Source organism: Variovorax sp. 278MFTsu5.1 (genome assembly GCF_048305045.1).
Taxonomy (GTDB): domain Bacteria; phylum Pseudomonadota; class Gammaproteobacteria; order Burkholderiales; family Burkholderiaceae_C; genus Variovorax; species Variovorax guangxiensis.
The window spans coordinates 3,138,722-3,194,259 of the sequence record NZ_CP157622.1 but is presented as its reverse complement, the minus strand read 5'-3'; the positions used below and the strand labels follow the sequence as shown (position 1 = coordinate 3,194,259).

General features: G+C 67.6%; 54 protein-coding genes, 2 tRNA genes and 1 riboswitch (2 of these 57 running past the window's edge). Of the genes, 33 read left to right on the top strand and 23 right to left on the bottom strand.

Annotated features, from left to right (window positions below):
• From ABL844_RS14870 to ABL844_RS14830, 9 genes are all read left to right on the top strand, one after another.
• Positions 1-31, top strand: the end of a protein-coding gene (locus ABL844_RS14870) for an arylsulfatase (protein ID WP_418131761.1). It extends 1,307 nt beyond the left edge of the window; the window shows 31 of its 1,338 coding nt (coding positions 1,308-1,338); its start codon lies beyond the left edge, outside the window; its stop codon occupies positions 29-31.
• Between the two features lie 21 nt (positions 32-52).
• Positions 53-1,021, top strand: a complete 969-nt coding sequence (locus tag ABL844_RS14865; RefSeq protein ID WP_418131760.1) for a tripartite tricarboxylate transporter substrate-binding protein — start codon at positions 53-55, stop codon at positions 1,019-1,021.
• 284 nt (positions 1,022-1,305) lie between these two features.
• Positions 1,306-3,084: a nitrite/sulfite reductase gene (locus tag ABL844_RS14860; RefSeq protein WP_126019253.1), complete on the top strand. Its 1,779-nt coding sequence runs from the start codon at positions 1,306-1,308 to the stop codon at positions 3,082-3,084.
• A complete protein-coding gene (locus ABL844_RS14855; protein WP_126019251.1) occupies positions 3,081-3,476 on the top strand; it encodes a DUF934 domain-containing protein in 396 nt (131 codons plus the stop codon). Before ABL844_RS14860 ends, ABL844_RS14855 begins: the two co-directional genes overlap by 4 nt.
• Before the next feature lie 21 nt (positions 3,477-3,497).
• Positions 3,498-4,118, top strand: coding sequence for a phosphoadenosine phosphosulfate reductase family protein (locus ABL844_RS14850; protein WP_126019249.1), 621 nt, complete (start codon positions 3,498-3,500; stop codon positions 4,116-4,118).
• Between the two features lie 43 nt (positions 4,119-4,161).
• On the top strand, positions 4,162-5,103 hold the full coding sequence (gene cysD / locus ABL844_RS14845) for a sulfate adenylyltransferase subunit CysD (protein ID WP_418125661.1): 942 nt from the start codon (positions 4,162-4,164) through the stop codon (positions 5,101-5,103).
• A 115-nt stretch (positions 5,104-5,218) separates the two neighbouring features.
• Entirely contained in the window at positions 5,219-6,559 is a 1,341-nt protein-coding gene (locus tag ABL844_RS14840; protein WP_418131759.1) for a sulfate adenylyltransferase subunit 1, read from the top strand.
• A 44-nt stretch (positions 6,560-6,603) separates the two neighbouring features.
• Positions 6,604-6,933, top strand: a complete 330-nt coding sequence (fdxA, locus tag ABL844_RS14835) for a ferredoxin FdxA (protein ID WP_126019243.1) — start codon at positions 6,604-6,606, stop codon at positions 6,931-6,933.
• Positions 6,891-7,973: an NAD(P)/FAD-dependent oxidoreductase gene (locus tag ABL844_RS14830; RefSeq protein WP_311737016.1), complete on the top strand. Its 1,083-nt coding sequence runs from the start codon at positions 6,891-6,893 to the stop codon at positions 7,971-7,973. The genes fdxA and ABL844_RS14830 overlap by 43 nt, the downstream gene beginning before the upstream one ends.
• Here ABL844_RS14830 and ABL844_RS14825 read toward each other — a convergent pair.
• The gene (locus ABL844_RS14825) at positions 7,970-9,280 is read right to left on the bottom strand and encodes an aspartate aminotransferase family protein (protein WP_418131758.1); all 1,311 of its coding nucleotides are present in this window, start codon (positions 9,278-9,280) and stop codon (positions 7,970-7,972) included. The genes ABL844_RS14830 and ABL844_RS14825 overlap by 4 nt on opposite strands.
• Positions 9,281-9,392: 112 nt before the next feature.
• Between ABL844_RS14825 and ABL844_RS14820 the strand changes: the two genes are divergently transcribed.
• Positions 9,393-10,136 (top strand): TetR/AcrR family transcriptional regulator, encoded by a 744-nt coding sequence (locus tag ABL844_RS14820; protein ID WP_369658301.1) that lies wholly within the window; start codon positions 9,393-9,395, stop codon positions 10,134-10,136.
• Here the strand turns inward: ABL844_RS14820 and ABL844_RS14815 are convergent.
• Positions 10,123-11,064: a LysR family transcriptional regulator gene (locus ABL844_RS14815; RefSeq protein ID WP_418131757.1), complete on the bottom strand. Its 942-nt coding sequence runs from the start codon at positions 11,062-11,064 to the stop codon at positions 10,123-10,125. The two genes, ABL844_RS14820 and ABL844_RS14815, sit on opposite strands and share 14 nt — an antisense overlap.
• 84 nt (positions 11,065-11,148) lie before the next feature.
• Between ABL844_RS14815 and ABL844_RS14810 the strand changes: the two genes are divergently transcribed.
• The 3 genes from ABL844_RS14810 to ABL844_RS14800 are packed head-to-tail and all read left to right on the top strand — an operon-like array spanning position 11,149 to position 14,356.
• Positions 11,149-12,156: a Bug family tripartite tricarboxylate transporter substrate binding protein gene (locus tag ABL844_RS14810; protein WP_369658303.1), complete on the top strand. Its 1,008-nt coding sequence runs from the start codon at positions 11,149-11,151 to the stop codon at positions 12,154-12,156.
• Complete coding sequence (locus ABL844_RS14805) at positions 12,153-13,376, top strand: aromatic ring-hydroxylating dioxygenase subunit alpha (RefSeq protein ID WP_184638321.1); 1,224 nt, start codon at positions 12,153-12,155, stop codon at positions 13,374-13,376. The genes ABL844_RS14810 and ABL844_RS14805 overlap by 4 nt, the downstream gene beginning before the upstream one ends.
• 14 nt (positions 13,377-13,390) lie before the next feature.
• Positions 13,391-14,356 (top strand): PDR/VanB family oxidoreductase, encoded by a 966-nt coding sequence (locus tag ABL844_RS14800; protein ID WP_418131905.1) that lies wholly within the window; start codon positions 13,391-13,393, stop codon positions 14,354-14,356.
• Here the strand turns inward: ABL844_RS14800 and ABL844_RS14795 are convergent.
• Positions 14,330-16,228 carry an adenylate/guanylate cyclase domain-containing protein gene (locus ABL844_RS14795; protein WP_418131756.1) on the bottom strand — a complete coding sequence of 633 codons (1,899 nt, stop codon included), beginning with the start codon at positions 16,226-16,228 and terminating at the stop codon, positions 14,330-14,332. The genes ABL844_RS14800 and ABL844_RS14795 overlap by 27 nt on opposite strands.
• Positions 16,229-16,426: 198 nt before the next feature.
• A riboswitch (TPP riboswitch) is annotated at positions 16,427-16,527 on the top strand.
• 76 nt (positions 16,528-16,603) lie between these two features.
• On the opposite strand from ABL844_RS14795, the gene ABL844_RS14790 reads away from it, so the two are divergent.
• Positions 16,604-17,947, top strand: a complete 1,344-nt coding sequence (locus ABL844_RS14790) for a purine-cytosine permease family protein (protein ID WP_418131755.1) — start codon at positions 16,604-16,606, stop codon at positions 17,945-17,947.
• Here the strand turns inward: ABL844_RS14790 and thiD are convergent.
• Complete coding sequence (gene thiD, locus ABL844_RS14785; RefSeq protein WP_418131754.1) at positions 17,892-18,740, bottom strand: bifunctional hydroxymethylpyrimidine kinase/phosphomethylpyrimidine kinase; 849 nt, start codon at positions 18,738-18,740, stop codon at positions 17,892-17,894. The genes ABL844_RS14790 and thiD overlap by 56 nt on opposite strands.
• 35 nt (positions 18,741-18,775) lie before the next feature.
• Here thiD and ABL844_RS14780 point away from each other — a divergent pair, with 35 nt between their 5' ends.
• The 9 genes from ABL844_RS14780 to ABL844_RS14740 all read left to right on the top strand — a co-directional run bounded on the left by ABL844_RS14780 (position 18,776) and on the right by ABL844_RS14740 (position 26,094).
• On the top strand, positions 18,776-19,867 hold the full coding sequence (locus ABL844_RS14780; protein ID WP_418131753.1) for an FAD-dependent oxidoreductase: 1,092 nt from the start codon (positions 18,776-18,778) through the stop codon (positions 19,865-19,867).
• Positions 19,864-20,067 (top strand): sulfur carrier protein ThiS, encoded by a 204-nt coding sequence (gene thiS / locus ABL844_RS14775; RefSeq protein WP_126019219.1) that lies wholly within the window; start codon positions 19,864-19,866, stop codon positions 20,065-20,067. Before ABL844_RS14780 ends, thiS begins: the two co-directional genes overlap by 4 nt.
• An 18-nt stretch (positions 20,068-20,085) precedes the next feature.
• On the top strand, positions 20,086-20,898 hold the full coding sequence (locus tag ABL844_RS14770; protein WP_418131752.1) for a thiazole synthase: 813 nt from the start codon (positions 20,086-20,088) through the stop codon (positions 20,896-20,898).
• Positions 20,895-21,830 carry a thiamine phosphate synthase gene (locus ABL844_RS14765; protein ID WP_418131751.1) on the top strand — a complete coding sequence of 312 codons (936 nt, stop codon included), beginning with the start codon at positions 20,895-20,897 and terminating at the stop codon, positions 21,828-21,830. Before ABL844_RS14770 ends, ABL844_RS14765 begins: the two co-directional genes overlap by 4 nt.
• Positions 21,831-21,835: 5 nt before the next feature.
• The gene (locus ABL844_RS14760) at positions 21,836-23,995 is read left to right on the top strand and encodes a TonB-dependent siderophore receptor (protein ID WP_418131750.1); all 2,160 of its coding nucleotides are present in this window, start codon (positions 21,836-21,838) and stop codon (positions 23,993-23,995) included.
• Positions 23,996-24,043: 48 nt separating this feature from the next.
• Positions 24,044-24,119 (top strand) — tRNA-Asn (locus ABL844_RS14755).
• A 165-nt stretch (positions 24,120-24,284) separates the two neighbouring features.
• Positions 24,285-24,360, top strand: a tRNA-Asn gene (locus tag ABL844_RS14750).
• A 132-nt stretch (positions 24,361-24,492) separates the two neighbouring features.
• Positions 24,493-25,353, top strand: coding sequence for an AraC family transcriptional regulator (locus ABL844_RS14745; RefSeq protein WP_418131749.1), 861 nt, complete (start codon positions 24,493-24,495; stop codon positions 25,351-25,353).
• A gap of 339 nt (positions 25,354-25,692) precedes the next feature.
• Complete coding sequence (locus ABL844_RS14740) at positions 25,693-26,094, top strand: GreA/GreB family elongation factor (protein ID WP_418131748.1); 402 nt, start codon at positions 25,693-25,695, stop codon at positions 26,092-26,094.
• A gap of 15 nt (positions 26,095-26,109) precedes the next feature.
• On the opposite strand, the gene ABL844_RS14735 is transcribed toward ABL844_RS14740, so the two are convergent.
• Positions 26,110-26,328 (bottom strand): hypothetical protein, encoded by a 219-nt coding sequence (locus ABL844_RS14735; protein WP_418131746.1) that lies wholly within the window; start codon positions 26,326-26,328, stop codon positions 26,110-26,112.
• A gap of 470 nt (positions 26,329-26,798) precedes the next feature.
• Between ABL844_RS14735 and ABL844_RS14730 the strand changes: the two genes are divergently transcribed.
• A complete protein-coding gene (locus ABL844_RS14730) occupies positions 26,799-27,692 on the top strand; it encodes a CsgG/HfaB family protein (protein ID WP_126019203.1) in 894 nt (297 codons plus the stop codon).
• Positions 27,693-27,726: 34 nt separating this feature from the next.
• Here the strand turns inward: ABL844_RS14730 and ABL844_RS14725 are convergent, their stop codons facing one another.
• Entirely contained in the window at positions 27,727-28,131 is a 405-nt protein-coding gene (locus tag ABL844_RS14725) for a GFA family protein (RefSeq protein ID WP_418131745.1), read from the bottom strand.
• Positions 28,132-28,236: 105 nt separating this feature from the next.
• On the opposite strand from ABL844_RS14725, the gene ABL844_RS14720 reads away from it, so the two are divergent.
• The 3 genes from ABL844_RS14720 (at position 28,237) to ABL844_RS14710 (ending at position 31,924) form a co-directional block, all read left to right on the top strand.
• Positions 28,237-29,238 (top strand): helix-turn-helix transcriptional regulator, encoded by a 1,002-nt coding sequence (locus ABL844_RS14720; RefSeq protein ID WP_418131744.1) that lies wholly within the window; start codon positions 28,237-28,239, stop codon positions 29,236-29,238.
• 126 nt (positions 29,239-29,364) lie between these two features.
• Complete coding sequence (locus ABL844_RS14715) at positions 29,365-30,051, top strand: response regulator (RefSeq protein WP_418131743.1); 687 nt, start codon at positions 29,365-29,367, stop codon at positions 30,049-30,051.
• Between the two features lies 1 nt (position 30,052).
• A complete protein-coding gene (locus ABL844_RS14710) occupies positions 30,053-31,924 on the top strand; it encodes a sensor histidine kinase (RefSeq protein ID WP_418131742.1) in 1,872 nt (623 codons plus the stop codon).
• A 16-nt stretch (positions 31,925-31,940) separates the two neighbouring features.
• Here the strand turns inward: ABL844_RS14710 and ABL844_RS14705 are convergent, their stop codons facing one another.
• The 5 genes from ABL844_RS14705 to ABL844_RS14685 form a co-directional block, all read right to left on the bottom strand.
• A complete protein-coding gene (locus ABL844_RS14705; RefSeq protein WP_126019191.1) occupies positions 31,941-32,243 on the bottom strand; it encodes a hypothetical protein in 303 nt (100 codons plus the stop codon).
• A 15-nt stretch (positions 32,244-32,258) separates the two neighbouring features.
• Positions 32,259-33,743, bottom strand: coding sequence for a DegQ family serine endoprotease (locus ABL844_RS14700; protein ID WP_418131741.1), 1,485 nt, complete (start codon positions 33,741-33,743; stop codon positions 32,259-32,261).
• A 92-nt stretch (positions 33,744-33,835) separates the two neighbouring features.
• Complete coding sequence (locus tag ABL844_RS14695) at positions 33,836-35,173, bottom strand: ATP-binding protein (protein ID WP_418131740.1); 1,338 nt, start codon at positions 35,171-35,173, stop codon at positions 33,836-33,838.
• Positions 35,174-35,282: 109 nt separating this feature from the next.
• Entirely contained in the window at positions 35,283-35,942 is a 660-nt protein-coding gene (locus ABL844_RS14690; protein WP_184638356.1) for a response regulator, read from the bottom strand.
• Between the two features lie 56 nt (positions 35,943-35,998).
• Positions 35,999-36,769 carry an IclR family transcriptional regulator domain-containing protein gene (locus ABL844_RS14685; RefSeq protein ID WP_126019184.1) on the bottom strand — a complete coding sequence of 257 codons (771 nt, stop codon included), beginning with the start codon at positions 36,767-36,769 and terminating at the stop codon, positions 35,999-36,001.
• Positions 36,770-36,922: 153 nt separating this feature from the next.
• On the opposite strand from ABL844_RS14685, the gene pobA reads away from it, so the two are divergent.
• Positions 36,923-38,104, top strand: coding sequence for a 4-hydroxybenzoate 3-monooxygenase (gene pobA, locus ABL844_RS14680; protein ID WP_418131739.1), 1,182 nt, complete (start codon positions 36,923-36,925; stop codon positions 38,102-38,104).
• Here pobA and ABL844_RS14675 read toward each other — a convergent pair.
• Genes ABL844_RS14675 through ABL844_RS14660 form a run of 4 tightly spaced genes read right to left on the bottom strand, consistent with a single transcriptional unit; the run spans position 38,101 to position 42,151 of the window.
• A complete protein-coding gene (locus ABL844_RS14675) occupies positions 38,101-38,517 on the bottom strand; it encodes an SRPBCC family protein (RefSeq protein ID WP_418131738.1) in 417 nt (138 codons plus the stop codon). The genes pobA and ABL844_RS14675 overlap by 4 nt on opposite strands.
• Before the next feature lie 16 nt (positions 38,518-38,533).
• The gene (locus tag ABL844_RS14670) at positions 38,534-38,893 is read right to left on the bottom strand and encodes a VOC family protein (RefSeq protein WP_093054451.1); all 360 of its coding nucleotides are present in this window, start codon (positions 38,891-38,893) and stop codon (positions 38,534-38,536) included.
• Entirely contained in the window at positions 38,872-39,786 is a 915-nt protein-coding gene (locus ABL844_RS14665; protein ID WP_418120232.1) for a helix-turn-helix domain-containing protein, read from the bottom strand. Before ABL844_RS14665 ends, ABL844_RS14670 begins: the two co-directional genes overlap by 22 nt.
• 34 nt (positions 39,787-39,820) lie before the next feature.
• Entirely contained in the window at positions 39,821-42,151 is a 2,331-nt protein-coding gene (locus ABL844_RS14660) for a xanthine dehydrogenase family protein molybdopterin-binding subunit (RefSeq protein ID WP_418125642.1), read from the bottom strand.
• Between the two features lie 205 nt (positions 42,152-42,356).
• Here ABL844_RS14660 and aat point away from each other — a divergent pair, with 205 nt between their 5' ends.
• The 3 genes from aat to ABL844_RS14645 are packed head-to-tail and all read left to right on the top strand — an operon-like array spanning position 42,357 to position 44,719.
• Complete coding sequence (gene aat, locus ABL844_RS14655) at positions 42,357-43,112, top strand: leucyl/phenylalanyl-tRNA--protein transferase (RefSeq protein ID WP_418131737.1); 756 nt, start codon at positions 42,357-42,359, stop codon at positions 43,110-43,112.
• Positions 43,109-43,858 carry an arginyltransferase gene (locus ABL844_RS14650; RefSeq protein ID WP_418131736.1) on the top strand — a complete coding sequence of 250 codons (750 nt, stop codon included), beginning with the start codon at positions 43,109-43,111 and terminating at the stop codon, positions 43,856-43,858. The genes aat and ABL844_RS14650 overlap by 4 nt, the downstream gene beginning before the upstream one ends.
• Positions 43,859-43,888: 30 nt before the next feature.
• On the top strand, positions 43,889-44,719 hold the full coding sequence (locus tag ABL844_RS14645) for an IclR family transcriptional regulator (protein WP_418131735.1): 831 nt from the start codon (positions 43,889-43,891) through the stop codon (positions 44,717-44,719).
• A gap of 85 nt (positions 44,720-44,804) precedes the next feature.
• Here the strand turns inward: ABL844_RS14645 and ABL844_RS14640 are convergent, their stop codons facing one another.
• The 8 genes from ABL844_RS14640 to ABL844_RS14605 form a co-directional block, all read right to left on the bottom strand.
• On the bottom strand, positions 44,805-46,019 hold the full coding sequence (locus ABL844_RS14640; RefSeq protein ID WP_418131734.1) for a serine hydrolase: 1,215 nt from the start codon (positions 46,017-46,019) through the stop codon (positions 44,805-44,807).
• 116 nt (positions 46,020-46,135) lie between these two features.
• Entirely contained in the window at positions 46,136-47,674 is a 1,539-nt protein-coding gene (locus ABL844_RS14635) for a 2-isopropylmalate synthase (protein ID WP_184638370.1), read from the bottom strand.
• Between the two features lie 59 nt (positions 47,675-47,733).
• On the bottom strand, positions 47,734-49,437 hold the full coding sequence (gene leuA / locus ABL844_RS14630) for a 2-isopropylmalate synthase (protein ID WP_126019162.1): 1,704 nt from the start codon (positions 49,435-49,437) through the stop codon (positions 47,734-47,736).
• Between the two features lie 186 nt (positions 49,438-49,623).
• Positions 49,624-50,448, bottom strand: coding sequence for a CDP-diacylglycerol--serine O-phosphatidyltransferase (gene pssA / locus ABL844_RS14625; RefSeq protein ID WP_184638372.1), 825 nt, complete (start codon positions 50,446-50,448; stop codon positions 49,624-49,626).
• Between the two features lie 184 nt (positions 50,449-50,632).
• Positions 50,633-51,649, bottom strand: a complete 1,017-nt coding sequence (gene ilvC / locus ABL844_RS14620) for a ketol-acid reductoisomerase (protein ID WP_081266312.1) — start codon at positions 51,647-51,649, stop codon at positions 50,633-50,635.
• Between the two features lie 48 nt (positions 51,650-51,697).
• On the bottom strand, positions 51,698-51,958 hold the full coding sequence (locus tag ABL844_RS14615; RefSeq protein ID WP_126019159.1) for a DUF4282 domain-containing protein: 261 nt from the start codon (positions 51,956-51,958) through the stop codon (positions 51,698-51,700).
• Positions 51,959-52,011: 53 nt separating this feature from the next.
• Positions 52,012-52,503, bottom strand: a complete 492-nt coding sequence (gene ilvN, locus ABL844_RS14610; protein ID WP_081266310.1) for an acetolactate synthase small subunit — start codon at positions 52,501-52,503, stop codon at positions 52,012-52,014.
• A 115-nt stretch (positions 52,504-52,618) separates the two neighbouring features.
• The gene (locus tag ABL844_RS14605) at positions 52,619-54,403 is read right to left on the bottom strand and encodes an acetolactate synthase 3 catalytic subunit (protein WP_126019157.1); all 1,785 of its coding nucleotides are present in this window, start codon (positions 54,401-54,403) and stop codon (positions 52,619-52,621) included.
• 280 nt (positions 54,404-54,683) lie between these two features.
• On the opposite strand from ABL844_RS14605, the gene ABL844_RS14600 reads away from it, so the two are divergent.
• Positions 54,684-55,250, top strand: coding sequence for an RNA polymerase sigma factor (locus ABL844_RS14600; RefSeq protein ID WP_126019155.1), 567 nt, complete (start codon positions 54,684-54,686; stop codon positions 55,248-55,250).
• Positions 55,247-55,538 carry the 5' portion of a DUF3619 family protein gene (locus ABL844_RS14595; protein ID WP_369658326.1) on the top strand. 134 nt of this gene lie beyond the right edge of the window, so the window shows 292 of its 426 coding nt (coding positions 1-292); the start codon lies at positions 55,247-55,249; its stop codon lies off the right edge, out of view. The genes ABL844_RS14600 and ABL844_RS14595 overlap by 4 nt, the downstream gene beginning before the upstream one ends.

Genomic DNA, 55,538 nt, shown 5'->3' with positions numbered 1-55,538 from the left:
GAACACGCCGCCCGGCCAGCTTGACGACTAACCTGATGAACAGCGAGCTCCCATGAACAAGATGCCTTCCGTCTCCCGTCGTCATGCAATGGCCGCCCTGGGTGGCGCCGTCGCGCTCGCGGCCTCTCCCCGCCTCTTTGCCCAAGGTGCCCGCCCGCTGACCTGGCTGGTCGGCCAGCCGGCCGGCGGCAGCGTGGACATCCTGACCCGCCTCGTGGCGCGCCACGTCGAGCAGGCGCTCGGCCAGCCGGTGGTAGTCGACAACCGGCCCGGCGCCGCGGGCGCCATCGCTCTGCAGGCGGCCGCACGGGCACCGCATGACGGGCTGACGGTCATCACCATTCCCGGGCCGATCCTGACCAGCATGCCCGTGCCCCGGATCGGTAAGGAACTGACCGGCGTGGCCACGCTGGCCAAGGGGCCGATGGTGCTGGTGGGCACCACGGCCAGCCCGATGCCGCCCACGCTGGCCGCGCTGCTCGCCGCCGGCAAGGACCCGAAGGCCTTCAGCTTCGCATCCTCCGGCAACGGAACCAGCCAGCACCTGGCCGGCGAGCTGATGAACCAGATCGCCGGCACGCGGATCGTCCACGTGCCCTACAAGGGCGGCAGCCAGGCCGTCACCGATGTGGTCGGCGGGCAGGTGCAGCTGGGCATGCTCGGCATCACGCCGGTGCTGCCGCACATCAAGTCGGGCAAGCTGCATGCGTACGGCGTGACCACTGCCACGCGCTCGCCTGCGCTGCCCGATGTGCCCACGCTGCGCGAAGCCGGCCTGCCCGGTTTCGACGCGGACCAGTGGTTCGTGGCGGCCGCGCCCGCGGGCGTGCCGGCCGAGCGGGTGCGCGCACTCAACGCGGCGATTGCGCAGGCGCTGCAGAAGCCCGAGGTGCAGTCGGGCTACGCGGCCGCGGGCGTGACGCCGGCTCCCGCCACGGCGGAGCAGACCACGGCCTTCGTGGTGCAGGAACTCCAGCGCTGGCAGACGCTGGCGAAAAAGGCCGATCTGCCGCTGGATTGAGCGGATGACGGCCGGCGCTGCCCGGCCCTCCGTCTTTCCGCCGCCGGGCAGGCGCGTGCCCGGAAACGCCTTGCCGGACTCTTCGCTCCGGCTGCCTCGCCTTATCCGGAATAAGCATCAAACCGTCCGGAAACCCGCATGGATACTGGCGAATAAGCTTATCCGCATAAAGCGTGAACCAAAAAATAGTTTGGTTCCATAAGGAGCGCTCGGACAATCGCGCCTTCTTGCTGGGGTACCCCGCTACGCGCGCGGCACCGCACTTCCCTCAAGACAAACGCACGATGTACCAATACACAGAATTCGACCGCCAGTTCGTCCACCAGCGGGCTGCCCAATTCCGCGACCAGCTCGAGCGCTGGCAGAAGGGCAAGCTCGCCGAAGACGAGTTCCGCCCCCTGCGCCTGCAAAACGGCTGGTACGTGCAGCGCTACGCGCCGATGCTGCGCGTGGCCGTGCCCTACGGCGAACTGTCGAGCCGCCAGCTGCGCGTGCTGGCCCGCATCGCCCGCGAATACGACGAGCCCGAGGCGGAGGTCTACAAGAAGGCCATCGAGACGCAGGGCCTGCTCGGCAGCCACAAGCTGCCCACCCACTACGCCCATTTCACGACCCGCCAGAACGTCCAGTACAACTGGATCCCGCTGGCCAAGTCGGCCGACGTGATGGACTTGCTGGCTTCGGTCGACATGCACGGCATCCAGACCAGCGGCAACTGCATCCGCAACATCACGAGCGACGAGCGCGCCGGCATCGCCGTCGACGAGGTGGCCGATCCGCGCCCCTTCGCGGAAATCATGCGCCAGTGGAGCACGCTGCACCCCGAGTTCGCGTTCCTGCCGCGCAAGTTCAAGATCGCCATCACCGGCGCCACCGAGGACCGCGCCGCCACCGGCTGGCACGACGTGGGGCTGCACGTGGTGAAGAACGAAGCCGGCGAGATCGGTTTCCGCGTGCAGGTGGGCGGCGGCATGGGCCGCACGCCCATCGTGGGCACGGTGCTGCGCGAGTTCCTGCCGTGGCAGCAGATCATGAACTACCTCGAGGCCGTGATCCGCGTCTACAACCGGTACGGCCGGCGCGACAACATCTACAAGGCTCGCATCAAGATCCTGGTGAAGGCCGAGGGGCAGCGCTACATCGACGATGTCGAGGCCGAGTACAAGCAGATCCTCGAGCACGACGGCGCGCCGCACACCATCACGCAGGAAGAGTACGACCGCGTGGCCGCGTCCTTCGTGCCGCCCGCGCTCGCCACCCGCGTGCTGCAGAGCGCCGAGAAGACCGACGCCGAGTTGCGCCACCACGCCGCCGACGACGTGCAGTTCGCCCGCTGGCTGGCGCGCAACGTGGCGCCGCACAAGAACCCGGCCCTGCGCGCCGTGACGCTGTCGTTCAAGCGCCTGAAGCAGGCGCCCGGCGACGCCTCGGCCGACCAGCTCGACACCATCGCCGAACTCGCCGACCGCTTCTCGGCCGGCGAAGCCCGCGTGACGCACGACCAGAACGTGCTGCTGCCCTGGGTGCATGCCGAAGACCTGCACGCGCTGTGGATCGCAGCCCGCGCCGCCGGCTTCGCCAGCGCCAACGTGCACCTGCTGACGGACATGATCGCCTGCCCCGGCGGCGACTTCTGCGCGCTGGCCAACGCACGCTCCATTCCGGTGGCCGAAGCCATCACCGAGCGCTACCAGGACCTCGACGAGCTCGACGACCTGGGCGAGATCGACCTGCACATCAGCGGCTGCATCAACTCGTGCGGCCACCACCACAGCGGCCACATCGGCATCCTCGGCGTCGACAAGGACGGCAAGGAGTGGTACCAGGTCACCCTCGGCGGCTCCGACGGCTCCGCGCTCAGCGGCACGCCGCAGGCCGGCAAGGTGGTCGGCCCCTCGTTCTCGGCGGCAGAAGTGCCCGGGGTGATCGAGGCCGTGCTCAACACCTACCGCGACACCCGCGAAAGCGGCGAGAACTTCATCGACACGCTGCGCCGCGTCGGCCACGACGCGTTCAAGGCCGCCGCCAACGGTGCACGTTTCAAGGTGGAGGAAGCAGCATGAAGAAGACCCTGAACATTCTCTCGGCGGAAGAGCACGTCGACGACGGCGACCCGAAGGTGCTGCAGCTGGCCAACGACGCCGACCCGCTCGCCATCGAGGAGTGCCTGGCCGACATCGAGCGCATCGACCTGCACTTTCCGAAGTTCACCGACGGCCGCGCCTACAGCCAGGCCTTCCTGCTGCGCCGCCGCCTGGGCTTCACCGGCGACATCCGCGCCACCGGCGACGTGCTGATCGACCAGCTCGTGCAGATGGAGCGCACCGGCTTCTCCAGCGCCGTGCTCAAGGAAGGCGTGGACGCCACCGACGCGCAGCGCCAGTTCGACCGCTTCGCTTCCTTCTACCAGGGCGACGCGGTGAAGACCGCGCCGCACTTCGCGGCCGGCAACTGAGAGCGCAGGAAAGCACCGCACATGAGCATCGACATCGAACGCATCAACGCCGAACTCGGCCGCAACGCGCAGGGCCTGGTGGACTGGGCACTCGGCCTGGGCCAGCCGGCCATCGTCACCACCAACTTCCGGCCCTTCGAGGCGGTGATCCTGCACCTGGTCACGCAGGTGAAGCGCGACGTGCCGGTGGTGTGGATGGACAACGGCTACAACACCGAGGCCACCTACCGCTTCGCCGACGAAGTGACGAAGCAGCTGGGCCTGGACCTGCACATCTACCTGCCACGCCGCTCGCGCGCCCATCGCGAGGCGGTGGAAGGCCCGACACCCGCGCTGGACGACCCGCGCCACGCCGCCTTCACCGAAGAGGTGAAGCTGGAGCCCTTCGCGCGCGCCCTGCGCGAGACGGCGCCGAAGGTGTGGTTCACCGCGTTGCGCGCCACCGACACAGCCGTGCGTGCGCAGATGGACCCGGTCAGCATCAACCCCGACGGCCTGATCAAGGTCGCGCCGCTGCTGCACTGGTCTTCCAAGGACCTGCACGAGTACTGCGTGAAGCACGGCCTGCCCAACAACTTCGACTACGTCGACCCGACCAAGGGCGAAGACAACCGCGAGTGCGGACTGCACCTCGCGCACTGAGCCCCTGCACCGCACCGAACTACCGCATCCAGCCCCATCTCCGATGAACGCACGTACCGAAACCGAACTGCTGCTGCCGCCGGCGCACCTGTCCAACACTCACCTCGACGCGCTGGAGGAAGAAACCATCTTCATCCTGCGCGAAGTGGCGGCCGCCTTCGAGCGCCCCACCCTGCTGTTCTCGGGCGGCAAGGACTCGCTGGTGCTGCTGAAGTGCGCGGAGAAGGCTTTCGGCGTCGGGCGCATTCCCTACCCCCTGTTGATGATCGACACCGGCCACAACTTCCCCGAGGTCACGGAGTACCGTGACCGTCGCGCGAAGGAACTGGGTGCCGAGCTGATCGTGCGCAGCGTCGAGGACTCGATGAAGCGCGGCACCGTGCGCCTTGCGCACCCCGGCGAGTCGCGCAACGCGCACCAGTCGGTGACGCTGCTGGAAGCCATTGAAGAATTCCGCTTCGATGCGCTGATCGGCGGCGCCCGCCGCGACGAGGAAAAAGCGCGTGCCAAGGAGCGCATCTTTTCGCACCGTGACAGCTTCGGCCAGTGGCAGCCCAAGGACCAGCGCCCCGAGCTGTGGACGCTGTTCAACACCCGGCTGGCCCCGGGCGAGCACTTCCGCGTGTTCCCGATCTCGAACTGGACCGAACTCGACGTGTGGCAGTACATCGCCCGCGAGGAAGTCGGCCTGCCCTCGATCTACTACACGCACAAGCGCGAAGTGGTGGAGCGCCGCGGCCTGCTGGTGCCGGTGACCAACCTGACCCCCGCTCGCGACGGCGAGACGGTGCAGGTGCGCGACGTGCGCTTCCGCACCGTGGGCGACATCACCACCACCTGCCCGGTGGAAAGCCTGGCGGCCGACGCGAGCGACGTGGTGCTCGAGACGCTGTCGGTCGACGTGAGCGAGCGCGGCGCCACGCGCATGGACGACATGACTTCGGAAGCTTCCATGGAGAAGCGCAAGAAAGACGGGTACTTCTGACCCACCCCCAGGCTTCGCGCACTTCGTGTCGCTACGCCCACCCCCTCGAAGGGGGCAACACCAGCGGCCCGGCAGAGCCGGTTCCGCGGTGTTCCACGAATTGGAGAATCACTCAATGAACGCTGCTGTCATTTCAAACGCCTCGCCCGCCGAAGTCCACGGCGACACCGGCACCGCCCTGCGCTTCATCACCTGCGGCTCCGTCGACGACGGCAAGAGCACGCTCATCGGCCGACTGCTGGTCGACAGCAAGACCGTGCTGCAGGACCAGTTGGCCGGCGTGCAGCGCGGCGGCGAGACCGACCTGGCCCTGCTGACAGACGGCCTTTCGGCCGAGCGCGAACAGGGCATCACCATCGACGTGGCGTACCGCTACTTCTCGACCGCCAGGCGCAAGTTCATCATCGGCGACGCGCCCGGCCATGAGCAGTACACGCGCAACATGGTCACGGCCGCCTCCGCCGCCGACGCCGCTGTGGTGCTGGTCGACGCGACCAAGCTGGCCTGGGCCGCCGAGGTGGAAGACGGCACCGTGGTCAAGCGCGAGCTGCTGCCGCAGACGCGCCGCCACACGCTGCTGTGCAACCTGCTGCGCGTGCAGTCGATCGTGTTCGCCATCAACAAGCTGGACGCCATCGGCGATGCCGGCCTTGCCTTCGAACGCATCTCGACCGCGCTGAACGCCTTTGCCGAAGCGGCCGGCGTGAAAGTCGCGGCCATCGTGCCGATCTCCGCGCTCAAGGGCTGGAACGTGGCGACGCGCCATGCCGACTGGGTCGGCTACGAAGGCCCCAGCCTGCTCGAGCTGCTGGAAGACCTGCCGGTGACGGCGCAGGACGAGGCCGTGCCCTTCGCCTTCCCGGTGCAGTGGGTCGAGAAGTTCTCGTCGTCGGCCGACACCTCGCAGGGCCGCCGCGTGTTCTGGGGCCGCGTCGCCTCGGGCCACGTGGAGCCGGGCCAGCGCGTGACCGTGCTGCCGAGCAACCAGACCGCCACCGTCGCCCAAGTGCTGAGCCACACGCGCCAGCCGAAGGCGGTGCATGCGGGCCACAGCGCCGGCATCGTGCTGGACCGCGAGGTAGACGTGTCGCGCGGCGACTGGCTGCTGGCGCCCGGCGCCTTCGAGCCGGTGCGCGAGATCACCGCCACGGTGGCCTGGCTCGACGACGAGCCGCTGGTCGCGGGACGCGTCTACTGGGCGCTGCAGGGCCACCGCTGGGTGAAGGCCAAGGTCGCGCGCATCGTCGATCGCGTGAACATCACCACGCTCGAATCGGAGCCCGCGACCCAGATCGAGGCCAACGCCATCGGCGACGTGGTGCTGGCGCTGCAGCAGCCGCTGGCGGTGCTGCCCTTCACGCAATCGCGCGCCCTGGGCTCGCTGGTGCTGGTCGATACGGCCTCCCACAAGACCGCCGCTGCCGTGCTCGTGCAGCCCTCCGCCGCAAAGGCCTAAAATCCCGGGTTTTCCCCGACCTCACCACTGACGCCAGAAAACAAATGACCCACGTCGTCTCCGAAGCCTGCATCCGTTGCAAATACACCGACTGCGTGGACGTTTGCCCCGTCGACTGCTTCCGCGAAGGTCCCAACATGCTGGTGATCGACCCGGACGAGTGCATCGACTGCGCGGTCTGCATCCCCGAGTGCCCGGTCAACGCGATCTACGCCGAGGAAGACCTGCCGGCCAACCAGATCGCCTTCATCAAGATCAACGCCGAGCTGGCCCAGGCCGACGGCTGGAAGAGCATCACCAAGCGCAAGCCCGCCCTGCCCGACGCCGAGGAGTGGAAGGACAAGACGGACAAGATCGGGGAGCTGGTGCGCTGAACCAGCCCGCCGCCCCTGCCGTTTCCCCGATCGAGACCGACGCGCTGATCGTCGGCGCCGGCCCCGTGGGGCTGTTCCAGGCCTTCCAGCTGGGCCTGCTCGAAATCTCCTGCCACATCGTCGATGCACTGCCCGCCGCCGGCGGCCAGTGCGTAGCGCTGTATGGCGACAAGCCCATCTACGACATCCCCGGCACGCCCGTGACCAGCGGGCGCGACCTGGCGCAGTCGCTGCTGCAGCAGGTGGCGCCTTTCAAGCCGCAATTCCATTTCGGCGAACAGGTTTCCACCCTGGCACGCGAGGCCGACGGGCGGCTGCTTCTCACCACTTCGGCGGGCAAATCATTCCTCGCCAAAACGGTGTTCATCGCGGCCGGTGTCGGCGCCTTCGTGCCCAAGCGCATCGCGGTCGAAGGCATCGCGCAATTCGAGGGCTCCTCGCTCTTCTATCACCCCGATTCGCTGGACCGCTTCGCCGGGCAGACGGTGGTGGTCAACGGTGGCGACGACATCGCGCTCGAAACCGCAATCGCGCTCACCGCGATTGCGAAGCAGGTCACGCTGGTGCACCGGCGCGACGGCTTCCAGGCCGAGGAAGCCACCGTTTCGGCCATGCGCGCCCTCGTGGCCGCGAGCAAGATGGCCTTCCAGGTCGGCCAGCCCACGGCCTTCGACGGCAAGCAGCTCCAGATCACCACGCCCGACGCGACCACGCTCGAACTGCCGCTGGACGCGCTGGTCGCCTGCCTGGGCATCTCGCCGCGCCTCGGCCCCATCGCCGACTGGGGGCTGGAGCTGGAGCGCAAGCAGGTGCCGGTGGACACAGAGAAGTACGAAACCCGCGAACGCGGCGTGTTCGCGGTGGGCGACATCAACACCTATCCGGGCAAGAAGAAGCTCATCGTCTGCGGCTTCCATGAGGCCACGCTGGCTGCCTGGGGCGCGACGGCCATCGTGTTCCCCGGCAAGGCCGTTCCGCTGCAGTACACGACCACCAGCACCCGCCTGCACGAGCTGCTGGGCGTGGCCGGCTCCCGCTAGTTCCTGGCGGCACCGGGCAGCAGCGCCCGGTATTCGCCGATGAAGCTGCCGATGGCGGCCACGTAGCGGTCGATGTCCGCATCGGTCAGCGGCAGCGACAGCACGACGAAGCCGCGCGGCGAGGTGTAGATGCCCTCGCTCAGCAGATGGAAGAAGAGCAGCTGCCGCAGCCGGGCGTCGACCGGTGCAAGGTCGTCGGTGCTGCGCACCTCGCCGCCCACGAAATGCGCGTTCATCAGCGAGCCGATGCCGGTGAACTGCATCGCGACGCCCTCGCTTGCGCACAGCGTGTTCAGCCGCTGCCGCATTGCATCGCCACGCGCTGCCAGTGCGCCTGCGGCCTCCGGCGTGAACAGCTTCGTGAGCCCGGCATGGCCGGCCGCCATCGTCAGCACGTTGTTGTTGAAGGTGCCCGAATGGGCCAGCGGCCCGGTGCGCGGATCGAACAGCGCCATCACGTCGGCACGTCCGCCGAAAGCGCCGAAGGACATGCCGCCGCCGATGTACTTGCCCAGTGTGGTCAGGTCGGAGCGGATGCCCAGCTTGTTCGCCAGCCCGTGCGGCGCGAGGCGCGAAGTCATCACCTCGTCGAAGATCAGCAGCGCGCCGACGCGGGTGGCCGATTCGCGCAGCGCCTGCAGGAACTCCAGCCGGCCCGGAATGCAACCGCCCGCGCCCTGCATCGGCTCCAGCAACACGGCGGCGATCTCGGGGCCGAGCCTGTCGATCTGCTCGCGCGCGGTCCGCTCGTCGTTGTAGGGCAGCACCAGGAAGTCGAAGGGCACGGTCGTCGGCAGCGGCTTGGCGCCGAAGCCCAGCACGCCGCCGTGATAGCCGCCCGAAAACACGACGAGCTTGCGGCGGCCGGTGAAGTGCAGCGCCGCCGTCAGCGCCATCAGGTTCGCCTCGGTGCCGGAGTTGGTGAAGCGCAGTTGCTCGATCTGCGGAAAGCGCTCGCAGATGAGCCTGGCGAGCCGGCCTTCGAGCAGGTTGTGGCCTGTGAGGTTGATGCCGCTGTTCATCGCCTCGGCGACGGCCTCCCGGATCTCTGGCGCCGAATGGCCGTAGACGCCGGCCGTGTACTCGGCGATGAAGTCGGCATAGCGGTGGCCGTCGGCGTCCCACAGCGTCGCACCCTCGCCTTTCGCGATGGTCAGCGGGAACGGCGCATAGAACAGCACCGAACGGCTGTTGGCGCCTGGCATGTAGCGCGCCTGCGCCTCGAACTGGCGCAGGCTGGCGGGATTGCCTTCGGTGAAGCGGCGGTGCGCTGCTGCGAGGGCCTGGTCGATGTCGGCGTGCGCCATGGCGATGTCCTTCGTAGGTTGTGCGCCCGTCGCATGCAGCGCGATTTATTGTTCGATGCTCAATTTATTTTGTTTATACAGTCAACCCGACTGCCGCACAATGGCTGCAACCATGACGAAGCAATCGCCCCCCAAGCCACCGAAACCCCGCACTGCCGGCCGCCCCTCCGGCGGCGGTGGCCTGACGAAGCAGCGCATCGCCGAGGAGGCGCTCGCGCAGATCGACGAATTCGGCCTGGGCGCCTTCAGCATGCGCGAGGTGGCGGCCCGGCTCGACGTCTACCCGGCCACCGTGCACTGGCACGTGAGCACGCGCGAGGCACTGCTGGCCGAAGTGGCGGCGCTGGTCATGGCCGAGGTCGCGCCGCCGCCCGGCAAGCTCGTCTGGAAGGACTGGATCGCCGAACTCTTCCGCCGCTGCCGCGCCACCGTACGGCGCCATCCGAACGTGGCGCAGCTGCTGGGCGCGCAGCTGGTGTCCAACGGCAGCCTGCCGATGGAGCTGGTCGAAGGCATCCTCGCCACGCTGGCCGACGCCGGCTTCGAAGACGAAGCGCTGCTGGAGGCCTACAACTGCGTGGTCGCCGCGATGCTGGGCTTCCTGACGATGGAGTTCTCGCCCCTGCCCGCCGACAACACGCAGGCCTGGGCCGAGGAGCTGCGCGAACGCGTGCACACGATCCGTCCGCTCGACCACCCGGTACTCACGCGCAATCTCGCTCAGCTGGCAAACAAGGCCTTCATCCTGCGCTGGGACAACGGCACGACGGTGCCGCTGGACAGCAGCTTCGAGCGCCATATCCAGATCACCATCGACGGGCTCGAAGCCTTCGCGCGCCGGATCAGAGCCCGCTAGCGGCAGCGCCTTCGGCCGGCGCGTCGCGCCCGATGCGCAGCAGCGCGTCCTTCAGCCAAAGCAGGCCGGCGTCGGAGTTGGAGCGCCGGTTCCAGCACACCACCGAGCGGTAGCCCTGCAGTTCGAAGGGCAGTGGATGCACCGCGAGCAGATGCCTGAAGCGCTCGGCCACGCGCAGCGGCATCACGGCGACATGGTCGGTCTGCGCCAGCAGGTCGACGATCTGGCCGAAGCTGGTCATGGCCACGCTCATAGTGCGCGTGCGGCCCAGCCGCGCCAGCACCTGGTCGATGAGATCGTCGAGTGCCGAACTGCCGTAGCCCAGGAACACGTGCGGCGCCTCGCAGAAGTCGTCGAGCGTGGCTTGCTGCGTCATCGTCGGATGGCTCAGCCGCACCGCGACCACGTAGCGGTCCTCGTACAGCAACTCCGATTCGCAGTCGCTCGGCGGCTGCAGCCGCGGCAGCACGGCGATGTCGAAGTCGCCCTTGCGCAGCCGCTCGGTCAGCGTGAGGAAGGAACTGGTCTCCCAGTAGATGCGCACGCGCGAGCCGCAGGCCACCAGCTCGTTGGCCAGCCTCGGCAGCAGCAGGTGGCTAGCGTAGTCGCCGCCCGAGATGCGGAAGATGCGCTGCGACCCGGCCGGGTCGAAGCCCTCGCCGGGCTCGAGCATCGCCGACAGGTCGGCCAGCACGCGCTCTACCTGCCCGGCCAGGGCCTGCGCGCGGGCGGTGGGCTCCACGCCGTGCGCGGTGCGGGTGAAGAGCGGATCGCCGAAGGTATCGCGCAGCCGGTTGAGCGAGGCGCTCACCGCAGGCTGGCTCAGGAAGAGCCGGGTCGCCGCGCGCGACACGCTGCGCTCGCGCATCAGCGCATCGAAGGTCCGCAGCATGCCGACGTCGAGGCTGCGGATATCACGTTGGGCCATATCTCATATCAAAAGCTTCGAATTGCCCGCGGGGCGGGCTGTCCGTATCGTCGAGCGCACAAGTACATCACGACTGGAGACACGATGAATCGGTTCAGACCCTCGCCGCCCGGCGAGGCCACACGCCGCCGCGCGCTCAGCACCCTCGGCGCGGGCCTCGCGGCACTCGCCCTGCCGGCCTTCGCGCAGACGCCGCACTTTCCGAGCCGCGTGGTGCGCATCATCCCCTTCGGCTCCGGCGGCGGCCCGATGGACACCATCGCCCGCGTCTACGCCGAAAAGCTCAAGGCGCGCTGGAACCAGCCGGTGATCGTCGAGGCCAAGCCGGGCGCGAGCGGCACCATCGCCGCCGACACCGTCGCCAAGGCTGCGCCCGACGGCTACACCGTGCTGCTGACGCTGCCGCTCACGCACATCAACAACGTGGTGCTGCAGCCGAAGCTGCCCTACGACCCGGTGAAGGACTTCGAGCCGCTGTCGCAGCTGGCCACCGGCGGGCCGATGCTGATCGCGCGCGCCTCGGCGCCGTTCTCGAACGTGCGCGAGTTCGTGGCCTATGCCAAGGCGCATCCCGGCATCTCCTACGGCACCTGGGGCAACGGCTCCAACGCGCATCTGTTCGGCGAGCTGCTGGCGCGACAGAACAAGCTCGATCTTGTGCATGTGCCCTACAAGGCCGAGGCCGCGGCGCACAACGACATGTTCGGCGAGGCGCTGGGCGTGGCCTGGGCCAATCCGGCGACTGCGCGCGGCCTCGCGCAGGCCGGGCGCATCAAGGTCCTGGGCATCACCGGGCGCCAGCGCGTGCGCTCGATGCCCGACGTGCCGACCTTCACCGAACAGGGCTTTCCCGGTTTCGACCTCGACAGCTGGATCGGCGTGTATGCCCCCGCGAAGACGCCTCGGCCCGTGCTCGACGAATGGTCGAGCGCGCTGCGCGAGATCACGAAGATGCCCGATATCCAGGAGCGCCTGGCCGGCTTCGGATTCGAGCCGCTAGGCAGCACGCCCGCCGAGTTCAGGGCCAGCTACATGGCCGACTTTCCCCGTGTCGCGGACCTGATCAAGGCCGCAGGAGTCACTCCCGAATGAGCACCGTCGCATCCGCATCCCCTGCTGCCGAATGGCAGCCGATCGCCTTCGATACCGGCACCGCCTACGGCCGTAAGCCGCCCAGCCACAAGCCAGAGCTGACCGAGGTCGGCGCCGGCACGCCCATGGGCGAGCTGCTGCGCCGCTACTGGCACCCGATCGGCCTTGCCGCCGACGCCACTGACACGCCACGCCAGGTGCGCGTGCTGGGCGAGGACCTCATCCTGTTTCGCGACAGGAAGGGCCGAGCGGGCCTCGTGCACTGGCGCTGCGCGCACCGGGGCGCCTCGCTCTACTACGGGCGCGTCGAGGAAGAAGGCATCCGCTGCTGCTACCACGGCTGGATGTTCGACGTGCAGGGCCACTGCGTCGACCAGCCCTGCGAGCCCGACGGCGGCGCGCGCAGCCGGGGCCGCGTGCGCCAGCCCTGGTATCCGGTGCAGGAACAGTACGGGCTGATCTGGGCCTACCTCGGCCCGGCCGAGAAAAAGCCGGTGCTGCCGCGCTACGACTGCCTGGAGACGCTGGATGAGGGCGAGACGCTGGAAGCCGACGGCAACAGCATCGGCGGCGGCGGGCCGCAGATCATTCCGTGCAACTGGCTGCAGCATTACGAGAACGTGGCCGATCCCTTCCACGTGCCGGTGCTGCACGGCAGCTTCAGTGGCACGCAGTTCGTGGCACTGATGGGCCAGATGCCCGACGTGACCTTCGAGAGCACCGACACCGGCGTGAAGATCATCTCGATACGCAAGCTGGAGGACGGCAGCGTCTTCCGCCGCGTGGCGGGTCCGGTGCTGCCCACGCTGCGCGTGGTGCCCAACCCGCGCGTGGCGGCCTACGGCCGGGTGGAGTCCATCGGCTGGGTGCTGCCCATCGACGACCACAGCTTCCGCATCTACACCGTGGGCCGCGTGAAGACGCCGGGCGACCTGGCCCGCGTGCGCTCGCGCCTGAACGGCAAGCTGTGGGAAGAACTGACCGAGGCCGAGCACCGCGCCTTCCCGGGCGACTACGAAGCGCAGGTGAGCCAGGGCGCGATCACCGCGCATTCGGAAGAGCACCTGGCCACCTCCGACCGCGGCATCGTGATGCTGCGCCGGCTGCTGCAGCGCCAGCTCGATGCGGTGCGCGAGGGGCGCGATCCGGCGGGCGTGAGCTTCGACCCGGCAGCGCCGCCCGTGCATTTCGACGCCGGAAACTTCATCGTGAGCGAATGAGCGCAGCGGCGTCCATCGCGGGCCAGCCCATCGCCGTGCGGGTGGCGCGCAAGACGGTCGAGGCCGAGGACGTGGCCAGCTTCCGGCTGGTCTCGGCCAGCAGCGCGCCGCTGCCGGGCTTCGCGCCAGGCGCGCACATCGACGTGGCGCTGCCCGGCGGGCTGGTGCGCCAGTATTCGCTGTGCAACCTGCCAGGGCAAGACGAGCACTACGAGATCGGCGTGCTGCGCGACGCCGCCTCACGCGGCGGCTCCCTCGCGATGCACGACGCGGTGCATGAAGGCGCGGTGCTGAACATCAGCCCGCCGCGCAACCACTTTCCGCTGGACGAAGGCGCCGCGCACAGCCTGTTGCTGGCCGGCGGCATCGGCGTGACCCCGCTGCTGTCGATGGCTCAGCGGCTGGCCTCGCTGGGTGCCGATTTCGCGCTGCACTGCTGCAGCCGAACCGCCGCGCGGGCGCCCTACCGGCGTCGGCTGGAAGGCAGCGACTTCGCCGACAGGGTGTTCTTCCACCATGACGACGGTCCGCCCACGCAACGGCTGGATCTCGCCGCGACCATCGGCCGCCCGGCACCCGGCAGGCACATCTACGTGTGCGGCCCGCAGGGCTTCCTCGATGCGGTGCGTGGATCAGCGCGCGAGCTGCAATGGCCGGACGCCCAGGTGCACTTCGAATACTTCTCGGGCGCGATGCAGCCGGCAGGCGAACAAGGCGAGTTCGAAGTCGAGCTGCGCAGTTCGGGCCGCGTGGTGCGCGTGCCAGCCTCGCTCAGCGTGGTGGACGCACTGGCGGCCGAGGGTGTCGACATCCCCGTGTCCTGCGCGCAGGGCGTGTGCGGCACCTGCCTTACGCGCGTGCTGCAGGGCGAGGTCGAGCACCGCGACCTCTATCTCACGCCCGAGGAGCAGGCCGCCAACGACCAGTTCCTGCCCTGCTGCTCGCGGGCCCGTTCAGCCCGGCTGATGCTCGATCTGTAGCAGCTCGTAGAGCACCATGCGCGTCTGCCGGCCGCGCAGCTCCGCGAGCTCTTCGATGCGGCGCGTGGCGAGCCGGCCGCCCAACCCCTCGAATGTGGCCTCGGAGATCAGCGTGCGCGTGCCCAGCTCCTTGTTGGCACCCTCGATGCGGCTCGCCGCATTGATCGCGTCGCCGATGGCGGTGTACGACAGGCGGTTGCTCGAGCCGAGCACACCCGCGATCACATGGCCGGTGTGGATGCCCACGCGCGTGCGGAACTCCTGCAGGCCCTCGGCGCGCCACTTCTCGTTGAGCGCGTTCATCTCGGCATGCAGCTCGATCGCCGCGAGGCAGGCGCGGTACTCGGCATCCTCGAGTTCGGTGGGTGCGCCCCACAGCACCATGATGCCGTCGCCCATGAACTTGTCGATCACGCCGCCGTGACGCGCGAAGATGCCGGCGGCGAGATTGAAGTACTCGGTGAGCTGGCGCACGAGCACCTCGGCCGGCATCGACTCCGAGATGCTGGTGAAGCCCTCCACGTCGGTGAACATCGCGGTGATGCGCTTCGGCGAGCCGCTCGGCCCCAGCGCGTGCCCTTCCGCGACGAGTTGCCGGATGATGTCCACCGGCACGAACTTGCTGAAGGCCTTGAGGCTGCGCGCGGATTCGTCCAGCGCCTGGTTGAGGTGCTGCACCTCGAGCACCCGGCTCGGCTCGATCGGCAGATCGTCGAGTTCCAGCCGCCCGATGCGGCGCGCGACGCGCGAGAGGTTCTCGATGGGCCCGGTCACCAGCTTCGACAACCGCAGCGAAATGATGAGCGCCAGCGCCAGGAAGCTGACCGTCAGCGCCAGCGACCAGAGCACCGAGCGCTGCAGGCCACCGAGCAGCAGCTCCTCGGGCTCCCAGCTCACGAGCTGCCACCGGGTGTGCGGCAGGTGCGAGGTCTGCACGAGGTAGCGACTGCCTTCGTGCTCGATGGAGAAGGCCTGGTCGTCGGCCCCGCCTGCCGTGCTGACCGAGAGCATGTGCGCATGGATGGCGCCGAGCACGCCGCTGTCTGGCGATTCCAGCTCGCGCACCGGATCGGGATGGTCGCTGCGCGCGATCACGTGGTGGTCCGAACTCATCAGGGCGCTCTCGCCATGGCCCTGCGCACCGAAGGCACCCACGAGCCTGGCCAGATGCCCCAGCGACACGTTGGCATCGACCACGAGTCCCCGCCTGTGCCCTTCGTCGTCGGCGCGCGCCGAAGGCCGCGCGTGCCCGACGGCCAGCTCCTGCGAGTCGCTCATCATGAATGGCTGGGTCCACACCGGTCCTTTCGCCTTCATGGCCTCCAGGTACCAGGTGCGCTTCTCGGGATCGAAGTCGCTGCGGTAGGCCGAGATCGATGTTGTCGCAAAACGCTGCTTCGCGTCGCCGCCGTCCCGGTCCGGCGAGTCCTTGTAGTGCCAGGTCTCGGTGCTGAATCCGTCGGCGCGCAGCACCTGGCGGATGGCCGGCACCGGGTAGCGCACCGCCATCAGCACGTGGCCATGGTCGGTGGCCACGTTGATGCTGTCGATTTCCGGCGTCTGCTCCAGCAGCGTCCAGAGCATCTCGGCAGTCTGCTCGCCGTCTTCGCCGCAGACATGGACACTGGGCGAATCGGCGATCGCACGGATCGCCGCCTCGGTCTTCGCGAGGAAGGCGAGCACGCTGTCCTCGACCCGGTCGTGGTTGATCTTGTGCGCCGCGGTGCCGAGCCTCGACACCAGCCTCTCGGCGGCCCAGTAGCCGAAGGCCACCAGGAGCAGCGACTGCACCAGCGCCACCGCGCAGATGATGGTCCCCACGTCGACCCTGAACCGCCTGAGGCGGGTGCCCTTGAAATCCTCATCGACCATGCAAGCTCCTCTTCATTTCTTGTTTCTGCACGCTTATCGGCATGCGCTCCCGTTTCTTCTGCCGTCGTTTTCCTCGGCGGTCGATTCTCGCGCGGCGCATCCGCATGCCGAGGGTTTTCCCTGCCTGCAAAGGCATGCCTGGCGTCGCGGCTTCCCGGCCCCGCATAAAATCGGCTCCGCGCCACGGGTTTGCCGCGGCGTACTTGCTAGGGGTGTTGGGCGGCTTGCCGTCCGGCTGAGAAAGTCCCTTTGAACCTGATTGAGGTAATCCTCGCGCAGGGAAGCTGGTCCGGTGGCCTCTCGCGCCTTCTCGCGTGAAAGCCGCGCCACTGGGGCCTCGCCCACCTGCCAAACCTTTTGCACTGGAGCAAACGGATGGCACACGACGACAAGAACAACGATGCCGCTGGCGTCTCGAACGAGGCGCTGACGCCCCTGCCCGCCTCGCGGCGCGTGTTCGGCTGGCAGGACCATGCCTCGCTCTGGTTCAGCCTCGGCGTGGGCCTGCTTGTGATGCAGATCGGCGCCTACCTGGTGCCGGCCGTGGGCACGCGCGACGCGGCGATCGCCATCGTGCTCGGCTCCTGCATCGGCGCGGGCCTGCTGGCCTGGACCGCGCGGCTGGGCTGCCAGAGCGGCCTGGCGAGCGCCGGCCTCATGCACGCCACCTACGGCAGTGCCTTCGCGCGGCTGCCGGTGCTGCTCAACATCGTGCAGCTGGTGGGCTGGACCACCTTCGAACTCGTGGTGATGCGCGAAGGCACGCAGGCCATCGGCCAGACGGTGGTGGGGCCGGCGCTGGGCAGCTTCTGGGGCGGCGTGCTGACGACCTTGCTGTGGGGCGCGGTGCTGCTGGCGCTGCTCGCCGGCTCGATGGTGAAGCTGGTGCGGCGCTTCGTGAGCCGGTTCGGGCTGCCGCTGGTGGTGCTGTCGCTGCTGTGGCTCACGTGGCAGTTCGCGGCGCAACTGCAGGCCAAGGGGCTGGACGCCTTCTGGGCGCGCCCCGGCGACGGCACGATGGGCATGTTCAGTGCGCTCGACCTGGTGATCGCGATGCCGGTGTCGTGGCTGCCGCTGGTGGCGGACTATGCGCGGCACGGCAAGCGCAGTTCCGGCGGCCTCGGCGGCGCATTCGGCGGCACCTGGATCGGCTACGCGGTCGCGAACGTCTGGTGCTATGCGCTGGGCGTGATGGTGGTGAGCGTGGCCGAACCGGGCACGGGCCTCGTCACCGCGCTGCTGCTGGCCCAGGGCGGCCTGGTGGCGCTGGGCCTCATCCTCATCGACGAGCTCGACAACGCGTACGGCGACGTCTACTCGGGCTCGGTCTCCACGCACAGCCTGCTGCCGCGCTGGAGCGTGAAGCGCTGGGGCCTGCTGCTGGCTGCCCTGTGCATCGCGCTGGCGCTGGTGCTGCCGATGCACACGCTGGAGCCCTTCCTGCTGCTGCTGAGTTCGGTGTTCGTGCCGCTGTATGGGGTGATCATCGGCCGGCTGGGCAGCGGCGAGGCGGTATCGCCGCAAGGCGCGCGGCGCAAGATCGACTTCGGCGCGGCACTGATCTGGATCGCGGGCATCGCCGCGTATCACGCGCTTGCCAAGTGGGCGCCGCAGTTCGGCTCCGCGCTGCCGACACTGGCCGCGACTTTCGCGCTGGCCTGGCTCAGCCGGCCTTCAACGGCAGCCGGTGCGTCGGCACTGGCGCAAAGCCGTGGTTGAGCGGGCCATGACCCGCGCCGATCTTCACGTCTGCACCTGCAGCCATCGCGCCGAGGATGTAGGCGCGCGCCCTCTCGACCGCCTCGGGCAGCGTCGCGCCCAGCGCAAGGTGCGCGGCAATGGCAGACGACAGCGTGCATCCGGTGCCGTGCAGGTTGCGGCTTTCGATGCGGCCGGAGGCCAGTCGCTTGCGTTCGCCATCGGCCTGCAGCAGCACATCGACCACTTCGTTGCCCGGCAGATGGCCGCCCTTGAGCAGCACGGCCTTCGCGCCGAGCGCCAGCAGTTCGTCGGCCGCGCCGTCGAGTGCATCCACGCCTTCGATGGCATGGCCGATCAGCAAGGCGGCTTCGTCGAGATTGGGCGTGACGACCACGGCGCGCGGGAACAGCTCGCGCACCAGCACCTGCACCGTCTCGGCAGCGATCAGGCGGTCGCCGCTGGTGGCGACCATCACGGGGTCGAGCACCACGTTCTTCAGCCGGTAGCGGTCGATGGCCCAGGCCACCACTTCGACCACCTCGGGCGCATGCAGCATGCCGAGCTTGACGGCATCGACACCGATGTCTTCGACCACGGCCTGGATCTGCGCCCTGAGGAAATCGGGCGGCACGCCGTGGATACCCGAGACGCCCAGTGTGTTCTGCGCGGTGAGCGCGGTGATGGCCGTCATGCCGTAGCAGCCCAGGGCGGCGAAGGTCTTGAGATCGGCCTGGATGCCGGCGCCGCCACCGCTGTCGGAACCGGCGATGGAAAGCACGCGTGCGTAGCGCTGAGTGGGCTCTTGGGTCATGCCGAAAATTATCGGCGACGCGAAGGAGCCCTGGCATGAGCCTTCCTTTCGACTCGGTCGCCATCCTCGGCGCAGGCCTCATGGGCCGGCTGATGGCGGTGACGCTGGCGCAGACCGGGTGCAAGGTCGATGTGTTCGAGGCCGGCAGCGCCGAGGCCGAAGGCGCTGCCGCGCGCGTGGCCGCCGCGATGCTGGCGCCGCTGGCCGAATCGGCCGTCGCACCGGTGTCTGTCGTGCGCATGGGGCAGCACGCGCTCGCGCGCTGGCCGGAGCTGCTCGCGCCGCTGGCACAGCCCGTGTTCTTCCAGCGCGAAGGCACGCTGGTGCTCTGGCATCGGCAGGACGCGGCCGAAGCAACGCGGCTCGCCCGCGTGCTCGCGAACACCGGTGCGCAGGTGCCCGAGCTGGCGCCGATACAATCCGTCGACGCCCGCGCGATCGCCACGCTGGAGCCCTTGCTGGGCCAGCGCTTCGCTCAGGGCCTGTTCCTTCCGGGCGAAGGCCAGCTCGACAACCGCGCGCTGCTGGCCTCGCTGCTCGCCACGCTCGAGAGCAGCCCTCTCGTCACGCTGCACTGGCAATCGCCGCGTACGCCTTCGGACTTCTCGCCCGGAACGACAGGCCAGCCCGACTGGGTGATCGACTGCCGCGGCCTCGGCGCCCGTCCGCAGTGGAATGCTCTTCGTGGTGTGCGCGGCGAGGTGATCCGCGTGCATGCGCCCGAGGTGAGCCTGAAGCGACCGACGCGCCTCGTGCATCCGCGCTACCCGCTCTACATCGCGCCCAAGCCGGGCAACCTGTTCGTGATCGGCGCGACCGAGATCGAGTCGGACGACATGTCGCCCGCCAGCGTGCGCTCCACGCTCGAACTGCTGAGTGCCGCGTATGCGGTGCACAGCGGCTTCGCCGAGGCGCGCATCGTCGAGATCGCGACGCAGTGCCGGCCCACGCTGCCCGACAACCTCCCTGCCCTGCGCCTGCCGCAACCGCGCGTGCTGCAGATCAACGGCCTGTACCGCCACGGGTTCATGATCGCGCCCGCGATGCTTGACGTGGCGATGGAGGTGCTGACGCAGGGCCGCTCGCCTCTTGCGGAGAGCTTCGGCATGGAGACCCGAGACACATGACGATGAACATCCTGATCAACGACAAGCCCTTCACCCTGCCCGACCAGGCGATGCTGACCGACGCGCTGGCCGCGCTGGAGGCCACGCCGCCCTTCGCGGTGGCCGTGAACCGCGAATTCGTGCCGCGCTCGGCCTACGCCACGCGCGCGCTGAAACCCGAAGACCGCGTCGAAGTGATCCGCCCCGTGACGGGCGGCTGATTGATGGAGACAACAGAAATGACGACCACGAACGACCCCTTGGTGCTCTACGGCGAGACCTTCCACAGCCGCCTGCTGCTGGGCACCGCGCGCTACCCCTCGCCCGACCTGCTCGAAGCCGCCGTGAAGCGCGCGAAGCCCGCAATGCTCACTGCCTCGCTGCGCCGGCAGACGGCCAGCCAGGGCTCGGGCAACAGCGAGCTCGGCAACGGCTTCTGGGAGCTGCTGCGCAAGCTCGCGGTGCCGGTATTGCCCAACACCGCCGGCTGCCACAGCATTCAGGAGGTGGTCGCCACCGCGCAGATGGCGCGCGAGCTGTTCGACACGCCGTGGATCAAGCTGGAGCTGATCGGCGACGACTACACGCTGCAGCCCGACACGCTGAACCTGGTCGACGCGGCCTCGCAGTTGATCCGCGAGGGCTTCAAGGTACTGCCCTACTGCACCGAGGACCTCGTGCTGTGCCAGCGCCTGGTCGACGTCGGCTGCCAGGCGGTGATGCCTTGGGCCGCGCCCATCGGCACCGGCCGCGGACCGGTCAACCCCTACGCGCTGCAGGTGCTGCGCGACCGGCTCAAGGTGCCGATGCTGGTGGACGCTGGACTGGGCCTGCCTTCGCACGCCTGCCAGGTGATGGAGTGGGGATACGACGGGGTGCTGCTGAACACGGCCGTCGCGCTGGCGCAGGACCCGGTCGCAATGGCCGGCGCCTTCGCCGACGCGGTGCAGGCCGGGCGCAGCGCGCATCGCGCCGGCGCCATGGCCGCGCAGGAGGCCGCGCAGCCCAGCACGCCCGTGCTCGGCACGCCTTTCTGGCACCACGAATCATGAGCACCACATTCGACTCCGGCGCCATCGCGCAGGCCATCGTCGCTGCGCACGGATTGCGCTTCGGCGCGATCACGTCGGCGCCGGTGAGCGCGCCCAACTTCTCTTCCGACGATCCGGTGTATCGCGGCGCCAAGCGCGCGTGTTCCGCGCTCGGCTTCATCGAGATCGACGCCGAATGCCTGGCTCTCGCATGGACCGCGCAGACACAGCGCCTGAGCAGCTTCGATGCTGCGTTGTGGCCCGACGCGCCGGAGGACTTCGGCATGCGCCCCTTTCCGCCCACCGCGCGCGACGACGCATTTCCGCCCTGCCCAGAACGGCTCGGCCTCTATGCCGTGCTGCCCGATGCGAAGTGGGTCGGCCGCATGGCGCGCGCGGGTGTGCCGACGGTGCAGCTGCGATTCAAGTCGGACGACAGCGCGGCCATCGAGCGCGAAGTTCAAGCGGCCGTTGAGGCGGTGCGAGGTACCGGCGCGCTGCTCTTCATCAATGACCACTGGCGGGTTGCCATCGCGACCGGTGCCTACGGCATCCACCTCGGCCAGGAGGATCTCGACGCGCTCTCGCCAGACGAACTGGCGCAACTTCGCGCCTCCGGCCTGCGCCTTGGCGTCAGCACGCACGGCTATGCGGAGATGGTGCGCGCCGACAAGGTGAGCCCGAGCTACATCGCCATGGGCGCCGTGTACCCGACCACGCTCAAGAAGATGGCGACCGCGCCGCAGGGCGTGGCGCGGCTGGGCGCCTATGCGCGGCTGCTGCGCGGCTATCCGCAGGTCGGCATCGGCGGCATCGATGCGGTGCGGCTGCCGGAGGTGCTGGCGACCGGCGTGGGTTCCATCGCCGTGGTGCGCGCGCTCGTCGCGGCCGACGACCCGGAAGCCACGGCCGCGGAATGGATCGCGGCCATCGATGCCGCCGCGGGCAAATGAACAGAATGAAAAAGACAGAGCTTCCCTTCGATTCTTCCGGCCGGCATCGGCTGTCTCCCGTCTCACACGCGCTGGCAGCCATGCTCTTTGCGGCGGCATGTTCAGCGCATGCGCAGCAGCAATCCGCGCTGCCGGAGATCACCGTCAGCGAAGGCACGGCCGCGCCCCAGGCCGACGTGAGCGGCTTCGGCGACGTGCCGCTGCGCGAGCTGCCGATCTCGGCCACGGTGATCGACAGCCAGCAACTGCAGGCCAGCGGCGCGCGACGGCTCGCCGATCTGACGCAGTTCGACGCTTCCGTCACCGACGCCTACAACTCCGCCGGCTACTGGGACTACCTCACGGTGCGCGGCTTCGTGCTCGACAACCGCTTCAACTACCGGCGCGAGGGCCTGCCGATCAGCGCCGAGACTTCGATTCCGCTCGACAACAAGGAGCGCGTCGAGATCCTGCGCGGCACCAGCGGCATACAGGCCGGCACCAGCGCGCCGGGCGGGCTGGTCAACTACGTCGTGAAGCGGCCCACCGAACAGGACCTGCGCACGGTGCGCATCGAAACCACCAGCCGCGGCAGCGTGCTCGGCGCCATCGACCTCGGCGGGCGCTTCGGCGAGAACAGGCAGTTCGGCTACCGGCTCAACGTGGCGAGCGAGAACCTCAAGCCGCTGACGCACAACCTCGACGGCAACCGCAACCTGTTCTCGCTCGCGGCCGACTGGCGCATCACGCGCGACTCGGTGCTGGAGTTCGAGATCGAACAGAGCCGCAAGACGCAGCCCAGCCAGAACGGCTACAGCCTGCTGGGCAGCGTGCTGCCGGCGCCGGTGGATCCGCGCATCAACCTCAACAACCAGCCGTGGTCGCAGCCCTCGGTGTTCAAGGCGCTGACGGGCACGCTGCGCTTCAGCCAGGCGCTGAACGCCGACTGGCGCTGGAGCGCGCAGATCGGCCAGCAGCGGCTGAAGAGCGACGACCGACTGGCCTATGCCTTCGGCTGCGGCGCCGAAGGCAACTACGACCGCTACTGCTCCGATGGCACCTTCGACGTCTACGACTTCCGCAGCGACAACGAGCGCCGCACGCTGACGGCCGGCAGCATCAATCTGAAAGGCAACGTGACGACGGGCAGCGTGAGGCACGAACTCGGCTTCGGGCTGATGCAGAGCCGCGTGCGCAACCGCTTCGACAACCAGGCCTACAACTACGCGGGCACCGGCAACATCTGGGGCACGGCCGTCGTGCCGCCGGCGCCGGACGCCACCACGCCGCAGACCAACCGGGACGAGCGATCGACCGAGTTCTCGGTGCAGGACGCGATCCGCTGGAACGAGCGCTTCACCACCTGGCTCGGCGCGCGCCATACGCGGCTCGACCGCAGCAGCATCGGCAACGACGGCTCGAATCCGACCGGCTACAAGCAGGACGTGACCACGCCGTGGATCGCGGCCAGCTACGCCATCCAGCCGGGGCTGCTGGCCTATGCGAGCTGGGGCCGGGGAGTCGAGTCGCAGGTGGTGCCGAACAGGATCTCGCAGTACAGCAACGCCGGACAGGCCCTGCCCGCGCTGCGCTCGCGTCAGTGGGAGCTTGGCCTCAAGGGCGGCAACGACGCCTTCAACTGGCAGCTCGCGTGGTTCGACATCTCGCGGCCGCTGACCAACATGGACCTGTGCAGCGGCTTGTGCGAGGTGCGCAACGACGGCAAGGCGGTGCATCGTGGTCTCGAAGCGGGTGCGCAGTGGAACCAGGGACCCTGGCGCATCGGTGGCAGCGTGACGCTGATCGATGCGAAGCGGCGCGGGAGCACGGCCAATCCGGCGCTCAACGGGCAGTCGCCGACCAATGTGCCGAAGCAGGTGCTGCGCGCGCAAACGGCGTATCGCTTCTCATCGGTGCCGGGGCTCGAAGTGGCGGGACAGCTTTCTTATGAAGGCCGACGCAACGTGCTGCCTGATGGCTCGATCACGCTGCCCTCGTGGACGCGCGTCGATGCCGTGCTGCGCTACGACACGAAGCTGCGCGGCGCGAACGCGAGCTGGACGCTGTCGGTCGACAACCTGTTCGATCGCCGCTACTGGAAGGAATCGCCCTACCAGTTCGGGCATGTCTACCTGTTCCCTGGCGCGCCGCGCACGCTGCGTCTGGGGCTGAGCGTTGCACTTTGAACGCGTTGCCGAAAGTCATGAAAAATGACGCTATAATCTAAGGCTTGTTCCTCGATAGCTCAGTCGGTAGAGCGCCGGACTGTTAATCCGTAGGTCCCTGGTTCGAGCCCAGGTCGAGGAGCCACCACAAAGCCGCAAGGCCTCTGGATGCCCCGCTACTCACAAGGTAGCGGGGCATTTCATTTGAAGTGGTGCGCGGTGTTTCTTGCAGGCAATCGTCGCATCGATGCAAAAAATGCAGTCGAAGCGCCGAGATCGGCAAATCCATTGCATATAATTTAAGGCTTGTTCCTCGATAGCTCAGTCGGTAGAGCGCCGGACTGTTAATCCGTAGGTCCCTGGTTCGAGCCCAGGTCGAGGAGCCACCATCAAGCCGCAAGGCCTCTGAAGAGCCCGCTGTCTTTACGGACAGCGGGCTTTTTCTTTGGTTGCTCCGCTGGCCCATGTGAGCAAAGTCGGCTAAGTGCCCCTCGCATGAAAGGCGCACACTCGCGCGCATGGAAAGCAGCCGCCGGATCGAGCAGGACTACCGCGCCCGCGTGGCGCGCGCCGTCGCGGCCATCGTCGCCGATCCGATGGCCGAGCACCGGCTCGAAGATCTCGCGCGGCTCGCGCACTTCTCGCCCTTCCACTTCCACCGCGTCTATGCGAGCGTGGCCGGAGAAACCGTGGCGGCCACAGTGCGGCGCGTACGACTGGCGCTCGCCACCCGGCTGCTGGAAGCCGGCGACCAGAGCATCACGCAGGTCGCGCTGGCCGTGGGCTACGAAAGCCCGCAGGCCTTCACGCGCGCCTTCGGCCAGTTCACCGGACAGTCGCCGCGCGCATTCCAGCAGAAGATGGTGCGGGCGATTCTCGATGTCGATGCGTTGCCGCAACCCGATGACGGCGTCGCCACGCCAGCCGTGCGCATCGTCGAACACCCGACGCGACGGCTGCATGCGCTGCGGCACCAGGGGCCGTTCTCGACCATCCCTCACACTCATCGGCGGTTGCGCCAGCACGCCGGCACGGCCCGCATCACGGACCGCTGGGGAGCGTCTTTCGACGAGCCGGAGGGCAGCATCGGCTTCAGGTACTACGCCGCCGTCGACTCTCCCGATGCCTGGCCGGAAGCCCCCGAAGTCGAGATGCTCGACATTCCCGGCGGCTGCTACGCGGCGCATCGCCTCGCGGGCCCGTACTCGCAGATCAACGCTGCCGTGCGCGCCCTCTACATCCGCTGGCTGCCCGCCAGCGGCTACGAGCCCGACGACCGGCCCACGCTGGAGCACTACCTGAACTCGCCGCGGCAGGTCTCGCAGGCCGAGTTGCGCACCGACTTGCTGATTCCGATCCGCCGCACAGGCACGCCGTGAAACCGGCTAGCGCAGCTGGAACGCGATGAGCCCATGCCCGCCGTGCTTAACGGCAGTACACGCGGGGCCATTGCTTGATGGGCTCGTGGTGCATCCCTACACTCGTGCGCATGGCCCGTTCGTTCCACTCCCGCAAGCACGCTGCGCTCGAAGCAGCGCGTACCGGTGCCATGGCGACGATGGCGGCCTACCGACGCACCTGCGCACTTTCCTGAGCCCGGCGGTCCGCTACCCTTCCTTCTGATGCGCGAACCATTGACCGCCGGGCACCCGCCGCGCGGCCGCGTCGCCGTTCATTTCCTTCGTTCCTGACGGCGCCGCACTCGACTGGAGTGCTTCATGCTTGCCACCATTCACGGGGAGCGCACGCTCACCGAACTCGACTTCGTCCGCCTCGGCAAACTGGCGGATCACCAGCTCCCACCGGCACTCGCCGAACTGCTCGACGCGGCGGACGTGCTGCCATCGCGCGAAGTCCCGCCGGACCTCGTGACGATGAATTCCCAGGTCGAGATCGAGGACCCGGCTACGGGCCAGCGCCAGCAGATCACGCTGTGCTATCCCGGAGACTCGCAGCCGGGCGCTGGCTTCGTATCGGTGCTGTCGCCCGTCGGCATCGGCCTGCTGGGGGTGAAGACCGGGGCGCTCGCCTGCTGGCGCATGCCCAACGGCATCGAGCGCTCTGCGCGTGTGACCGCAGTGCTCTTCCAGCCCGAGGCCAGCGGCGACTACACGCGCTGAGGCAGGCCGTTTCTTTCAGTGCTTGATCACCGCGCTGGTCCGGTCCTTGGCGCTGTCAATGGTCGCGCTCACCGAGTTCGTGTTGACTGCCAGGGCCACCAGGATGGAGCCGACGAAAGCCGGGTCGGCCGCTGCGCTGAAGTTCGAAGCTCCCGCAATGGCCAGGGCCTGTTGCACCTGCTGGCGGGTCAGTTCCGTGGCTGCTTCTCCAACGATGTTCTTCTTGGTCGCCATCTGAAACTCCTGGAAGTGAAGGCCCGAATGTAACTTTCGGGACAGCGCATCCCGCGGCTTTTCCCTCTTGAGCCATTGGTACGGAAGCTCTCGTTGTTTCACGGTGTTCCTGAAAGTTTCCAGAGTAATAGAATCGCCGCGCCCCACCCGCCCGTCCCCCAAGCGCAGTGCGCCTGCCCGACGTCGCGGCCGGGCGATCGAGGAAGGGGGCTGCCGCGGCCCGCACCTCCCACACTTCGGAGTCCGGCCGATACGCCGCCGCCCGCGCGGTGGAAAAAACACGGCCGGGCCGCGCGTGAATGCACATGACTTTCGGCACTGGCGTGCCTGAATCTCGGGTCGTATCGTCGCGCGGTCGCCGGCGGCGCGTCGAATCGGGAGGTCATACAGGCCAGGGCAGATCCATCTTCGATCTTGACAAGTGACGTCCGCAACGGGCGCCGCATTCTTTTCACTTGACAGATCGGGACATGGCTTTTTCTAAACTTTCTCTCGCAAGCGCACTCGCCGGCCTGCTGGCCCTTTCGGGTTGCCAGACCATGGACATGCAAATGGGTAGCCAGTCGGCCAAGACCGTGGCCACCGGCAGCGCCGCCGGCGCCGCGACCTCCGGCGAAAGCAGCCAGCTCGAGCGCTGCGATTCGCCGCTGGGCACGGTCTCGCTGATCGAGAACGTGAACGCGGGCTGGTACACCATCCTCACCGGCGAGTACAAGCTGCCTCCCACGGCCAACCTGCTGCGCCTGCTGGTGCAGCAGTCGAACTGCTTCGTGGTGGTCGAGCGCAGCGCCGCCGGCATGAACGCGATGACGCGCGAGCGCGCGCTGATGCAGTCGGGCGAAATGCGCGGCGGCAGCAACTTCGGCCGCGGCCAGATGGTCGCTTCCGACTACGGCCTGTCGCCCGAGATCGTGTTCAGCAACAGCGATGCCGGCGGCCTGGGCGGCGCGCTCGGCGGCTTGGTGGGCGGCGGCCGCGGCCGCGCCATCGCCAGCCTCGGCGCGAGCCTGCAGACCAAGGAAGCCAGCGCCCTCCTGACGCTGATCGACAACCGTTCGGGCGTGCAGGTCGCGGCCGCCGAAGGCAGCGCCTCCAAGACCGACTTCGCGGGCTTCGCCGGCCTGGGCGGTCTCTCCGCCGCCGGCGGCATCGGCGGCTACACCCGCACGCCGCAGGGCAAGGTGATCGCAGCGGCCTTCATGGACGCCTTCAACCAGATGGTCCGTTCGCTGCGCAACTACAAGGCACAGACGGTGCGCGGCCAAGGCCTCGGTGGCGGCGGCCGCCTGGGCGTGGACGGCGGAGCGGCTCCCTCGCAGACCTCGGCGCCCGGCGCTGCGCCGGCAACCCGCCGCCGCAAGTAAGAAGGCAACAACCCGCCGGCCGGGCCCGCCTCGCTCAGAGGTAGCGCGTCTCGGCCGGCGCCTCGAACCAGTTGTTGTTGCGCCCGTCCATGTACCGGACGGGCGCCGTCGACAGTTCCTCCAGCGTCACGTCGTCCAGGCAATTCACCGCGACGCTCACATAGGCGCCACCGATCTCGGGCACGTTGCCGCGCCCGAACGAACGAACGCCGCAGTTCCTGCAGAACAGCCACTCGGTGCTGTGCGAGTTGAACTGGTACAGCGACAGCTCCTCCTCCCCCGAAAGCAGCGTGAAGGCATCCGGCTTCACGATCGCGCCCCATGCGCGGGTCTTGGTGCAGATCGAGCAGTTGCACTTGCCCGTGCCTTCGGCGAGATCGATCAGGGCCTGGAAGCGGACCTTGCCGCAATGGCAGCTGCCGTTGTACGTCTTCTTCATGGGTCTTCGTCCTGTTTTCCGCGGTGCGGAGGTGGTTGAGAGAAGAACCGAGGCTACAACCCATTGCGGACAGCTCCTGTCCTCGATTGCAGGCATGATGCGCACATGCTGTCAGCCACCGCACGCCTGATCCGGCTTCTTTCCCTGTTCCAGGCGCAACGCTCCTGGACGGGCGCCGACCTCGCCGCCCGGCTCGAGATCACCGAGCGCACCCTGCGCCGCGACGTCGACCGCCTGCGCAGCCTGGGCTATACGGTCGATTCCACCTCGGGCGTGGCCGGCGGCTACCGGCTCGGCGCGGGCACCGCGATGCCGCCGCTGCTGCTCGAGGACGAGGAAGCCATCGCCGTCGGGCTCGGCCTGGGCAACCCGGTGGGCGCCTCGGGCGACATCGAGAACGCCTCGATGCGCGCGCTGGCCAAGCTCGAACAGCTGATGCCGCCGCGCCTGCGCCGCCGGCTCGACAGCGTGCGCTCATCGGTGGTGCCGGTGATGCACGACAAATCGCCCGTGCGCCTGAAGGCCGTGTCCTTCCTCGCCGAAGCCTGCACCGACCGGCTCGAGCTGCGCTTCGGCTACCGCGACCACCACGACGCCCTCACCGAGCGCACGGCGCAGCCGCATCGCGTGGTGCAGACGGGCCGGCGCTGGTACCTGCTGGCGTGGGACGTGGCGCGCGAGGACTGGCGCACCTTCCGCCTCGACCGCATCGTCGAGCCCGTGCCCACCGGCGAGCGCTTCACGCCGCGCCGGCTGCCCCATGGCGATGTGGCGGCCTATATGGAGCACGCACGGAAGGTGTCACCCTACCTGCACCATGCGCAGATCGTGGTGCATGCACCCGTCGAGGCGCTGGAGCCCTATCTCGGCTGGGTCGGCGCCACGCCGCAGGCTGTCGGCGACGGTTCCACCCGCATCGCCACCGCGGCCAATTCGCTCGATGCGCTGGCCGTGTGGCTGGGCTGCCTGCCGCACGATTTCGAGGTCGAGTCGCCTCTGGAGCTGGTCGGGCACATCGCGCTCGTGGCAGGGCGGCTGGCCAGGGCGGCAACCGGCAAGACATCCCCTAGGCCACCGAAAGCGGTAGGCCGCCTCCCCCGTATATAGGATGGGCAGCGAGCGGGCAGCCCCCTACCCTTTGCGGCATCAGCAACCCAGGTCTTTTCCCCCCATGCGCCTTGTCACCACGCCATGCATGAGCGCATGCAGCTTCTTTCCGGGCCCGGTCCACGCATGACTGCGGAAACACAGGTCGCCCTCGTCGAAGACGACACCGGCATGCGCGAGCGCATCTCGCGCGTGGTCGACGCAGACCCGTCCCTGAGCCTGGCCTACAGCGCCTCCAACGCCAGCGACATCCTGCGCTGGCTGGTCGACAACCCGATCGACGTGCTGCTGGTGGACCTCGGCCTGCCCGACCGCCCCGGGCTGCAGGTGATCAGCCAGTGCCGCAACATGCAGCCGGCCTGCGCGGTGATGGTGCTTTCGATCTTCGGCGACGAGGCCAACATGGTCCAGGCCTTCGAGGCCGGCGCCAGCGGCTACCTGCTGAAGGACGGCACCGAGGCCGACCTCGCTACCCACATCCGCCACCTGCGCGCCGGCGGCTCGCCGATGTCGCCGGTCATCGCGCGCAAGCTGCTGCGCCGCTGGCAGGCGCACTCGGGAGCTGCGCCCAGGGAACAGGCCGCGGCCAAGGCTGCCGGTACGCCGACTGTCGCGCCCGAACGCCTGTCGCCGCGCGAGTTCGAGGTGCTCGACCTTGTCTCTCGTGGTTTCACCTATGTCGAAGTGGGGACGCAGATGGGAGTCTCGGCCTCGACTGTCCAAACCCATATCCGCAATATCTACGGCAAGCTGGATGTGCACAACAAATCGGAAGCTGTGTTCGAGGCCCGCAACCTCGGCTGGCTTCCCTAGCGTGACCGCCGGCGGCCTCTGCCGCCTGCTGCTCGCCGCCTTGTGCCTGTGGCTCGCCCTGGCGTCGGCGGCCTCCCATGCCGACGCAGCGGAATCGCCCGACGCATTCGACGTTCCCTCGGCCGAGGCGGTGCTCGAACCCGACGGCCTGCCGGCGCAGCAGCGACGCGTGGAGATTCCCTTCCGCTGGGACCATGAATTCCCCGGGCGCGGCGGCAAGGCCACCTACCGCATCGAACTTCCCGCTTCCGCGGTGCCGGCCGGCAAGCCCGCCGCGCTGCTGCTCTCGGGCGCGGGCAACCAGGTAGCGATCTCGTTCAACGACGCGCTGGTGGCGAGCTATGGCACGCTGGGCTTGCCGAGCTACGACGCGTCCAAGAGCAACCTGCTGGTGCCGGTGCCGGCCGTGCTGCACCAGGCAGGCCAGCCACAGTCGCTGGTGGTGCGCACCACCATCCAGCGCCAGCGCGGCGCGGGGCTGGCCAGCATCGACTACGGCCCCGAGGCGTCGCTGGCAACGGTCTACCGCGCCCGGCAGAACTGGCGCAACACCTCGGCCATCGTCTATGCCGTCAGCCTGCTGCTGATGGGCGGCATCGCCGGCGGGCTGTGGCTGCGCCAGCGCGACGCGCTCTACGGCTGCTTCGCGCTGGCCGCGCTCTCGGGCGTGGCGCGCAACCTTGACCGCGTATGGCCCGACGTGGCCATTCCCTGGCCGCTGTGGGGCGCCATCGTGGCGGTCTGCTACGCCTGCCACATCGGGCTGATCGCGCGCTTCGTGCTGCTGGTGCTGGAGCGCAATCCGCCGTGGCTGGTGCGCTCGATCTACACGGCGCTCGCGCTGTCGGTAACGCTGGCCTGCGCCTCCTTCGCCTTCGCGCAGCCGCTGCTGTGGACCGGCGGCCTCGTCATCCTGCAATGCATCAGCATCATCTGCCTGCCCTACGTGGTGTACGGGGCGCTGGTGGACCGCCGCCGTATCGCGGGCGTGCTGATGGCCGCGGGCACGCTAGCCATCCTGGCCGGCGCGCACGACCTGCTGCTGGTGCGCATGGGCCTCTTCGGCGGCGCCTACTACACGCTGACGGCGCACGCGATGTTCTTCTTCGTGATGATCCTGGCCGGCCTGGTGGTCGAGCGCTACAGCCGCACCGTAGCCGACTACCGCGCGCTCAACGCCAACCTCGCGGCCCGCGTGGCCGAGCGCGAAGACCAGTTGCGCGGCGCCTTCGAGACCGTGCGCCAGCAGCAGCAGGAACAGGCCGTGCTGCTGGAACGCCAGCGCATCATGCGGGAGATCCACGACGGCGTCGGCTCGCAGCTGGTCGGCCTCCTCAACGTGGTGACGCAGGCCAAACCGGACCGCACGGTGATCGAGGAACACGTGAAGCTCGCGCTCGACGAGATGCGCATGGCCGTCGATTCGCTGCAGCCCACGCACGACGACCTGGCCACCGTGCTGGCCACGCTGCGCTACCGCCTGCAGCCGCGGCTGGACGCCGCCGGCATCGAGCTGGTGTGGGACGTGGAAGTGATCCCGCAGCTGGAGCCTTTCGCCGCACAGGCGGCCCTGCAGCTGCAACGCATCCTGCTCGAAGCCTTCACCAACGTGCTCAAGCACGCGGGCGCCTCGCGCATCGTGATGCACGCGAGCTGGCACGGGGAAGAGACGCCTTCGCTGGTGCGCATCATGCTCACCGACAACGGGCGCGGCCTGCCTTCGGCGCCGGCCAATGGCGGGAGAACCGGCCACGGCATCGCCAACATGCGGGCGCGCGCCCAGTCCATCGGCGCGCGGCTGCAGATCGAGACGGCGGACCCGGCCGCCGGCGGCACGCGCATGCAGCTCGACTGGCCCTGCTCGCCTGCCTGAGGCGCCGCGCGGCCGTTCAGCGCAGGGCAAAGGCCAGCGTCACCGCACCCAGCGCCAGCAGCCCGAGGCCGGCGATGAAGACCATCTCGCCCCAGGCCTCCAGCCGCGCGCCCGACCTGCGCGAACGCATCGAGATGAAAGACAGCAACGCGCTGGCCAGGAAGACCAGCGCGTCCACTGCGAGCAGGCGGTCGATCAGAAGCCGCATGTCGTCGCGCGGCCCCAGGTGCCCGATGGACATCACCGTCATGCACACGCCGATCATGGTCGCAGACGTGGGCAGGATGTGAGCCGAGAGGCTCTGGGCGGGCGACGTCATGCCTGCGGGGCCAACTCAACCGATGCGAACCGGGACGAAGATCTTGTCTTCACCGCGCTGGATCAAGAGCGCCACCGACTTGTTGCTGGCCTTGGCCACCACCTCGCGCACCTGCTCCACGCTCTGCGCCGGCGTGCCGTTGATGGCCAGCAGCACGTCGCCCGCCTGCACCCCGGCCTGCGCCGAGGGGCCGGCCGCGTCTTCGATCAGCAGCCCGTTGTCGACGGAAGCCTCGCGCTTTTCCTGTGGCTGCAGCGGACGCAGCGCCAGGCCCAGCTTGCCCTGCCCCACGTCGGCGTCGGCCTTCGCGACCTTGGCCGGCTTGTCGCTCGCGTCGCCGAGCTTGGCCTGCAGCTCCTGGCGTTCGCCCTGGCGCCACACTTCGAGCGTGACCTTCTTGCCCGGCATCTGCTGGCCGATGACCGCGGGCAGGTCGCCCGAGGACACGATGGCCTGGCCGTCGACCTTGCGGATCACGTCGCCCGCCTTCAGGCCGGCCTTGTCGCCGGGGCCGCCCTTCTCGATGTTCGAGACCAGCGCGCCTTCGGGCCTGTCGAGCTTGAACGAATCGGCAAAGGCCTGGTTCACTTCCTGCACCGCGATGCCCAGGCGCGCGTGCTGCGCCTTGCCGGTGGCGACGATCTGGTCCTTCACCTGGATCGCCACGTCGATCGGGATCGCGAACGACACGCCCTGGTAGCCACCGCTGCGGCTGTAGATCTGCGAGTTGATGCCGACCACCTCGCCGCGCGTGTTCAGCAGCGGGCCGCCGGAATTGCCGGGGTTCACCGCCACGTCGGTCTGGATGAAGGGCACGTAGCTGTCGTCGGGCAGCGAGCGGCCCTTGGCGCTCACCACGCCGGCCGTGACGGTGTTCTCGAAGCCGAAGGGCGAGCCGATGGCCAGCACCCATTCGCCGACCTTCAGGTCCTTGGTGTTGCCCAGCGCGAGCACGGGCAGGTTCTTCGCGTCGATCTTGAGCACCGCGATGTCGGTCTTGGCGTCGGCGCCCAGCACCTTCGCGCGGTACTCGCGGCGGTCGGTGAGCTTGACGGTGACTTCCTTCGCGTCCTTCACCACGTGGGCGTTGGTGATGATGATGCCGCTGGGGTCGACGATGAAGCCCGACCCCTGCGCTCGCACCGGCACTTCGCGCTGCTGTTGCTGGCCGCGCGGATTCATCTGGCCCTGGAAGCGGCGGAAGAACTGGAACATCGGATCGTCCGGATCGATGCCCTGGATCTCGGCGGCTGCCTCGTCGTCGGAAGCCTTCATGGTGCCGGTCACGCTGATGTTGACCACGGCCGGGCCGTCGCGCGAAGTGATCGTCGAGAAGTCGGGCAGCGTGACCATGGCCGCGGGCGCGGTGGCGACGGCATTGGTGGTCGGCGCGCCCACGGCGCGGGCGCTGGTGTAGGCGCCGGCGCCGACCGCACCGATCACACCCGCACTTGCCAGGGCGATAGCCAGGGCACGGGGCGAAGTCAGACGTGAGTTCATTTGTCGGTTCCTTTCAAGGCGTATGGACGCAAAACGATGAAAGGAATGTCGCGGGTCTGACTTAAGCGCCGCTTAAACGGCGCGGCCGGGGCTCACGCGCGCGCGGGAAAGCGCATCAGCACGCGCAGCCCGCCAAGGCTGGGCGACTGCTCCAGCGCCACCGTGGCCCCGTGCAGGTCGGCAATCGACTTGACGATGGCCAGCCCCAGCCCGCTGCCCGGCGCCTGCGATTCACCCGAGCGATAGAAGCGGTCGAGCACCCGCTCGCGCTCCTCCGGCGGCAGGCCTGGCCCGCTGTCGTCCACGGTGAGTTCGGCCGTATCGCCCTTGCGCGCGATGCCGATGTCGACGCGGCCTTCCACCGGCGTGTACTTGATCGCGTTCTCCAGCAGGTTGCGCAGCAGCATCCGCAGCGCCTCGGACTGTCCATGCACCACCGCCTCGTCGGCATGGGCGATGCCGATGTCGATGCCGCGCGCCTGTGCGGCCGCCACGGCGTCGGACACCGCGAGCCGGGCCACCTCGGCCAGGTCCACCGGCTCGGGCTTCGCGCCGGCCGCCATGCTGGCTTCATGCCGGGCCAGCGCAAGCATCTGCTCGACCAGACGCGTCGCCCGGTCGATGCCCGCCACCAGCCTGCTCACCGCCAGCTCGCGCGAGGCATCGTCAGGCGCGCGCTGCAGGCCCTGCACCTGCAGCTTGAGCGCGGCCAGCGGCGAGCGCAGCTCGTGCGCGGCATCGGCGACGAAGTGCTTCTGCGCGTCGAAGGCATGGCGTACGCGGTCGAAGAGCAGGTTCAGCTCCTGCACCAGCGGGCGCACCTCCTCGGGCAGGTTCTCCTCGCTCACCGGGGAGAGATCGTCGGCCTGGCGCGAGGCCACCTGCTTGCGCACCCGCGCCACCGGCGCGAGCGACTGGCTCACCACCCACCACACGACCAGCATCAGCAGCGGCGCCATCAGCGCCACCGGCGCGATGGTGCGCAGGGCCAGCGTGCCGGCCATGTGGCGCCGCGCCGCCATGTCCTGCGCCACCTGGATCACCAGCCCGCGCGTCTGCATCGAGAACACGCGGTAGGTGGTGCCGCGCGCGTTCACATCGGCGAAGCCCAGCACCGCGAGCTGCGGCAGCGCGGCCTGCTCGGCGGATTCGAAGATGCGCGTGCCATCGGCCGTCCACACCTGCACGACGAAATCGAAGTTCTGCTCGGCGGCGCCCAGCCCGCCCACCGCAGCGCTCGGCGGCAGGCCGGCGCGCAGCGACAGCGCCATCTGCTGCATGTGGTAGTCGAAGATGTCGTCGGCCTCGGCCAGCACCGTGCGGTAGGCCACCAGTGCCTGCGCCCCCGCCGCCAGCACGATGGCTGCGAGCAGGAACCACAGCAGCCGCGCACGCAGCGAGCCTGTCAGCGAACCAATGACTCTGCTCATACACGCCCCCTTCGCGGGACGACACGGAACCGGCTTTGCCGGGCCGTAGGCGTCGCCCCCGGAAGGGGGTTGGCGAAGCGACACGAAGTGCGCGAAGCCTGGGGGCGAGTCATAGTTTCGGCACCATGTAGCCGACGCCGCGCACGTTGCGGATGAGCTCGGCGCCGAGCTTCTTGCGCAGGCCGTGCACGTACACCTCCACCGCGTTGCTGCTGATCTCGTCCTTCCAGCTGTAGAGCTTCTCCTCGAGCTGGGCGCGCGACAGCACCATGCCGGGCCGGGCCAGCAGCGGCTCCAGCACGGCCCATTCACGCGCCGACAGCACCACCGGCTGGCCGGCCACCGTGACCTCGCGCGTGGCCGGGTTGATGCTCACGCCCATGTGCTCGTACACCGGCTCCGCACGCCCCGCCGCGCGGCGCAGCAGGGCACGGATGCGCGCCAGCAGCTCGTCGAGGTCGTAGGGCTTGAGCACGTAGTCGTCGGCGCCGGCGTCCAGGCCTTCGATGCGCTGCTGCACCGAGTCGCGCGCGGTGGCGATCAGCACCGGCATGCGCTGCTTGCGCGCGCGCAGGTTGCGCAGCACCTCGAGCCCGTCGCGCCGTGGCACGCCCAGATCGAGCATCACGAGGTCGTATTGCTGGGTGCGCAGGGCCGTTTCGGCGGCCTCGCCGTCTTTCACCCAGTCCACCGCGTACTGTTCGGCGCGCAGCAGGTCGAGCACCGCTTCGCCGATCATCACGTCGTCTTCGAGGAGTAGGAGTCGCATGGTTGTGTCCGTTTCGAGGATTCGAGGCGCGGGCCGCGGCCAAAGTTCAGAGCAAGTCAGAGAAGCGAACGGACTTCCCGTGCAGCCTCGAAGAGCAGCGGCAGCATCTCGCGCTGCAGCGTCTCTTCCTGGTAGCGCGTGCCCGAGAGCACCACGTTGAGCGCGGCCACCGTATGGCCCTGCATGTCGCGCAGCGGCACGGCCAGCGCCTGCACGCCCAGCTCGTGCTCTTCGCTGGCGAAACAGTAGTCGTCCTTGCGCGCGCGGGCGATCAGCTGACGCAGGCCGCGCGCCTGCGTCACCGTGCGCGGCGTGAGCCGTGCGAGATGCCGGCCCTTGAGCCACTGCGTGAACTGCGCCGGTGCCATCGCCGCGAGCAGCACGCGCCCGGTGGAAGTGGCATGCGCGGGCAGCCGCGCCCCCAGGTGCAGGCCATAGGCCAGCACGCGCGTCGGCGTGCCGTAGCTGCCGCTGCGCGCGACGATGACCACCTCTTCCCCGTCGAGCACGACGGCCGAGAACGACTCGCCGGTCTGCGCCGCGAGCCGGTTCAGCGTGGGCTGCAGCGCCCGCGGCAATCGGGAAGACGCGAGATAGCTGCCCGAGAAGCGCAGCACCTTCGGCGCCATCCAGAAATAGCTGCCGTCGGTTTCCAGGTAGCCCAGGTGGGCCAGCGTCAGCAAATGGCGGCGGGCTGCTGCGCGCGTGAGGCCGGCGCGTTCGGCGGCCAGGGTGGCGTTCAGGCGCTGGCGCTCGGTGTCGAAGCTTTCGAGCACGGCCATGCCCTTGGCGATGCCCTCGATGAAGTCGGCCTTGGCGATGCTCATTCTTCGGTCGATGGAGGATGGGGTTCGTCGTCTGTGGAAGTGTTGCGCGATGATCGCGCACGCATTCGCATGATCGCACACAGCCGCGCGCACTGCCTCCCTGGAAGGCCCCGTGCGCCCTACGCTCCGTGAAACCCTCTCGGAGACACGAACATGCGCACCCAGGTCGCCATCATCGGAGCCGGACCCGCCGGCCTTCTGCTCGGGCAGCTTCTGCACAAGGCAGGCATCGACAACGTCATCGTCGAACGCCAGAGCGGCGACTACGTGCTCGGCCGCATCCGCGCCGGCGTGCTCGAGCAGGTCACGATGGACCTGCTGGCGCGTGCGGGCGTCGACGCCCGCGCCAAGGCCGAGGGACTGCCGCACGAGGGCATCGAACTGCTCTTCAAGGGCGCGCGCCACCGCATCGACATGCACGGCCTCACGGGCGGCAAGCAGGTGACGGTGTATGGCCAGACCGAAGTGACGCGCGACCTGATGGAAGCGCGCGCGGCCGAAGGGCTCACCACCATCTACAGCGCGGCCAACGTGAGCCTGCACGACTTCCAGTCGGGCAAGCCCCGCGTGCGCTACGAAAAGGATGGCCAGACGCACGAGATCGAATGCGACTTCATCGCCGGCTGCGACGGCTACCACGGCGTGAGCCGCGCCAGCGTGCCGGCCGATGCGATCCAGACCTACGAGAAGATCTACCCCTTCGGCTGGCTCGGCGTACTGGCCGACGTGCCGCCGGTGTCGCATGAACTCATCTACGCCAACACCGAGCGCGGCTTCGCGCTGTGCAGCATGCGCAGCGCCACGCGCAGCCGCTACTACGTGCAGGTGCCCACCGAGGAGCGGGTGGAGAACTGGAGCGACGAGGCTTTCTGGAACGAGCTTCGCGCACGCCTCGACCCAGAAGCGCGCGAGCGACTGGTGACCGGGCCTTCGCTGGAGAAGAGCATTGCACCGCTGCGCAGCTTCGTCGCCGAGCCGATGCGCTTCGGCTCACTGTTCCTGGCGGGCGACGCGGCGCACATCGTGCCGCCGACGGGCGCCAAGGGGCTGAACCTCGCCACGGCCGACGTCGGGTATCTCTCGCGCGCATTCGAAATCTTCTACGGCGAGAAGTCGGCCTCGGCGCTCGACCGCTATTCCGACCTGTGCCTGCGCCGCGTCTGGAAGGCCGAGCGCTTCTCGTGGTGGTTCACCTCGTTGATGCACCGTTTTCCGGAGACGGGCGCCTTCGGCCAGAAGATCCAGGAAGCCGAGCTCGACTACCTGGTGCATTCGGCCGCCGCCTCCACCGCGCTGGCGGAGAACTACGTCGGGCTGCCGCTCGAAGACTTCTAGGCCGCGGCCGGGGCCGGGCGACCTTCCAGCGCGGCCTTCATGACAGCGCCGCCCTGCTCCATCATCGGCCCGATGTAGGCCGTCATCGCATCGGGCAGCACGTCGGTGATCCAGACGAAGCGCGAGCGGCCTTCGCCTTCCTCGAAAACCTGCGCCGTCGCATGGTGATGCCTCGCCTGCCCGCCGGTGACGGTGTAGGCCAGCCGACGATGGGCCTCGTCGATGCCCACCAGCAGTTCGCGCGCGACGAGGCCGTTGGCGAAGGTCAGGATGCGCGCGCCCTCCTCATCGATCGTGCAGGCCGTGAGAAAGCCCGGCGCGAGCCGCGTGTGCACCGCATCGAAGTCGCGCAGCGCGTCCCAGACCTGCGCCGCGCTCGCCTCGACGATGAATTCCTTGTAGACCGTGGCCATGGCGTGGAACCTCTCTTCAGGGGCAGACCGCTTCGACGTTGTTGCCGTCGGGGTCGATCAGGAAGGCAGCGTAATAGGTCGGGCTGTAGTCCGGCCTGGGGCCTGCGCCACCGTTGTCGGTGCCGCCGGCTTTCAGGCCGGCCTTGTGGAAGGCGGCCACGGCCTCGTGGTTCGGTGCACGGAATGCGATGTGAGTGCCCGGCCCCTTCGCGCCCTTGGCGGCGTAGAGCCACAGCGCGGGTTCGTCGGCCGGGCCGATGCCGGCGTAGCTGTCGTCGTGCGGGCCCGGCACATGGCCCAGAGGCGCGAGCGCTGCTTCGTAGAAGCGGCGGCTCGCGGCGAGGTCTTTGACTTTCAGTCCGATGTGGTCGTACATGATGGCTTCCTGCTCGATGTGTTGATCAGGAGTCCATCATCTAAGAGCGCCGCGATGCGTTCTTGGAGAATCTTGCGGTCGCCCCTGGCCGCCTTGCGGAAGCCGCCCGGCGACACGCCCGCTGCGCGATGGAAGGTGCGCACGAAGTTGCTGAGGTCGGCAAAGCCCACGTCCAGCGCGACCTCGGTCACGGGCCGGCTGTCGTCGTCGGCCAGCAGGCGCGCGGCATGCCGCAGGCGCGAGCGCACGAGGTACTGGTGCGGGGTGACGCCCAGCACCTGCGAGAAGAGCCGCAGGAAGTGGAAGGAGCTCAGGCCGGCTTCGGCAGCGGCGCCGTCGAGGCCGATGTCGTGCTGCAGGTTGGCGTCGATCCACATCGCGGCATCGACCGCGCGGCGGCGGTCGCGAGAGATGGCCGGGGACGGCAACTTTGGCTTCGCCCGCCCCGAGACGACCTCGACGAAGCGGCTCGCGAACCACATGCCCAGTTCGTCCAGCCCCACGTCGCTCTGTCCGTCGGCAGCGGCCTGGGCCAGTTCGCCGATGACCACGAGCTCGGCCAGCGGCGGCACACCGCCGGTGCGCCAGGTCTTGCGGTCACCGCCGATCAGGTCGACGAAGCCCGGCGACAGATGAAAGGCCAGGCACTCGTCGCCGCAGACATGGTGGTCGTGCGTGCAGACGTACTCGTCGCCCGGACAGCCGACCAGCACCGAGCCGGCGACCAGCTCATAGGCATTGCCGCGCGTGCGATAGCCGAAGCTGCCCCTTCGCACGTACGAGACCGAATGGCCTTCGTGCAGCTCGGTGAAGGGCTGCGCGTCGGGCCCCGCGTCGCAGCGGTAGCTGGCGATGCGGATCGCATCGGTCCGGACCTCGGTGGTGACAAGCATGGCCGGTGCCTTTCTGCCCCACGAAAACGATTGCTCAATCGACCGTTTGCATCGCCTGCCAGACACGCGCAGGGCTCAGCGGCATGTGCAGCCGCGGCGCGCGCGTAGCGAAGCCGTTGCGCGCGAAGGCGTCGGCCACCGCATTCACGATGGCCGGCGTGGCGCCGATGGTGCCCAGCTCGCCCACGCCCTTCACGCCCAGCGGGTTGTTCTTGCAGGGCGTCGACTCGTCCATCTCCATGTTGAACATGGTGTCGACGATGTCGGCGCGCGGGGCGGCGTAGTCCATCAGGCTGCCGGTGACGGGCTGGCCGGTCTCGTGGTCGTACACCACCTGCTCGTACAGCGCCTGGCCGATGCCCTGCACCGCACCGCCTTCGAGCTGGCCGCGCACGATCATCGGATTGATGACGCGGCCCACGTCGTTGACCGAGCTGTAGGCCACCACGCTGATCTCGCCGGTGGGCGGATCGATCTCGATCTCGCAGATGTGGCAGCCGTTGGGCCAGGTGGGGCCGGCAACGGTGCTGGTGGAGTCGACGAAGATCTCGCGCCCCGGTTGCTTGGCCGCCAGGGTGAAGAGGTCGAGTTCCAGGTCGGTGCCGGCCACGTTGAAGACGCCTCGGCTGTAGACGATGTCGTCGAGCGCCGCCTCGAACTCCTGCGCGGCCAGTTCGCGAGCCTTGTCGATGGTGCGCTCAGCGCCGATGCGCACGGCCGAGCCGCCGGTGAAGAGAGAGCGCGAGCCGGCGCTGCCGAAGCCGTCGCCGCGGTCGGTGTCGCCCAGCACCACGCGCACCTTCTCGATGGGCACGCCGAAGGCATCCACGGCGAGCTGGGCCAGCGAGGTGGCAATGCCCTGCCCCATGGCGTTGACGGCCGAGAAAACCTCGATCACGCCGTCGGCCTGCACCGAGACGGTGACGCGTTCCTCGAACACGTTGCCGCCGGTCCATTCGAGGAAAGTGGCGATGCCCAGGCCGCGGTGCTTGCCACGGCCGGCCGACTCGGCGGCGCGGCTCTCGAAACCCTGCCAGTCGGCGAGCGTGAGCGCCTGGTCCATCACCGACTCGAAGTTGCCCGTGTCGTAGGTCTGCGCCATCGGGTTCTTGTACGGCATCTGCTCGGGGCGGATGAAGTTGCGCCGGCGCAGCACGATGCGGTCGATGCCGGTCTGGCGCGCGGCCTCGTCCATGAGCCGTTCGATGGTGAAGATGGCTTCGGGGCGGCCCGCGCCGCGGTAGGCGCCAGTGGGAGCGGTGTTGGTGAGCACCGCCTTGAAATGGAAATCGATGGTCTGGATGTCGTAGACGCTGGTCTGCACCCAGGGGCCGATCAGCAGCTGGATCGCGACGCCGGTGCCGGTCGCGTAGGCGCCGACGTTGGCCAGCGTCTTGATGCGCAGCGCGAGGATCTTGCCGTCGGCGTCGAGTGCCATCTCGGCGCGCGCCTCGATGTCGCGGCCGTGCGCGCTGGAGAGGAACTCCTCGCTGCGGTCGGCCACCCACTTCACCGGCCGGTCCACCTGGAGCGCCGCATAGGCGACGGCGATGTCCTCCGGGTAGGCGCCGGTCTTCATGCCGAAGCCGCCGCCGACATCTCCCACCACCACGCGCACCTTTTCCTTGGGCAGGCCGATGGCGGCGCAGATGGAATCGCGCACGCCAGACGGCATCTGGGTGCTCATGCGGATCGTGAGGCGGCCGGTTTCGGCGTCGCGCGCCGCGAGCACCGAGCGCGGCTCGATCGTCAGGGCGACCACGCGCTGGTTGTTCACGTCGAGCGCGACCACGTGGCTGGCCTTGGCGAAGGCGGCCGTGGCGGCTTCGCTGCTGCCGTGGCGCATTTCGGCGGAGATGTTGCCGGTGGCCTCCTCGCACAGCAGCGGCGCGCCTTCCGCGGTGGCGCTGGCGAGGTCGACCACCATGGGCAGGTCTTCGTAGTCGACCATGATGGCTTCGGCGGCGTCGCGCGCCTGCTGCACGGTGTCGGCCACCACGGCAGCCACCACTTCGCCGACGAAACGGGTGCGCTCGTGGGCGATGGCTCGGCGCGGCGGGCTGGCGCTGTCGCTGCCGTCGGCGCGCTTGAAGCCGGCGGCGCCGGGAAGAGGCTTGACGCCGGCCTCCACCATCTCGGCGCCGGTGATCACTCGCAGCACGCCGGGCATGGCGGCGGCGGCGCTGGTGTCGATGGACAGGATGCGCGCGTGCGGGTAGGAGGATCGAAGGAAGACGAGGTGCGCCTGCTCGGGGAGCGTGACGTCGTCGGTGTAGCGGCCGGCGCCCGACAGAAGGCTTTCATCTTCCAGGCGGCGCACTGCCTGGCCGCTGCCGAAGCGGGTGGGATTGGGTTCAGTGGTCAACGTTGTCCTCTTGTACTTATCCCCGGCGTGCGCTCGGGCCTGCCTGATCTGTTCGTGGGTGCTGCGGATGCAAGCTGTGCACTATAGGGTTTCCGGCGGGTCTTGTGGTGCCGTGGCGTGTGGGCCGAACGCTGGTGGCGATATCGGCGACCAGCGATTTTCGCCCACTGGATTGGTGTTTGCGAAGCCGTGTATACCTATGCCCATGCGACAACTTCCCTGGCTGGAACCTGGAGATGCCCTGCCCGACCCCGCCTCGGCCTGGGGTGTGGCCGACCCGGTGCCCGGCCTGCTGGCCGCCGGAGGTGCTCTCGACGTCGATACTCTGATGCAGGCCTACGGCAACTGTGTCTTTCCCTGGTTCAGCGAGGACCAGCCGATCCTGTGGTGGAGCCCCGACCCACGCATGGTGCTGCAGGTGGACGAGTTCAGGCTGCACCGCTCTCTGCGCAAGACCCTGGCGCGCTTCGTGGAAACGCCCGGCTGCGAGGTGCGCATCGACCACGATTTCGAGGCCGTCATCAGGGCCTGTTCGGCCTCGCCGCGGGTGGGCCAGTCGGGCACCTGGATCGTGCCGGACATGGTGGCCGCCTATACGGATTTGCACCGCGCGGGCCACGCCCACAGCGTCGAGACCTGGATCGACGGCGAACTGGCGGGCGGCCTCTACTGCGTTTCGCTGGGCCGCGCGGTGTTCGGCGAGTCGATGTTCACCCGCCGGCCGGACGCATCGAAGATCGCGCTGGCCGCGCTGGTGTCGCTATGCCGCCACTTCGGCGTGCGGATGATCGACTGCCAGCAGAACACCGCCCACCTCGCGAGCCTGGGCGCGCGCGAAATGGCCCGCAAGCGCTTCGTCGCGCACGTGGCAGGGGCTCGGCAGCAAGAGGGCCCACGGTGGCGATTCGAGCCCGTATACTGGTCCGAACTCCTTTCAGCGCGACCTCCTTCCCTGACGTGACGCACCTCAAGGACCTCCCGCTTCACACGCTGCAGTTCTACGCGACTGCGCCCTACCCCTGCAGCTACCTGCCCGACCGGCAGGCCCGCTCGCAAGTGGCCACGCCCAGCCACCTGATCCACAACGACGCGTACTCCGACCTGGTGCTCAGCGGCTTCCGGCGCAGCGGCATGTTCACCTACCGGCCGTACTGCGACGGCTGCCGGGCCTGCATTCCGCTGCGCGTGCTGGCCAATTCCTTCCGCCCCACCCGCAGCCAGCGCCGCGCCCTGAAGCAGCACGCCGACCTGCAGGCGCGCGTGCTCAAGCTGTGCTTCATGCCGGAGCACTACCAGCTCTACCTGCGCTACCAGAACGGCCGCCACGCGGGCGGCGGCATGGATCACGACAGCATCGACCAGTACACCCAGTTCCTGCTGCAGAGCCGGGTCAACTCGCGACTGGTGGAATTCCGAGAAACCCTGCCCGACGGCAGTGCGGGTGCGCTGCGGATGGTGTCGATCCTTGACGTACTGAACGACGGCATCTCGGCCGTCTACACCTTCTACGAGCCCGATTCGAGCGCCGGCTACGGCACCTACAGCGTGCTCTGGCAGATCGAGCAGGCCCGCAAGCTGGGGCTGCCGCACGTCTATCTGGGCTACTGGATCGAGCACAGCCCGAAGATGAACTACAAGGCGCGCTTTTCCCCGCATGAAGTGTTGTTGGATGGCCGCTGGCAGGCGCCAGGCGATTTCACAAGGTAAAATGGCGCCCGGTCTTCACCGCAGAGCGCCATGAGAAAAAACCAATCCGACATTCCCGCCGTTCCCGTGATCCAGGTGATCGAGCGCATGTTTGCGCTGATCGACGTCCTGGCATCCCGCGAGGACGCAATTTCGCTGAAGGAGATCAGCGAAAAGACGGGGCTCCACCCGTCGACCACGCACCGCATCCTCAACGACCTGGCAGTCGGCCGCTTCGTCGACCGCCCCGAGGCCGGCAGCTACCGGCTGGGCATGCGCCTGCTGGAGCTGGGCAACCTGGTCAAGGGCCGGCTCAACGTGCGCGACGCCGCCCTGGGCCCGATGCGCGAGCTGCACAAGCTGACGCAGCAGCCCGTCAACCTCAGCATGCGCCAGGGCGACGAGATCGTGTACATCGAGCGCTCCTACAGCGAGCGCTCGGGCATGCAGGTGGTGCGCGCCATCGGCGGCCGCGCCGCGCTGCACCTGACCTCGACCGGCAAGCTGTTCCTGGCAGCGGACGATCCGCAACGGGTACGCAGCTACGCCACTCGCACCGGCCTGGCGGGCCACACGCGCAACAGCATCACCCAGCTGCCGGCACTGGAGCGCGAACTATCGAAGGCGCGCCAGTACGGCATCGCCCGCGACAACGAAGAACTGGAACTGGGCGTGCGCTGCATGGCAGCCGGCATCTACGACGACCAGGGCAAGCTGGTGGCAGGCCTGTCGATCTCCGCGCCGGCCGACCGGCTGGACGAAGGCTGGCTGCCCAAGCTGCAGGCCACTGCCAATGAAATCTCGGGGGCGCTGGGGTTCAAGGAGGGCATGTCGGCCACGCCTTCGCCCTCGGGGGGGGGCTCTCCTTCGGCTGGCGTCTGACCGGCGCCGAAACGGTCTCTCAAAAACAAAACAGGCCCACAAGGGCCTGTTTTTCGTTGAGGAACTGGATGATTTACCGGATCGATCAGCCCGCCACCTGGTACGCCGCATTGCGCGACGAAGCCGCCGGTGAGCCCACCGAGTGCGTGGCTTCCACCCAGCGGCGGACGCGCTCCGCATCGGCGATACGGCTGAACTTGCCGGCCGAATCCAGGAACACCATGATCAGCTTGCGGCCGGCCACCCGAGCCTGCATCACGAGGCACTGGCCGGCTTCGGAGATGTAGCCGGTCTTCTGCACGCCGATTTCCCAGTCGGGGCTCTTCACGAGGCGGTTGGTGGTGTTGAACTGCAGCACTCGGTTGCCGACTTCGACCTGGTATTCAGGCGAGGTGGACAGCGAACGCACCGTGGCATCGGCATAGGCGGCATTGACCAGCAGCGCCAGGTCTTGCGCGCTCGACTGGTTGCGGCTTGAGAGGCCCGTGGGCTCCACGTAGCGCGTGTCCTTCATGCCGAGCATCTTGGCCTTGGCGTTCATGATGCTCACGAAGGTCGTCAGGCCACCCGGGTAGGTACGCCCCAGCGCGTGCGCGGCGCGGTTTTCGCTCGACATCAGCGCCAGGTGCAGCAGCTCGCCGCGCGAGAGCGTGGTGCCTACCGTCAGGCGCGAGCTGCTGCGCTTCTCGGTGTCGACGTCGTCCTGGGTGATGGTGATGAGTTCGTCGTTCGGCAGATGGGCCTCGCTGATGAGCAGGCCGGTCATGAGCTTGGTGAGCGAGGCGATCGGCAGCACGGCGTGGTCGTTCTTGCTGAACAGCACTTCGTGGGTGTCCTGGTCGATGACCAGGGCGACGCTCGACTTCAGGTCGAGCGCGTCTTCGGTTCCATGCAGGCCGGCCATCTGGCCGAAGGACTGGCGCGCGGGCGCCTCGACGACGCGAACCACCGAGCGGCGCTGCACGGCCACCACGGTCTTGCCGTTCTTCTTGTGGATGGTGGCGACGACGTTGCGGCCGCCGCGAACCACCTTCTCGGCACGTTCGGCCTTTACGGCACGGCCGCCGCGCTTGGCGACAGTGGCGGTCTTGGAGGAAGCGGCGTTGCGCTTGACTTCGACCGGCACCGGCCCCTTCGCCTTCTTGGAGGCGACGGCGGTCTTGGCGGCGGCGGGCTTTTCCTTCTTCGCGGCCTGGGCGCCAGGCAGCAAAAACGCCGTGGCGCATAGCGCGACGGCGATGGCTTTGAAAGCGGGCAGGAACCGCTGGCTGGAAACTCGGCGTAGGCGGGCTTCAGGCATTAAAAAATCTCCAGCGGCAAAAACGAGGACCGCAGTGTATCGAAATCAAAAAAGACACGCAATATCAGTTACTTGCATCCTCTTCTTCATTCGAATATCAAGGATCGCCCGACAACCTAACCTTGTGCCGCAACTCTCTCAGCTTGGCTCTGTAACTTGTTGAGCGCACTCAAATAAGCCTTAGCCGAAGCGACAACGATGTCCGGATCTGCACCCACACCGTTGACCACCCGCCCTGCGTTTTGTAACCGGACTGTAACTTCTCCCTGGCTTTCCGTCGAGCCGCTGATGGCATTTACAGAGTAAAGAACCATTTCGGCACCGCTCTTGACGTGCGACTCGATGGCTTTCAGGGAAGCATCAACCGGGCCATTTCCGTCGGATTCGCCGGTGACTTCCTTGCCCTGGACGGTGAACACGATTTTCGCCTGGGGGCGCTCGCCGGTTTCGCTGTGCTGGGAGAGAGAGACGAAAGCAAACTGCTCACCAACGTTCGACACCTCTTCGGCGCTGACGAGCGCAAGAATGTCCTCGTCGAAAATCTCCGACTTCCGGTCTGCCAGCTCCTTGAAGCGCAGGAAGGCGGCGTTGATCTCGCCCTCGCTGTCCATGGCCACGCCCAGCTCCTGCAGGCGCTGCTTGAAGGCGTTGCGACCGCTGAGCTTGCCCAGGACGATCTTGTTGGCCGTCCAGCCCACGTCCTCGGCGCGCATGATTTCGTAGGTGTCGCGCGCCTTGAGCACACCGTCCTGGTGGATGCCCGAAGCGTGCGCGAAGGCATTGGCCCCCACCACCGCCTTGTTGGGCTGCACCACGAAACCGGTGGTCTGGCTGACCATGCGGCTCGCGGCCACGATGTGCTGCGTGTCGATGCGCAGATCGAGACCGAAGTAGTCCTTGCGGGTCTTCACAGCCATCACGACCTCTTCGAGCGAGCAGTTGCCCGCGCGCTCGCCCAGGCCGTTGATGGTGCACTCCACCTGGCGCGCGCCGCCGATCTTCACGCCGGCCAGCGAGTTCGCCACGGCCATGCCCAGGTCGTTGTGGCAGTGCACCGACCAGATCGCCTTGTCGCTGTTGGGAATGCGCTCGCGCAGCATCTTGATGAAGTTGCCGTAGAGCTCGGGGATGGCGTAGCCGACGGTGTCGGGCACGTTGATGGTGGTGGCGCCCTCGTTGATCACGGTCTCGAGCACGCGGCACAGGAAGTCGGGGTCGCTGCGATAGCCGTCTTCCGGGCTGAACTCCACGTCGCCGATCTGGTTGCGCGCGAAGCGCACGGCCAGCCTGGCCTGCTCATGAACCTCGTCGGGCGACATGCGCAGCTTCTTTTCCATGTGAAGCGGCGAAGTTGCGATGAAGGTGTGGATCCGCCCCCGGGCGGCGCCCTTCAGGGCCTCGGCCGCGCGCCCGATGTCGCGGTCGTTGGCGCGCGAGAGGCCGCACACCGTCGAATCCTTGATCGCGTTGGCGATCGCCTTCACCGCCTCGAAGTCGCCGTTCGAGCTGGCCGGGAAGCCGGCCTCGATGACGTCGACCTTCAGCCGCTCCAGCAGCTTGGCGATGCGCATCTTCTCGTCGCGCGTCATCGAGGCGCCCGGCGATTGCTCGCCGTCGCGCAGGGTGGTGTCGAAAATGATCAGCTGGTCGGTCATCGTGGTTCTCCTTCGTACGCGCCCTTCCTGCGCGTCCGGACCGGACCAGCGCTTCAGCGTCAGGCGACTTCAACCACCGATTGTGCGCTGTGCGCGCCCCGGGCACGCGCACGTTGCACGCCCGAGACGATCGCCTTCAGCGAGGCCGTGACCACGTTCGCGTCCACGCCGACGCCGAAGAGCGTCTGGTTGCCGTCCACGCGCAGCTCCAGGTAGGCCACCGACTTGGCGTCGGCACCCGCGCCGATGGCGTGCTGGTGGTAGTCCATCACGCGCACGGAATGGCCAGTGGCCTGGCTCAGCGCCTGGGTGAAGGCGTCGATGGGGCCGTTGCCGCGGCCTTCGATGGCGCGGACTTCACCGTCCCAATGCACGTCGGCGTGAATTGCCACGGCGGCGTCGGCGCCCTCGCTCTTCTCCTCGATCAGGCGGTGCCGCAGCGATTGCGCGGTCTCGATGCCATATTCGCGCACGAACAGCTGCCAGAGGTCGGCGGCGGTGAGCTCCTTGCCGGCCACGTCCATCACGCGCTGCACCGACTGCATGAATTCCATCTGCAGGCGGCGCGGCATCTCGATGCCGTATTCGCTCTCGAGCAGGTAGGCCATGCCGCCCTTGCCCGACTGGCTGTTCACGCGGATCACGGCCTCGTAGCTGCGGCCCACGTCCTTCGGGTCGATGGGGAGGTACGGAATCTCCCAGATGTCGCCGTCCTTGCGTGCCGCGAAGGCCTTCTTGATCGCATCCTGGTGCGAGCCCGAGAACGAGGTGTAGACCAGGTCGCCCACGTACGGATGGCGCGGGTGCACCGGGATCTGGTTGCAGTGCTCGACCGTGGCTCGGATCTCGTCGATGTTCGAGAAGTCGAGCTCCGGCGAGACGCCCTGGGTATAGAGGTTGAGCGCGACGTTGACCAAGTCGAGGTTGCCCGTGCGCTCGCCGTTGCCGAAGAGGCAGCCTTCGATGCGCTCGGCGCCGGCCATCAAGGCCAGTTCGCCGGCCGCCGTACCGGTGCCGCGGTCATTGTGCGGATGCACGCACAGCACGATGGAGTCGCGGCGAGCGAGGTTGCGGTGCATCCACTCGATCATGTCGGCGAAGATGTTCGGCGTGGAGTGCTCGACCGTGGTGGGCAGGTTGACGATGCACTTGCGCTCGGGCGTCGGCGCCCAGACTTCGGTGACGGCATCGACCACGCGCTTGGAAAAGTGGACGTCGGTGCCCGAGAACATTTCGGGCGAGTACTGGAAGGTCCACTTCGTGTTCGGCTGCCTGGCGGCGAACTCGTTGAACATGCGGGCATGGCTGCTGGCGAGCTCGACGATCTGGTCTTCGTCCATGCCGAGCACCACGCGGCGCATCACGGGCGCGACGGCGTTGTAGAGGTGCACGATGGCGCGCGGGGCGCCCTGCAGCGCTTCGAAGGTGCGAGCGATGAGGTGGTCGCGCGCCTGCGTCAGCACCTGGATCGTCACGTCGTCGGGAATGCGGTCTTCCTCGATGAGCTTGCGCACGAAATCGAACTCGATCTGCGAAGCAGAGGGAAAGCCGACTTCGATCTCCTTGAAGCCGATGGCCACGAGGGTTTCGAACATGCGCATCTTGCGCGCGATGTCCATGGGCTCGACCAAGGCCTGGTTGCCATCACGCAGATCGGTCGACAGCCAGATCGGCGCCTTGGTCAGCACGGCATCGGGCCAGGTACGGTCCTTGAGGCCGATCGGGGCGAATGCGCGATATTTGCTTTGAGGTTGCTTGAGCATGTCGATTTCTCTTAGATGGTTGGTAATCGACCAGCAACCCCAAAAAACAAACGGCCCGTTGCTGGTGCGAACGGGCCGTGGTGAGGGATTTGCGCGTGCGCTACCGTCTCCGCCCGTGAGGGAGGTCTAGTAGGGCCAGCAGCGAAATCTTGTTCATGAGGGTGACGAATGTAGCACAAGCCACGCTCAGTTATGCAAGCCCCGTTCGTCGGGCTCCTCGGTCGACGTGCTGATCACGCTGGCCTGCTGGCCCTTGGCCTTGCGCCATGCATAGACCACGTAGCCGCTCAGGCCATAGACGACGAACAGGCCGAACAGCACTGTCGGCGGATGGATGTTGATGACGGCAATGCCCAGCGCGATCAGCACGATCACCGCGAACGGCACGCTCTTCTTCATCTGGATGTCCTTGAAGCTGTAGAACGGCGCGTTGGTGACCATCGTGAGGCCCGCGTACAGCGTGAACGCGAAAGTCACCCATGTGATCTGCGTCCACGAGAGATACAGCACCTCGCCCCCCCGCTTGCCCCACTCGTTCACCAGCCAGATGAAGCCCGCCACGAGCGCCGCGGCCGCGGGCGACGGCAGCCCCTGGAACCAGCGCTTGTCGACCACGCCGGTGTTGACGTTGAAGCGCGCGAGCCGCAGCGCCGCGCAGGCGCAGTACACAAAGGCCGCGATCCAGCCCCAGCGGCCCAGTCCCTTGAGCGACCACTCGTAGGCGATGAGCGCCGGCGCTGCGCCGAAAGAAACCATGTCGGACAGCGAATCCATCTGCTCGCCGAACGCGCTCTGCGTGTTGGTCATGCGCGCGACGCGGCCATCCAGGCTATCGAGGATCATCGCCGCGAACACGCCGAGCGCCGCGAGGTCGAAGCGCGCGTTCATGGCCATCACGACCGAATAGAAGCCGCCGAAAAGCGCCGCCAGCGTGAACAGGTTCGGCAGGATGTAGATGCCCTTGCGGCGCTTGCGCGGCTGCACATCGTCGGGGAGCGTGTCGTCATGCATTGAATTTGCCTCCATCCCTCGTGGGCACTGCGCTGACAGCTATCCATTCGATAGCATCTTGATCTTTGAATCGCATGGTTCGCAGTGTAGTTCAGGGGCCGCGCCGCCCCTCGTCAAACAAAAGGGCCACCGCAACGGGTGGCCCTCGGGAAATGGGCGCCGAAGCGCCCTTGTGGCTCGCAGGTCAGTTGCGGGTCTGGTCGACCAGCTTGTTCTTCTTGATCCAGGGCATCATCGCGCGCAGCTTTTCGCCGACGACTTCGATCTGGTGCTCTGCATTCAGGCGGCGGCGGCTGATCAGCGTGGGAGCGCCGGCGGCGTTTTCCAGCACGAAGCTCTTGGCGTACTCGCCGGTCTGGATGTCCTTCAGCACCTGCTTCATGACCTTCTTGGTCTCTTCGGTCACGACGCGCGGGCCGGTGACGTACTCGCCGTACTCGGCGTTGTTCGAGATCGAGTAGTTCATGTTGGCGATGCCGCCTTCGTAGATCAGGTCGACGATCAGCTTCAGCTCGTGCAGGCACTCGAAGTACGCCATTTCAGGGGCGTAGCCGGCTTCCACCAGCGTTTCGAAGCCGGCCTTGATCAGCTCGACCGTGCCGCCGCACAGAACCGCTTGTTCGCCGAACAGGTCGGTCTCGGTTTCTTCGCGGAAGTTGGTCTCGATGATGCCGGCCTTGCCGCCGCCGTTGGCGGTGGCGTAGCTCAGCGCGAGGTCACGCGCCTTGCCGGTCTTGTCCTGGTGCACCGCCACGAGGTGGGGCACGCCGCCACCTTGGGTGTAGGTGCTGCGCACAGTGTGGCCAGGGGCCTTGGGAGCGACCATCCACACGTCGAGGTCGGCGCGCGGCTGAACGAAGCCGTAGTGCACGTTGAAGCCGTGCGCGAACACCAGCGAAGCGCCTTCCTTGATGTTGGGGGCGACGTCGTTCTTGTAGACGTTGGCGATCTGCTCGTCGGGCAGCAGGATCATCACGACGTCGGCGGCCTTCACGGCGTCGGCGACTTCGGCGACCTTCAGGCCGGCCTTCTCGACCTTGGGCCACGAGGCGCCACCCTTGCGCAGGCCGACCACAACCTTGACGCCGCTGTCGTTCAGGTTCTGTGCGTGCGCATGGCCTTGCGAGCCGTAGCCGATGATTGCAACCGTCTTGCCCTTGATGAGGCTCAGGTCAGCGTCCTTGTCGTAGTAAACCTTCATTTGAATCTCTCCTAAAAAATCTCGAGCATCCGTACGGATGCACTTCACTCAAAGGCCGGACGAATTCCGGTCCTTCATCTGCTGGTTGATGGACACGAGGCTGTCGTGGATGCGGAACAGCACGATGAGCAGTTCGCTGTAGATGCGTACGCCGATGGTGCCGAAGATCAGGACCGTGAAGGCCGGCAGGTACTGCCGCTGGAACAGCGCGGCCACCGCCAGCACGACCACGCCCAGCAGGCCGAGGAAATAGAGCACCCTGACGATCGCCGGGGTCACCATCCTGTCGAAACCGAGCAGACCTCGCATCACTCTTGCCTCATGTGTGGATGAACGTATGAACTGAGGGCGCCTTCACCCTCCTACACGCGCAGGATGCGCTCGCCGCGGCCGATGCCGCTGGCACCGGTACGGACAGTCTCGAGGATAGCGCTACGCTCGATCGCTTCCAGGAAAGCGTCGTTCTTGCCGTGGTCGCCGGTGAGTTCAATGGTGTAGCTCTTGTCGGTCACGTCGATGATGCGGCCGCGGAAGATCTCCGCCATGCGCATCATCTCCTCGCGCTCCTTGCCGACCGCGCGCACCTTCACCATCATGAGCTCGCGCTCGGTGTAGGCGCCTTCGGTGAGGTCGACGACCTTCACCACTTCGATCAGGCGGTTCAGGTGCTTGGTGATCTGCTCGATCACGTCGTCCGAGCCGGTGGTGACGATGGTCATGCGCGAGAGGCTCGAGTCCTCCGTGGGCGCCACCGTGAGCGATTCGATGTTGTAGCCGCGGGCCGAGAACAGGCCCACCACGCGGGAAAGAGCACCCGGCTCGTTTTCCAGCAGCACTGCGATGATGTGTTTCATGTTTGCGTGACTCCTCTTTTCGCCGCCCTCCCCCGTGCACGGTAATGCGCGGGCTTGGCGGGCAATAGATTCGTCAGTAGTTAAGAGTTGAGCGAATGTCCGTTCCGTCGATCGGTCAAAGATCTTCGGAACCCAGCAGCATCTCGGTGATGCCCATGCCGGCCTTCACCATCGGAAACACGTTCTCGGTCGGGTCGGTGCGGAAGTCCATGAACACCGTGCGGTCCTTGAGCTTGCGCGCCTCGCGAAGCGCCGGCTCCACGTCTTGTGGACGCTCGATCAGCATGCCGACGTGGCCATAGGCCTCGGCGAGCTTCACGAAGTTGGGCAGCGCATCCATGTAGCTGTGGCTGTAGCGGCCGGAGTATTCGATCTCCTGCCACTGGCGAACCATGCCCAGGTAGCGGTTGTTGAGCGAGCAGATCTTGATCGGCGTGTTGTACTGCAGGCAGGTGGAGAGTTCCTGGATGCACATCTGCACCGAGCCTTCGCCGGTGATGGTGAACACTTCCGAATCGGGCTTGGCGAGCTTGATGCCCATGGCGTAGGGAATGCCCACGCCCATGGTGCCCAGGCCGCCGGAATTGATCCAGCGGCGCGGCTCGTCGAAGCGGTAGTACTGGGCTGCCCACATCTGGTGCTGGCCGACGTCCGACGTGATGTACGTGTCGGTGTCCTTGGTCATGTTCCAGAGGGTCTCGACCACGTACTGCGGCTTGATCACGTCCTTGTTGCCGCGGTCGTACTTCAGGCAGTCGCGCGAACGCCAGGACTCGATGGTCTTCCACCAGTCGGCCAGGGCGCCTGCATCGGGCTTGGCGGTGCTCTCGCGGATCATCGAGATCAGTTCGGTGAGCACGTCCTTCACGTCGCCGACGATCGGGATGTCGACCTTCACGCGCTTGGAGATGCTCGACGGGTCGATGTCGACGTGGATGATCTTGCGTTCGTTCTGCGCGAAGTGCTTGGGATTGCCGATCACGCGGTCGTCGAAGCGCGCGCCCACCGCCAGCAGCACGTCGCAGTTCTGCATCGCGTTATTGGCCTCGATCGTGCCGTGCATGCCCAGCATGCCCAGGAACTTGCGGTCGCTCGCCGGATAGGCGCCCAGGCCCATCAGCGTGTTGGTGACCGGGTAGCCCAGCATGTCGACCAGCGTGCGCAGCTCGTTGCAGGCATTGCCCAGCAGCACGCCGCCGCCGGTGTAGATGTAGGGGCGCTTGGCGGCCAGCAGAAGCTGCAGCGCCTTGCGGATCTGACCGCCGTGGCCTTTTCGCACCGGGTTGTACGAGCGCATCTCGACCTTGTCGGGATAGCCAGCGTACGGGATCTTCTTGAACGAGACGTCCTTGGGCACGTCCACCACCACGGGGCCGGGACGGCCGCTGCGTGCGATGTGGAAGGCCTTCTTCATCGTCATGGCCAGATCCTTGGGATCCTTGACGAGGAAGTTGTGCTTGACGATGGGACGGGTGATGCCGACCGTATCGCATTCCTGGAATGCGTCGAGGCCGATGGCCGCCGTCGGCACCTGGCCCGAGATGATCACCATCGGGATCGAGTCCATGTACGCCGTCGCGATGCCGGTGACCGCGTTGGTCAGGCCGGGACCAGAAGTGACCAGCGCCACGCCGACTTCGCCGGTGGCACGGGCATAGCCGTCGGCCGCATGGACGGCGGCCTGCTCGTGGCGCACCAGCACGTGCTGGATGGTGTCCTGCTTGTAGAACGCGTCGTAGATGTAGAGAACCGCGCCGCCTGGGTAGCCCCAGACGTATTGGACGCCTTCGGCCTGCAGTGCCTTGACCAGCACTTCGGCGCCCATGAGTTCCTGAGTCGAATTGCCGGCGCCAGCGGACGCAGCGGCTGCGGAGACGATTTCCGCCTTGGAGATTTCCATGATCAACCTTTGTTTATTTCGGGAACGAAATACCTTGGGTGCCCCTTGCCAACCCTTGTGAGGTCGCGCCAGGACTTGAGGCCAAAGCCATGAGCGGACTGATGTTCCGCCGGACCGTGACCCGTTTGCCTTTTGACTTGCGACCCGGATTATGACATTTCCGGGCGTTCATATTCGCTTCAGCTGCCTTGTAAAGCTACAAAGGCATAATCCGCGGCGATAAACGTAGCGATCGCTAGACCCCATTCCCACGCGGCGCGCCCTGCGCGCCCCCTCTCGCTTGGCCACTGAACAAGAACTCTCCGACTTCCTGAAAAGCGTCGAACGGCGCGCTTTCAAGCGCTCGGTCTATCACGTGCGGGATGAAGAAGCGGCCCTCGATATCGTGCAGGACAGCATGATGAAGCTGGCCCAGCACTACGGGGACAAGCCCGCGGCCGAGCTGCCGATGCTGTTCCAGCGCATCCTGTCGAACTGCACGCTCGACTGGTTCCGCCGCCAGAAAACCAGGCGCGCCCTGTTCTCCAACCTCAGCGATTTCGATTCGGTCGACGAAGACGGAGATTTCGACCTGCTGGAGAACTTCGTCTCGCCGGCCGACTCTAGGGAGTCGGAGAGCGCCGAAGACACGACCCGCCGTGCCCAGATCTTCCAGGAAATCGAGGAGCAGATCGCAGCATTGCCGGGCCGTCAACGCGAAGCTTTCCTGATGCGTTACTGGGAGGAAATGGACGTCGCAGAGACGGCCGCCGCGATGGGCTGCTCCGAGGGCAGCGTCAAAACCCATTGCTCGCGAGCCGTCCACGCTCTGAGCAAGGCGCTCAAGGCCAAGGGAATATCGCTATGAACACTAAGGTTCCAACCTCAACCAACACCGTCGCCGAAGACCAGTTCGGCAAGCGTCTTGCCGCCCGCCTTTCGGCCGGCAACGGCGAATTGCCGCACGACATCAGCGAGCGGCTGCGCGTGGCGCGCGCGCAGGCCGTTGCGGCGCGCAAGCAGGCCCCGCAATTGAGGACGGCGCCTGTGGTGGTTCAGTCGGGCCATACGCTGACCATGGGCGGCAGCTGGTGGACCCGTATCGGTTCCGTGGTGCCGCTGATCGCACTCGTCGCAGGCCTGATCACCATCAGCG

What these genes read in the sequence shown, in the direction of transcription:
- ABL844_RS14645 (WP_418131735.1), top strand. Translation starts at nt 43,889, where the DNA reads ATGAGAAAAAACCAATCCGACATTCCCGCCGTTCCCGTGATCCAGGTG.
- ABL844_RS14730 (WP_126019203.1), top strand. Translation starts at nt 26,799, where the DNA reads ATGGCTTTTTCTAAACTTTCTCTCGCAAGCGCACTCGCCGGCCTGCTG.
- ABL844_RS14740 (WP_418131748.1), top strand. Translation starts at nt 25,693, where the DNA reads ATGCTTGCCACCATTCACGGGGAGCGCACGCTCACCGAACTCGACTTC.
- ABL844_RS14605 (WP_126019157.1), bottom strand. Translation starts at nt 54,403, where the DNA reads ATGGAAATCTCCAAGGCGGAAATCGTCTCCGCAGCCGCTGCGTCCGCT.
- ABL844_RS14720 (WP_418131744.1), top strand. Translation starts at nt 28,237, where the DNA reads ATGCTGTCAGCCACCGCACGCCTGATCCGGCTTCTTTCCCTGTTCCAG.
- thiS (WP_126019219.1), top strand. Translation starts at nt 19,864, where the DNA reads ATGACGATGAACATCCTGATCAACGACAAGCCCTTCACCCTGCCCGAC.
- ABL844_RS14715 (WP_418131743.1), top strand. Translation starts at nt 29,365, where the DNA reads ATGACTGCGGAAACACAGGTCGCCCTCGTCGAAGACGACACCGGCATG.
- ABL844_RS14725 (WP_418131745.1), bottom strand. Translation starts at nt 28,131, where the DNA reads ATGAAGAAGACGTACAACGGCAGCTGCCATTGCGGCAAGGTCCGCTTC.
- ABL844_RS14640 (WP_418131734.1), bottom strand. Translation starts at nt 46,019, where the DNA reads ATGCCTGAAGCCCGCCTACGCCGAGTTTCCAGCCAGCGGTTCCTGCCC.
- ABL844_RS14765 (WP_418131751.1), top strand. Translation starts at nt 20,895, where the DNA reads ATGAGCACCACATTCGACTCCGGCGCCATCGCGCAGGCCATCGTCGCT.
- leuA (WP_126019162.1), bottom strand. Translation starts at nt 49,437, where the DNA reads ATGCTCAAGCAACCTCAAAGCAAATATCGCGCATTCGCCCCGATCGGC.
- ABL844_RS14795 (WP_418131756.1), bottom strand. Translation starts at nt 16,228, where the DNA reads ATGGTCGATGAGGATTTCAAGGGCACCCGCCTCAGGCGGTTCAGGGTC.
- ABL844_RS14780 (WP_418131753.1), top strand. Translation starts at nt 18,776, where the DNA reads ATGAGCCTTCCTTTCGACTCGGTCGCCATCCTCGGCGCAGGCCTCATG.
- ABL844_RS14705 (WP_126019191.1), bottom strand. Translation starts at nt 32,243, where the DNA reads ATGACGTCGCCCGCCCAGAGCCTCTCGGCTCACATCCTGCCCACGTCT.
- ABL844_RS14815 (WP_418131757.1), bottom strand. Translation starts at nt 11,064, where the DNA reads ATGGCCCAACGTGATATCCGCAGCCTCGACGTCGGCATGCTGCGGACC.
- ilvN (WP_081266310.1), bottom strand. Translation starts at nt 52,503, where the DNA reads ATGAAACACATCATCGCAGTGCTGCTGGAAAACGAGCCGGGTGCTCTT.
- ABL844_RS14670 (WP_093054451.1), bottom strand. Translation starts at nt 38,893, where the DNA reads ATGTACGACCACATCGGACTGAAAGTCAAAGACCTCGCCGCGAGCCGC.
- fdxA (WP_126019243.1), top strand. Translation starts at nt 6,604, where the DNA reads ATGACCCACGTCGTCTCCGAAGCCTGCATCCGTTGCAAATACACCGAC.
- ABL844_RS14675 (WP_418131738.1), bottom strand. Translation starts at nt 38,517, where the DNA reads ATGGCCACGGTCTACAAGGAATTCATCGTCGAGGCGAGCGCGGCGCAG.
- ABL844_RS14700 (WP_418131741.1), bottom strand. Translation starts at nt 33,743, where the DNA reads ATGAACTCACGTCTGACTTCGCCCCGTGCCCTGGCTATCGCCCTGGCA.
- pssA (WP_184638372.1), bottom strand. Translation starts at nt 50,448, where the DNA reads ATGCATGACGACACGCTCCCCGACGATGTGCAGCCGCGCAAGCGCCGC.
- ABL844_RS14855 (WP_126019251.1), top strand. Translation starts at nt 3,081, where the DNA reads ATGAAGAAGACCCTGAACATTCTCTCGGCGGAAGAGCACGTCGACGAC.
- ABL844_RS14865 (WP_418131760.1), top strand. Translation starts at nt 53, where the DNA reads ATGAACAAGATGCCTTCCGTCTCCCGTCGTCATGCAATGGCCGCCCTG.
- ABL844_RS14850 (WP_126019249.1), top strand. Translation starts at nt 3,498, where the DNA reads ATGAGCATCGACATCGAACGCATCAACGCCGAACTCGGCCGCAACGCG.
- ABL844_RS14860 (WP_126019253.1), top strand. Translation starts at nt 1,306, where the DNA reads ATGTACCAATACACAGAATTCGACCGCCAGTTCGTCCACCAGCGGGCT.
- ABL844_RS14840 (WP_418131759.1), top strand. Translation starts at nt 5,219, where the DNA reads ATGAACGCTGCTGTCATTTCAAACGCCTCGCCCGCCGAAGTCCACGGC.
- ABL844_RS14790 (WP_418131755.1), top strand. Translation starts at nt 16,604, where the DNA reads ATGGCACACGACGACAAGAACAACGATGCCGCTGGCGTCTCGAACGAG.
- ABL844_RS14745 (WP_418131749.1), top strand. Translation starts at nt 24,493, where the DNA reads ATGGAAAGCAGCCGCCGGATCGAGCAGGACTACCGCGCCCGCGTGGCG.
- ABL844_RS14760 (WP_418131750.1), top strand. Translation starts at nt 21,836, where the DNA reads ATGAAAAAGACAGAGCTTCCCTTCGATTCTTCCGGCCGGCATCGGCTG.
- ilvC (WP_081266312.1), bottom strand. Translation starts at nt 51,649, where the DNA reads ATGAAGGTTTACTACGACAAGGACGCTGACCTGAGCCTCATCAAGGGC.
- ABL844_RS14665 (WP_418120232.1), bottom strand. Translation starts at nt 39,786, where the DNA reads ATGCTTGTCACCACCGAGGTCCGGACCGATGCGATCCGCATCGCCAGC.
- ABL844_RS14825 (WP_418131758.1), bottom strand. Translation starts at nt 9,280, where the DNA reads ATGGCGCACGCCGACATCGACCAGGCCCTCGCAGCAGCGCACCGCCGC.
- ABL844_RS14635 (WP_184638370.1), bottom strand. Translation starts at nt 47,674, where the DNA reads ATGACCGACCAGCTGATCATTTTCGACACCACCCTGCGCGACGGCGAG.
- cysD (WP_418125661.1), top strand. Translation starts at nt 4,162, where the DNA reads ATGAACGCACGTACCGAAACCGAACTGCTGCTGCCGCCGGCGCACCTG.
- ABL844_RS14805 (WP_184638321.1), top strand. Translation starts at nt 12,153, where the DNA reads ATGAGCACCGTCGCATCCGCATCCCCTGCTGCCGAATGGCAGCCGATC.
- ABL844_RS14735 (WP_418131746.1), bottom strand. Translation starts at nt 26,328, where the DNA reads ATGGCGACCAAGAAGAACATCGTTGGAGAAGCAGCCACGGAACTGACC.
- aat (WP_418131737.1), top strand. Translation starts at nt 42,357, where the DNA reads ATGCGACAACTTCCCTGGCTGGAACCTGGAGATGCCCTGCCCGACCCC.
- ABL844_RS14810 (WP_369658303.1), top strand. Translation starts at nt 11,149, where the DNA reads ATGAATCGGTTCAGACCCTCGCCGCCCGGCGAGGCCACACGCCGCCGC.
- pobA (WP_418131739.1), top strand. Translation starts at nt 36,923, where the DNA reads ATGCGCACCCAGGTCGCCATCATCGGAGCCGGACCCGCCGGCCTTCTG.
- thiD (WP_418131754.1), bottom strand. Translation starts at nt 18,740, where the DNA reads ATGACCCAAGAGCCCACTCAGCGCTACGCACGCGTGCTTTCCATCGCC.
- ABL844_RS14615 (WP_126019159.1), bottom strand. Translation starts at nt 51,958, where the DNA reads ATGCGAGGTCTGCTCGGTTTCGACAGGATGGTGACCCCGGCGATCGTC.
- ABL844_RS14770 (WP_418131752.1), top strand. Translation starts at nt 20,086, where the DNA reads ATGACGACCACGAACGACCCCTTGGTGCTCTACGGCGAGACCTTCCAC.
- ABL844_RS14690 (WP_184638356.1), bottom strand. Translation starts at nt 35,942, where the DNA reads ATGCGACTCCTACTCCTCGAAGACGACGTGATGATCGGCGAAGCGGTG.
- ABL844_RS14685 (WP_126019184.1), bottom strand. Translation starts at nt 36,769, where the DNA reads ATGAGCATCGCCAAGGCCGACTTCATCGAGGGCATCGCCAAGGGCATG.
- ABL844_RS14695 (WP_418131740.1), bottom strand. Translation starts at nt 35,173, where the DNA reads ATGAGCAGAGTCATTGGTTCGCTGACAGGCTCGCTGCGTGCGCGGCTG.
- ABL844_RS14820 (WP_369658301.1), top strand. Translation starts at nt 9,393, where the DNA reads ATGACGAAGCAATCGCCCCCCAAGCCACCGAAACCCCGCACTGCCGGC.